The 57,671-nt window shown below is 31.9% G+C and carries 38 protein-coding genes and 2 pseudogenes (1 of these 40 running past the window's edge); 21 read left to right on the top strand and 19 right to left on the bottom strand.

What is annotated here, in order from left to right; genetic code table 11:
• The 15 genes from V8G69_RS12045 to V8G69_RS11975 form a co-directional block, all read right to left on the bottom strand.
• A protein-coding gene (locus V8G69_RS12045; RefSeq protein WP_394882218.1) for an alpha/beta hydrolase family protein crosses the window boundary here: on the bottom strand, positions 1-440 show its start. 652 nt of this gene lie to the left of the window's left edge; 440 of the gene's 1,092 nt are visible here — the first part of the coding sequence; the start codon lies at positions 438-440; its stop codon lies off the left edge, out of view.
• A 17-nt stretch (positions 441-457) separates the two neighbouring features.
• Positions 458-1,597 carry an alpha/beta hydrolase gene (locus tag V8G69_RS12040; protein ID WP_394882216.1) on the bottom strand — a complete coding sequence of 380 codons (1,140 nt, stop codon included), beginning with the start codon at positions 1,595-1,597 and terminating at the stop codon, positions 458-460.
• 16 nt (positions 1,598-1,613) lie between these two features.
• Entirely contained in the window at positions 1,614-1,958 is a 345-nt protein-coding gene (locus tag V8G69_RS12035; RefSeq protein WP_394882214.1) for a 5-carboxymethyl-2-hydroxymuconate Delta-isomerase, read from the bottom strand.
• 25 nt (positions 1,959-1,983) lie between these two features.
• Entirely contained in the window at positions 1,984-3,375 is a 1,392-nt protein-coding gene (locus V8G69_RS12030) for an amidohydrolase family protein (protein WP_394882212.1), read from the bottom strand.
• 137 nt (positions 3,376-3,512) lie between these two features.
• The gene (locus V8G69_RS12025) at positions 3,513-4,199 is read right to left on the bottom strand and encodes a DUF4386 domain-containing protein (protein WP_394882210.1); all 687 of its coding nucleotides are present in this window, start codon (positions 4,197-4,199) and stop codon (positions 3,513-3,515) included.
• 506 nt (positions 4,200-4,705) lie between these two features.
• Positions 4,706-5,209, bottom strand: coding sequence for a DOMON domain-containing protein (locus V8G69_RS12020; protein WP_394882208.1), 504 nt, complete (start codon positions 5,207-5,209; stop codon positions 4,706-4,708).
• Between the two features lie 344 nt (positions 5,210-5,553).
• The gene (locus V8G69_RS12015; protein ID WP_394882206.1) at positions 5,554-6,375 is read right to left on the bottom strand and encodes an alpha/beta hydrolase fold domain-containing protein; all 822 of its coding nucleotides are present in this window, start codon (positions 6,373-6,375) and stop codon (positions 5,554-5,556) included.
• 136 nt (positions 6,376-6,511) lie between these two features.
• On the bottom strand, positions 6,512-7,315 hold the full coding sequence (locus V8G69_RS12010) for a class I SAM-dependent methyltransferase (RefSeq protein WP_394882204.1): 804 nt from the start codon (positions 7,313-7,315) through the stop codon (positions 6,512-6,514).
• A gap of 165 nt (positions 7,316-7,480) precedes the next feature.
• Positions 7,481-7,849 (bottom strand): nuclear transport factor 2 family protein, encoded by a 369-nt coding sequence (locus V8G69_RS12005; RefSeq protein ID WP_394882202.1) that lies wholly within the window; start codon positions 7,847-7,849, stop codon positions 7,481-7,483.
• A gap of 12 nt (positions 7,850-7,861) precedes the next feature.
• Positions 7,862-8,518: a cysteine hydrolase family protein gene (locus V8G69_RS12000; RefSeq protein WP_394882200.1), complete on the bottom strand. Its 657-nt coding sequence runs from the start codon at positions 8,516-8,518 to the stop codon at positions 7,862-7,864.
• A 184-nt stretch (positions 8,519-8,702) separates the two neighbouring features.
• Positions 8,703-10,160: a serine hydrolase gene (locus tag V8G69_RS11995; protein WP_394882198.1), complete on the bottom strand. Its 1,458-nt coding sequence runs from the start codon at positions 10,158-10,160 to the stop codon at positions 8,703-8,705.
• A 231-nt stretch (positions 10,161-10,391) separates the two neighbouring features.
• Positions 10,392-10,973 carry a Crp/Fnr family transcriptional regulator gene (locus V8G69_RS11990; RefSeq protein WP_394882196.1) on the bottom strand — a complete coding sequence of 194 codons (582 nt, stop codon included), beginning with the start codon at positions 10,971-10,973 and terminating at the stop codon, positions 10,392-10,394.
• 70 nt (positions 10,974-11,043) lie between these two features.
• The gene (locus V8G69_RS11985; RefSeq protein ID WP_394882194.1) at positions 11,044-11,247 is read right to left on the bottom strand and encodes a hypothetical protein; all 204 of its coding nucleotides are present in this window, start codon (positions 11,245-11,247) and stop codon (positions 11,044-11,046) included.
• A 265-nt stretch (positions 11,248-11,512) separates the two neighbouring features.
• Positions 11,513-11,680, bottom strand: coding sequence for a hypothetical protein (locus V8G69_RS11980; RefSeq protein ID WP_394882192.1), 168 nt, complete (start codon positions 11,678-11,680; stop codon positions 11,513-11,515).
• Positions 11,681-11,771: 91 nt separating this feature from the next.
• Complete coding sequence (locus V8G69_RS11975; protein WP_394882190.1) at positions 11,772-12,326, bottom strand: NADPH-dependent FMN reductase; 555 nt, start codon at positions 12,324-12,326, stop codon at positions 11,772-11,774.
• A gap of 1,322 nt (positions 12,327-13,648) precedes the next feature.
• Between V8G69_RS11975 and nagB the strand changes: the two genes are divergently transcribed.
• A complete protein-coding gene (gene nagB, locus V8G69_RS11970; protein WP_394882188.1) occupies positions 13,649-15,586 on the top strand; it encodes a glucosamine-6-phosphate deaminase in 1,938 nt (645 codons plus the stop codon).
• Positions 15,587-15,703: 117 nt separating this feature from the next.
• Here the strand turns inward: nagB and V8G69_RS11965 are convergent, their stop codons facing one another.
• Complete coding sequence (locus tag V8G69_RS11965) at positions 15,704-16,417, bottom strand: LytR/AlgR family response regulator transcription factor (RefSeq protein ID WP_394882187.1); 714 nt, start codon at positions 16,415-16,417, stop codon at positions 15,704-15,706.
• Between the two features lie 13 nt (positions 16,418-16,430).
• Positions 16,431-17,231: a sensor histidine kinase gene (locus V8G69_RS11960; protein ID WP_394882186.1), complete on the bottom strand. Its 801-nt coding sequence runs from the start codon at positions 17,229-17,231 to the stop codon at positions 16,431-16,433.
• A 371-nt stretch (positions 17,232-17,602) separates the two neighbouring features.
• Here V8G69_RS11960 and V8G69_RS11955 point away from each other — a divergent pair, with 371 nt between their 5' ends.
• The 19 genes and pseudogenes from V8G69_RS11955 to V8G69_RS11865 form a co-directional block, all read left to right on the top strand.
• A complete protein-coding gene (locus tag V8G69_RS11955; RefSeq protein WP_394882185.1) occupies positions 17,603-19,861 on the top strand; it encodes a GH92 family glycosyl hydrolase in 2,259 nt (752 codons plus the stop codon).
• The gene (locus tag V8G69_RS11950; RefSeq protein ID WP_394882184.1) at positions 19,861-21,738 is read left to right on the top strand and encodes a sodium:solute symporter family protein; all 1,878 of its coding nucleotides are present in this window, start codon (positions 19,861-19,863) and stop codon (positions 21,736-21,738) included. The genes V8G69_RS11955 and V8G69_RS11950 overlap by 1 nt, the downstream gene beginning before the upstream one ends.
• A gap of 63 nt (positions 21,739-21,801) precedes the next feature.
• Positions 21,802-22,767, top strand: coding sequence for a glycosidase (locus V8G69_RS11945; RefSeq protein ID WP_394882183.1), 966 nt, complete (start codon positions 21,802-21,804; stop codon positions 22,765-22,767).
• Between the two features lie 6 nt (positions 22,768-22,773).
• The gene (locus V8G69_RS11940; RefSeq protein WP_394882182.1) at positions 22,774-23,847 is read left to right on the top strand and encodes a carbohydrate-binding family 9-like protein; all 1,074 of its coding nucleotides are present in this window, start codon (positions 22,774-22,776) and stop codon (positions 23,845-23,847) included.
• Positions 23,825-24,973 (top strand): putative glycoside hydrolase, encoded by a 1,149-nt coding sequence (locus V8G69_RS11935; protein ID WP_394882181.1) that lies wholly within the window; start codon positions 23,825-23,827, stop codon positions 24,971-24,973. Before V8G69_RS11940 ends, V8G69_RS11935 begins: the two co-directional genes overlap by 23 nt.
• A 10-nt stretch (positions 24,974-24,983) precedes the next feature.
• Positions 24,984-27,227, top strand: coding sequence for a GH92 family glycosyl hydrolase (locus V8G69_RS11930; protein WP_394882180.1), 2,244 nt, complete (start codon positions 24,984-24,986; stop codon positions 27,225-27,227).
• Between the two features lie 10 nt (positions 27,228-27,237).
• Positions 27,238-28,254 carry a N(4)-(beta-N-acetylglucosaminyl)-L-asparaginase gene (locus tag V8G69_RS11925; RefSeq protein WP_394882179.1) on the top strand — a complete coding sequence of 339 codons (1,017 nt, stop codon included), beginning with the start codon at positions 27,238-27,240 and terminating at the stop codon, positions 28,252-28,254.
• A gap of 95 nt (positions 28,255-28,349) precedes the next feature.
• Entirely contained in the window at positions 28,350-30,722 is a 2,373-nt protein-coding gene (locus V8G69_RS11920; protein WP_394882177.1) for a family 20 glycosylhydrolase, read from the top strand.
• Positions 30,723-30,767: 45 nt separating this feature from the next.
• A complete protein-coding gene (locus tag V8G69_RS11915) occupies positions 30,768-32,054 on the top strand; it encodes an alpha-L-fucosidase (protein WP_394882176.1) in 1,287 nt (428 codons plus the stop codon).
• On the top strand, positions 32,055-34,388 hold the full coding sequence (locus V8G69_RS11910; RefSeq protein ID WP_394882175.1) for a GH92 family glycosyl hydrolase: 2,334 nt from the start codon (positions 32,055-32,057) through the stop codon (positions 34,386-34,388).
• Positions 34,389-34,397: 9 nt separating this feature from the next.
• Complete coding sequence (locus V8G69_RS11905) at positions 34,398-36,629, top strand: GH92 family glycosyl hydrolase (protein ID WP_394882174.1); 2,232 nt, start codon at positions 34,398-34,400, stop codon at positions 36,627-36,629.
• A 33-nt stretch (positions 36,630-36,662) separates the two neighbouring features.
• A complete protein-coding gene (locus V8G69_RS11900) occupies positions 36,663-37,844 on the top strand; it encodes a PNGase F N-terminal domain-containing protein (protein WP_394882173.1) in 1,182 nt (393 codons plus the stop codon).
• A 364-nt stretch (positions 37,845-38,208) separates the two neighbouring features.
• Positions 38,209-39,639, top strand: a complete 1,431-nt coding sequence (locus V8G69_RS11895; RefSeq protein WP_394882172.1) for a glycoside hydrolase family 125 protein — start codon at positions 38,209-38,211, stop codon at positions 39,637-39,639.
• 103 nt (positions 39,640-39,742) lie between these two features.
• On the top strand, positions 39,743-40,825 hold the full coding sequence (locus V8G69_RS11890) for a glycoside hydrolase family 18 protein (protein WP_394882171.1): 1,083 nt from the start codon (positions 39,743-39,745) through the stop codon (positions 40,823-40,825).
• A 250-nt stretch (positions 40,826-41,075) separates the two neighbouring features.
• A complete protein-coding gene (locus V8G69_RS11885; RefSeq protein WP_394882170.1) occupies positions 41,076-44,195 on the top strand; it encodes a SusC/RagA family TonB-linked outer membrane protein in 3,120 nt (1,039 codons plus the stop codon).
• A gap of 13 nt (positions 44,196-44,208) precedes the next feature.
• The gene (locus V8G69_RS11880; RefSeq protein ID WP_394882168.1) at positions 44,209-45,885 is read left to right on the top strand and encodes a SusD/RagB family nutrient-binding outer membrane lipoprotein; all 1,677 of its coding nucleotides are present in this window, start codon (positions 44,209-44,211) and stop codon (positions 45,883-45,885) included.
• Positions 45,886-46,083: 198 nt separating this feature from the next.
• Positions 46,084-46,703: pseudogene (locus V8G69_RS11875) on the top strand (IS6 family transposase).
• Between the two features lie 205 nt (positions 46,704-46,908).
• Positions 46,909-49,497 carry a glycosyl hydrolase 2 galactose-binding domain-containing protein gene (locus V8G69_RS11870; RefSeq protein WP_394882167.1) on the top strand — a complete coding sequence of 863 codons (2,589 nt, stop codon included), beginning with the start codon at positions 46,909-46,911 and terminating at the stop codon, positions 49,495-49,497.
• A gap of 178 nt (positions 49,498-49,675) precedes the next feature.
• A pseudogene (locus tag V8G69_RS11865) lies at positions 49,676-50,791 on the top strand (MFS transporter); the annotation flags it as partial.
• 19 nt (positions 50,792-50,810) lie between these two features.
• Here the strand turns inward: V8G69_RS11865 and V8G69_RS11860 are convergent.
• Both V8G69_RS11860 and V8G69_RS11855 read right to left on the bottom strand, forming a co-directional pair.
• A complete protein-coding gene (locus V8G69_RS11860; RefSeq protein ID WP_394882166.1) occupies positions 50,811-54,782 on the bottom strand; it encodes a response regulator in 3,972 nt (1,323 codons plus the stop codon).
• 273 nt (positions 54,783-55,055) lie between these two features.
• Positions 55,056-55,784 (bottom strand): T9SS type A sorting domain-containing protein, encoded by a 729-nt coding sequence (locus V8G69_RS11855; RefSeq protein WP_394882165.1) that lies wholly within the window; start codon positions 55,782-55,784, stop codon positions 55,056-55,058.
• Positions 55,785-56,209: 425 nt separating this feature from the next.
• On the opposite strand from V8G69_RS11855, the gene V8G69_RS11850 reads away from it, so the two are divergent.
• Positions 56,210-57,544: a sugar MFS transporter gene (locus V8G69_RS11850; protein ID WP_394882164.1), complete on the top strand. Its 1,335-nt coding sequence runs from the start codon at positions 56,210-56,212 to the stop codon at positions 57,542-57,544.
• Positions 57,545-57,671 lie beyond the last annotated feature (127 nt).

Raw genomic sequence — 57,671 nt, 5'->3', positions numbered from 1 at the left:
CTGTGCCCAAATAATATAAAATTATTGAAACGATGCGCTGCTGAGGATTTAAAATAATCCATAATATTCTCTAAATCCCTTGAATGGTCTTCGATGGTGCTATTAACAAAATCACCTGTACTTTCACCAACACCTCTATCATCATAACGGAAAGAGGCTATTCCCTTTGAGGTCAGATGGTCGGCTATGACTTTAAAAACTTTAAAACCCTCTAATGTTTCGTCCCTGTCTTGGTCACCACTTCCGGAACTCATTATAACCAAAGATGATATTTTTAGATATGTCGGAATAGTTAGGGTTCCTCCAATTTTAACATCTTTTGTTTCAATGATTAAGTCAATTGTTTCTGAATCCTTATCGCGTAAATTGTTGTTTGCCAAACAAGAAAAAGTGATAGCAAAAATTCCTATTATTGCTAATGATTTTATCGTTCTTTTCATTTTATGTTATTTATATTTTACTCTTTTTTAATGCCTTTAACTGCTATTGAATTCTTTTTTAATAATCTTTCCGAATCGATATACTTTTTCAGCAAAAGATTGTATAACTCAATCGCCTCTTTTAAACGATTATTTTTTTCATAAAAGGCTGCAAAGTGAGAAACAGCATACTCCATATTACTATTAACTAACTCATTGATTAACTCTTGTTTGTTCAATGAATTCAGCAGTGTTTCAAAGTGATAAAAATCTTCTGCTCTCATGGCACTTCTAATAATGGTAAATTTAGACCACAGAGAAAGTTCTGCAGAAAACCCATGTCTGTTGGCTCTTTCTTTGGTATATCGATACGCATGGTCAATACCACCAGCATTTATGAACTTTTCAAGGTTGTCAACTTCAAATTTCTGATAGTATTTATAATAATTTCGAAGCCCATGATACAGGGTTGGATAACCTATTGAAAGGTGTTGTTCTATATCAAGTTTTAGGAAGGACCATTGTAATCCTTCTATAGGTTTCTGAGATAATAAAGAATCTAATTTAACTGCGCTGTATTTTACATCATATTCATCAGGACTAACAGAAAAATAGAGGTTTGTATTGAGTTCAGAAACACTATTTAATTCATCAATTTCATCCATAATTGGGTACGCACTTGCCATGATATGTACATCAAACAATGTTGGGGTTGATAGCATGGTATTAAAAACGAAGCTTGCACCATATTCCCATCCAAAAAATAAATTTTCGTTATTAGTTCTATAGTTATTATCAATATATGGCGTAAGTTTATTTTCAAGAAGCTTAATAAACTTTTCTTTGCCATCTCCTAAATCTTGAAATCGTTTTGGATAGTCCGTATTAATTCCAACAACTATAAACTCTGGAGTCAATTGAAACTGTTTGAAAGATTGACTTAAACTAACTGCATACAAAAAAAACCGTTGACCATCTAAAACATAAAGTACAGGATATTTTAGTTTTGAATCTTTATAATTAGGTGGAAGATAGATTTGTATTTGTCGTTCTTCATTTAATATTTTTGATTGTATAAAATGATTTGTTCCAATAATATTTCCTAATGCTCTATTTTGTGCAGCTAATTGTTGTAGCCCGATAAAAAGTGTAAGTATGAAGAGAACTATTTTTTTCACAATTTAAGTTTATCTTTTAGACGTTATCTTTATTACAATAAGTCGCTTTCTCAAAATCCCTAATGTTAATAGAAATAATAGGTACTTCAGGAAACACCGCTTTAAGCTCTGATACAATTTGTTTTGAGAGGTTCGCTTTCTGTTCTGTATTTCGGCCTTGCATGATATTGGCAAATACATGGATGAAGTTATCGCTTGTATTTCCAGTCGTATAATATTGGAATGGATTGATTCTCACTTTTATTTCTTCGGGAAGAAACAACCCAGTCGATTCTGCAGTATTATATACGTTCTGTATAATTTCTTGTGGTGATTTTAATTTTATGATCTGTTCGGAACAGTCTATTACAAAATGTGGCATAATTATTCGTTTTTTGATTTATTATTTATTTGATGAATATTTCCTTTAATAATGTATTTAAATTATTTCTGTCATACCACATACCTTTTAAGACAACACCCTCAATGGTTTGTGTATTTTTTATATCTTCCAAAGGATTTTTACCGAGCAACACGAGGTTTGCATGTTTTCCTTCCGAAACTGTTCCTTCGGTTGCGATGGTGTTTAAATATCTGGCTGGGGTTATTGTAGACGCTTTTAATATTTCAAAAGGTGTTAAACCACATTCATCCAAAAACTGAAATTCCTCATGTAATGAAAACCCAGGTACTACAAACCCAAACGTATCACTTCCTGTCATTAAGGGAACATCTGCATCGGCTAACATTTTTGTAAATGTTTTCATCCACTTAAAATACCCTTCTAAACGTGTTAATGCATCAACTCCATTTCTAATGGTTCCTTTTAAATTTTTTCTATATGGATTTTCATCTGAATACCAATATTTAAAATCACTGGGCAGCATGTATTGTGCACTCTCACTTTCATTTAACTTAATAAATGTTTGGTCATCTAAGCACTTTACTATAAAATCAAACACCACCAATGTTGGAACTATGTTAGAACCACTGACTTTTATTTGCTCAATTGCCTGTTTTAAAAACAATGAATCATTTCTTTGCGTATGGGAAAAAACATAAACAAACTCTTCAACATGTTCTATGGATCTCATACGAAGTGACATTTCTAAAGGCATTCCTCGTTGTGCATGACCAATAACAACCACACCTTGTTTTTGAGCTTCTTCTAACACTTTTAGATAAACATCTTTAGGTAAGTTGTCTGCTAATTTTAAATAATCATAACCTTTAATTTTATGATTATTTATAATCGAAATAGCATCTTCTATTGTTTTTAAATCATTAGAATTTAAATAAGGTCCAGCGGTATAATAATTAGGACCAAATTTTTCACCTTTTGAAATACTATCTCTAATGGCTACATGGTTTTGCCAATTATACTCTGCCATGTTTCTAACCGTTGTTACACCATTAGCAACCAATAATTTAAAATCACGATCTATACCTCCTTGTTTATTGCGCCAATGGTAGTGCATTTCACTAAATCCAGGCATCACATATTTCCCTGCTCCATCAATTACTTGATGTGAAATATGATTCATTTCTCTTTTATAGGGTTCTATAGAAATTATTTTATCACCAGCTATTACTACATTTTGATTGTTTAAAACAATCTCCTTATCCATTGGAATGACATTTACATTTTTAATCAAAATAGTGTCATTTGCCTGTGCATAAACACCCGTTATAAGCCCAAACAATACTAATGTCAATTTGATTTTATGAAGGTTGTGAAACACAAAATCTACAATTAAAGAACTTAAAATTAATGTTAGTATCCTAGTTCTAAATAGCATTACTGTATGTGTTTTTTGATTTTCGATAAAATTAATTTACTGATTTATAATAAATCTTAAGATACCTTAATAAACCACTTTGATATCCTTACTAGTCTGTTTTTAAGACTAAGTAACTTCCAAAAAAGTCACAAAATTTACGTGGTTAGAATTTTAAAATGTTTCTTATTAAAACCTTTAATTAAAAGCCAAACGGTAAACGAAAACTCACCTATAACTGAAGGCATAATTACTATAACTTCGAAAATATCTTTATAATCGGCATAATTTGACATAAATAGTTTTACTATCCCATCTACTATATAACCTACTGCTGCTAGTAGCAATAGTACGCCTAAAGCTTTTGGTATATATGTTGATTTAATTGCCAAATAACCCAAAAGGATTAAATGGACTCCAAAAAATATCAATCCAACAGTCCAAAGTGTATCAAAATCGAATAACAACTCCGATACACTATTTTGCAAGTTTGTAGAATTACTTGCATTAAATGTTAGCTGATAGATTTCCCATAACTTGAATAAAGCAAAACCAAATAATAGAGCGTGCAATAGTCTAAAAAATGATGAGATGTAAGATATATTTTTACTTATTGATTTTGTCATACCAAAGAGTAACCAAACCAATACTAGGTCAAAAAACAACATAACTACAAACCCAATTAAACCGTTTTCGAATTGTGAATGATTATTAATGAAGTTTGCAGCAGTAATTGATAGGTTGCTACTATCTATTAGACTTTCAAGCACAGCAAAGTTGGAGTAAAAACCTGCTAAAAAAATCATTGCGTAAGCAATTCCTGATATTTTTCCTAATTGTTTCATAATTCTGCATTTTAAATTTTATACAAAATTATTGACTCACAAAATGGATTTCATTGACTTTGGTTAAGAATTGATATTAATATTATATTAGACAGTGTAGATTATATATTGGTTTTTTTGTAACAGTTTTAAACTTTATTAAGAGTAGTTGGTTATTAGTTTTTACTATTAATGAAACTACTCGGATGTACTCTGATATTAGATAACCAAAGAAAAACCCCTTAAAACGTACGTTTTAAGGGGTTTTGGTGAGATTTGCTTATCTCAAAGTGGAGAAAGAGGATCTATCCAAAAACCAAATTTTTCCTTTAATTATAGGCGGTTTCCAAGGGTTTGGTTTTAGGTGACACCGAATTAGTCCCTTTTAAGAAAATTTTAACATTTAAGGTTGAATTTTGGATGATTTGATGGTATTTGTGGTTTCTTTTACGTATATCAAAATAAGAAAATTAAAGACATTTAAAGTATTTAAAGTAGAACAAATGTTTTAAGAAGGTCCCGTTTTTTTAAAGTTTTACAGATATTAAAGAACACTTTGTTGAAGAATCCTCAAAATCATCCTTTGTACCATAGGCTAGCACCATCGTGTATTGTGAGCCTTGAAGTAATCCTTTTTGATATTTGTTTTTCGGCTCTATTGGTAAAGAAAATCTTATACAAGTCTTATTACAGTTTTCTGTTCCTGTTATGTTCTTAACTTGTGATGTGGTACCTAAATCTTCAATGGAATTAAAATTGTCTGGGCTTGTAGTATTATTGTAATACTCAACCACATTAGGCTTATTATTGATTACATTTCCCATTAAAAGATACATATTTTCTATGGTTTTATCCTTATTTAAACCAATGGCTAACCAGCCATCTGTAAGTGCAATCATTTCAAAAAATATCCTTTCGTTTTCAAAATACCAGCGGACTGTCATTCCATTCGTGGCAACCACTTGTATGTTTTTCTGCTGTGCATATGTAATTGAAACTAAAAAAATATAGGGGAAAAGAAATCTGTTCATCATGACTGTGTTTAGGTTTAAGCTGTAATAGTAGTACACTTATAGTAAAAGTAATTTTAGAATTATAAATTTTTGTATATCTATTTTGCTTAAAAATTAGATGACAAAGATGAAACAGAATGCCCCTGATGAACAATAAACTATTATAAGAAAAAACCTTAATATAGTTTAAGAATATAACTTTACTTTTTGAGTTTTGTTCAAAAAAAATAGGTGTAAAGCTAAAGTGATGAACTATTTATGTGGTATGTAAGTTAGTAAAGACTAAAAACATTAGTAAGAGTTAAGTTATATTAGTGAGAGAGTTAAGTATATAGATAAAAAAACCATGTTTTACTTTAAGATTAGTCAGCAATAAACCATTTAATTTCTTTTAATGTTTTTTTTGACTCTTTAGTATGAATATTTTCCAACATCCATACATGGTTTTGATTATCATAGATACTCAGCTTTACTTTATTTTGGAAACCTAAAAGTTTATAATAGATTGATTTACTGTCATCCAATAAGATTTCTCTGGAGCCAACCAGTATTAAAGTTGGAGGAAATGGACCGGATATGTTTTCAATTGGATTTACTTCTGACAAATTATGTTCTTTAACATATAATGATGCATAGTATTCTAGTCCTTTTTTCGTTAAAATAGGGTCAAAGTTTGCGTTTATTAAGAGTGAGTTATTGCTACAAGACAAATCAATCCATGGTGACAACAAAACAAGACATGAAGGGATTTTATTTCCCTTTTTATTAAGTCTTGAAAGAACCGAAACAGCCAGTCCAGCTCCTGCACTATCACCCATAAAAATAATATCATTTTCAGGATACTGGAAAATGATATTTTCATATACTTTTTGAATATCATCCAAAGAGAAAGGAAATGGTTTTTCTGGTGCTAAGCTATATTCTATAAAAAGCACTGGTAATGCTAAGTGCTTAGATATATGCGAAACAAGAGATTGGTGAGATTGGATTGAGCCAAAAACAAAGCAACCACCATGAAGATATATTATTAATTTACTATTTACACTTTCATTTTTATTGAACCAATAGCAATTAATATCTTCAATAACCTCCCTTTTAATTATCACATTCTCGGCTTTTTCATATGCAATTCCAAGTTTATCAAAATTCTTACGAGAATTATAGATTTTATTATTTATTAGCATGACTGTTTTTAATATTATATATTGTTTTTAATGTATGTCGTTAACCGTTGATTAAAATCAACTCAAGAATTAGTCTATAGGAATCTGGTGCGAAAGTTAAAAATGTCACCTTGTATTAAAACAAACCACAAAAATTCTAGATGTTATTGTTACTATCTGGCTTTTCTCCAACTATGAATAAATAATCACCCAAATCGTTTTCATACGACTTAATAACTTGATTAATTTTATGACTATCAATATCTTTCCTTAAGTTAATCAATCCAATTTCCACTTCTTCTTGATTTGCTAATGAACAAAATGAAGAAATTCCTTGTCTGACTTTTTTATCAAAATATAATTCAGGTTTTTGTTTACCACAATAAAGAAACTTGTCCTGTAAGTCGGGTTTAATGGAATACTTTTTTATTCTTTTAATTTTAAGTCCAGCATTTTTCATTGCGCTTTCAACATTTTCAAATGAAGGCATTTGAATTATTGAGGCGTTGAGCATTTTTGGGAAATAGTGGTTTAACCAATAGCCTTTCATTTGTTTTGGTGTTGATGTAAATATGACAATTCTTCCATTTGTTTTTAAAACTCTATAAAGTTCAGAAAAACCTTTTTTCAGGTCTGTCCAGTGATGAATAGTCAATGAACCAATAATTCCATTAATACTATTGTCTTTTAAACCAGTCTTTTCAGCTGTTCCAATCCGCCAATCAATGTGTTGATTAGTGTTCTTGGCTTTTTCTAACATTTCTCTTGAAGGATCAATTCCAATGAATTGAAACCCTTTTTTTTGCAGTTCATTTGTGTAATTTCCAGTTCCGCAACCTATATCCATATAAATGCCACTTTTTTGGGGATTTAAGTGAAATAGCAATTGTTTAGTTAGATATTTATCTGCTTTCCTAGTCAGATTATAATCAATCCCTATTTTATCGTATTTGACTTCCATATTACGTTTTAATTTGCTAAAGTGTGTGTATAGATATTTGACATAGAAAATATTTTTTACTATATAACTAATTTATTTAAAGGGAATAATTTTCAATACATGTATTCCAATGGTTTTATAGCATTGTATACTTTAGGGATTTTCCAATCATTGCATCATCAATCATCATTTTGGATGGAGCTGTATTGGGTCATAAAAGAATTTTTCTTCTAATATATGCTCTTCATCCCAATGCTGGTACGAGATCTCTTCTATTTCTGTAACTGTACCATCTAGCCAGTTGAATTGAAACTTCCATCTAATTACCACATAGTTTCCATTAATGAATACAGGACGTAAGCATTTTGAGTGTACTGATTTGGCTCTAGCCAATACTTTTTTTTCATTCTTAACAAGATTTGATTTTCCTATTCGAGGTAGAGATTGATTCTCCTGAATAGACGCATCTTCATCATAAAATTCTTCAATAGCTTCATCGTGCTTATTTGTTTCCACTTTTGCTATAAACTCTTCTAATCTTTTAATTGTAGGCATATATTGCTTGTGTTATTTTAATTTTTCAATTATACTTTTGAAATCCAAAACTTTAGCGAATCCTTTTCTTAGAACCTGCAATTCAGGTTCTTGCATTTCAGGAATATCAGTTGAAGTTACATCACTTCCAAATACAACTTTAAACCCCCTTTCATATCCTTGACGAGCTGTTGTACCACAACAATAATTAGTCAATGTACCACAAATTATAATTGTGTCTTTTTCAAAATTTTTAAGTATTGTTTCCAAAGAGGTGTTAAAGAAAGCCCCATATGATGGTTTAAAAATAACTACTTCATTTTCTTTTGGTGTTATTTCATGCCATATTTTGCCTTCATTAAACCATAAAGGATCATTTCCCAAATGTGGATACCTATTAGGCATCAATTGACCTGTCTTGGGCCTGTCTTTAAATAAATGTGTGTCTTTGAAAGCTGTATAAATAACTGGGATATTTTTACCTCTACATACTTCTATCATTTTTTTAATTTTAGGTACTTGATTTGTAGCTTCAGGAACCCAAAATGGAGTCCACTTAGGTTTAACGAATTCATCTTGCATATCAATCACAATCAATGCACATTTACTAGTAATAATCTCAAATTCAACATCACCATTTAAGTATGCGTTAATGGCGGCTTTTTTTACTATATCTTCTGTGTACTTCATTTTATATTTTTGGCTATTTGATGCCTGTGTATCTTCAGTATCATTTTCCGGTTTATGGTATGATGCAGTGTGAGATAATGAGGTGATTACCTATCAGTTTACACTAACAAATTTTACAAATCTTAGGAAACATCTGAACCTCACATGATTTATACCATATTCCTGTAGCAGAGCTTTATTTTCATTATTGCTTCAAATTTTTAATCATATCTTTTGCATATTCATTTGTTGGGTCTAATTGTAGACTTTTTTCATAATTCTTTATTGCTGAAGCTTTGTCGCCTTTATCCTTATAGGCTTCTGCTAAACTATCAAAAGCATTAAATGAATTAGGATTTGCAATACAGTTCATTGTGAAAATGGCAATTGCTTCATTATACTTATTTTGAGATAATAGCTCGTATGCCTTTCTATTTAAAAGATATTCTAAAACATCTGTTTTTGAGGGTCTGTTTTTATACTTTAGTTTAGCTTCTTCTAGTTCTTCTTTCAAAATACTTTCAATTATTTCTTGAGAAAATTTTTGATTGGTTTCATTGTCAGGTTTTGGAATAGTTGGGTTGTAATTTTTCTCAAAAATTATTTTTGCTATTTCAAAGCTAAGTTGGTCTGTACCTCGAAATGTTTTATTTGACATCAAAATTAAAGTTGTCTTTTCATCAATGAATCGCATAAAGTCGGCATAAAAAATATTATTTGTACCATTATGCCAAACACGAAAAGTATTTCTGTTTGTCTTGGAAACATCCCAGCCATATGCATAAATAGCATTGTTGTTTTCGTTAGTTCTAATTTTGGGATGATATAATTTTTCTTTTGCTTCTTTTGATAAAATATTTTCTGTCATCAGAGATTTATGCCATTTAAACATATCTTTAGAGGTTGAAAGTATTCCACCATTTCCTAATAAGTGACGGTAAGGTGCCTTTCCATTCCATTTTTTTTCCGTTGGCTTTCCCCAGTTCTTATAGTTTTTATCGTAACCAATAGCAATTAAATCGGCATCAAAATTTGGTCTGCTATAACCTGTTGTTTCCATTTCTGATGGTTTCCATAGGTTTTTGTAGAGGTATTGTTCATAAGATTGTCCTGTAATTTTTTCAATAATAAGGGCAAGTAAACTATATCCTATATTAGAGTATGAATAATCTGAACCAACTTTAAATTTCAAAGCCGATTTCATTACAGAGTCAATAAAATCTTGGTCACTAATTGGCTCATAGTCTTCGCCTACTTCAGCCTCTAATCCAGATTGGTGTCTTAATAAATCGTGAATGGTAATAGTTGATTTATCAAGCGGGACATTTTGAAAGTATTTGGTAATGGTATCAGAAGTAGATAATTTACCTTGCATTTCTAATTTCAAAATTGCAGCTGCCGTAAATTGTTTTGTCAAAGATCCAATATCAAAAATTGTATTTGGTGTATTTTTTTCTTTAAGTTCAAAGTTTCTAAATCCAAGACCTTTTGAAATTACTTTCTTTCCGTCAAGTTCTACAAGTACAGTTCCAGAAAAACCAGCTTTTTCAAATTTTGTTAAATATGTTTTAATCCGTTTAGCTATTTCAGAAGAATTTTCTTTTTGCGCATACGATATATAAAAAAACAAAGTCATTAATATTGTAATTGATGATTTTCTCATTTTTTGTCAGTTAATGTTAATCTTTGTCGTGTCGTTTTGCATTGCCTTAACCATGTGATAAGTCTCAATGCTAGGCTTTTTAGAAGTATTAACTAAATTTTTTTAACAATTCAAAACATGAACTTTGTGCTCGTTTAGGTTTTAAAACCTAAAGCAAAGATGAGATAGATTGGTCTTAATAAACAATAAACTATCATAAGAAAAAAACTTAATATAGTTTAGGATATGAACCTATTTTATGGTTAAATCTTTACGAATTTTGCTCAAAAACTCTGGTGTAATACCTAAATAAGATGCTATTTGTGTATTTGGTAATCGTAAAGCTAATTTGGGATATTGTTCAAGAAAACTTAAATAACGCTCAGTCGCTGAAGAGCTGATATTCTGCAAGAGGCGATTTTGCAATTCAATAAACTTATTCTCTATAATTACTCTAAAATTTCGATCAAATTTAGGAACGTTAATATATAAAAATAATAAGTCTTGTTTTTCAATTTGTAGTATAACAGAGGGTTCAATGGCTTCAATAAACAATTTACTTGGTTTTTCCGTGTGAAAACTTCCAATGTCTGAAACCCAATCGTTTTCTGCAACAAAGAGAATGTTATGTTCAATTCCTTTCTTGTCAACACTATACATTCTAAAACAACCTTCAATTATAAAGAAATAATGCTTACAGATATACCCTTCTTGTAAAATCATTTGTCTTCGTTTGATTTTACGCTCAATAGTTCTTGCTTCTAATAATTTTTTTTCTTCATCATCTAATGGAAGATAATCTTTTAAATATTCTATGAGTGGTTGTGTTATCATTTTTTTCTAAAAACTAAAAGGTTCAGTCAATCTAGTATCCAAAAGGCAATTTTTTATTACTGATATAAATTTATGCAGCAAGAGACCAAAATGATTTAAACATCGTTATTCTGGAATTAGCTATATGATTTTTTCTTAACATGTGTAAAACTTCAGTTCCAATTAACGCAATTTTGGTAGATTCAAATTCTTTAAATCCCAATTCATTTAAAATTCTACACTTGATGAAACGATAATCTTGTTCGACAACGTTGTTTAGAACTTGCAATGGCATATTACTATTTTGGAAATGCAACACTCATTAAAAACTCTGATAGGGTCTATGTTTGATTCACTTTTGTCAATGTTTATTATTCCTGGTTTATAATTATTGTCAATTGGCTTAATTAAGAAAGAATAAGCAGTTCTCCTTTGCCTTCTCTTGGTTAACAGGAATTCTGTATTATTTAATTTACCAACTGCTCTATGTAAGCAAAACAAATGCCTTTAAGCTTTATATTTGTCTCATCCATTCTACAGCTAGCTCAAATTCTTAATTTTCATCTATTCATTTTAGCTTCAAAAAATGTATTAAACTTATATACCCAACCTTGAATTGTAGCATGGTCAACGTTAATTTCTCGCATTTTCATTATTTCTTCAACATCAATATATCTTAAAGTAAACTTAAGTTTTAAATATACTGCCTGAAGAATATGAGGTTTCATATAACAATGACCTTTAATATTTATTAGTTTAAAATTTTAGAAACCTTAAAGATAAAACTTTTCTTTTGATGAGACAGAAACAGCATAAATTTTATGAGTTATTAGCTGTTGGCTTTTTTATCAACTCTTTAAATGATTGAATGAATTTTTTTAATTCCAATTCCGTTTTCTGGTCAATTATATTTCCTTCTTTATTCACTTTTCCTTTTATTCCTTGAATTAGAAGAGTTGTTTCGTCTGTAAAATTGGTTTGGACGGTTTCCATAATCAATTTCAGTTCTTTATGCCCTTTTTCTCCACTTGCTGAAGCAGTAATAAGTCCTATCGGTTTGTCAGAGAATACAGTTGTTGATACACACCATTCAATAGCATTTTTCAGTCCACTTGGAATACTAAAAACATATTCTGGAGTACAAATAATAACCCCATCTGCATTTGTGATTTTTGTTCTAAAATCAGTGATACTTTTAGGAACATTCGTATCTGTTAATTCTGTTCTGAAATGCGGTAAATCTGTTAAATTATCAATTATTTCAAAATTAAATTCAAATTTTTCACTTTCTGCAATATATTTTAGAATTGACAGATTTATAGAATCCCGACTAGCACTTCCACAAATTTCAATTATATTTTTTTTATTGTTCATTATGATTATCCTTGAGTAATTTTTCAGTTAACAGGTAACGGTAGTGCTATAATTAGTTTCCGATTGTGCTCTACTTCTCTTCGAACCCACCATCGTTGTTGCTCACTGTAAACTTTGTTGCCTGCACCAAACTATTAATTAATAATTGCCTACGTTATGCGTTAGGCTTTTTCTGGTTTCAGTTGTCATTTATTATTTGCTTAGTAGATAAAATTTCATTTAGTTGTTGTTCAAAGTTAATGTTATTTTTAAAACTGCCATTATTTTGATAAATTCCTCTAACGAGCATAGGCCATCCATTTCTTCATAGTAAGTTTCAATGTAGTCAGCATCGCTGAAGATAAAAGGGGGAATACGATTGACTTTCTCTTTAGCAAGAGGAGGTTGTGTATATCGGTATAATCCTTTTGATCAGAGCTATTAACAAAATGGTAGTCCCGAAACTGATAAACATAGATAAGAACAGTTCGAACAAAGGAGTTATTGAGGTCTATAGAAAGTGTACTTTTGTAAGATGCATATACACAGTAATGCAAGTATTTAAGCAATATAGTTGAGCAGGGTCCTAGGTTTATCAATAAACGGGTTGGACAGGGTCACAGAGACTTTGAGAGTACCAGGTGGAGCATACGGAATAGAAGTGGTGCATATGATAAAGAAGGGACAGATGGACAGCAATTGTTTATCTGCTATAAGGCATTTTACAGTTTAGCAGTATAAGTCAGGTTAACCAAGAATTTTTAGATCATAATTTCACAAATGCGACAGAACCTCCTGCTCACAATATTGAATTAAAAAAATTCCTAATATCCTGTGCCAAAAGTCTTGGTTGTTCCGTAGCCGCAAAATGCCCACCGATGGGCATGTCAGTCCAATGTCGAACGTTGTAACCCCGCTCGATATATCGTCTGGATGGGAAAGGTTCATCGAGAGGAAACCTGACAATGCCAACAGGAACTCTCACGAATTCATCTTTTGTAAAATGCAATGGCGTTTTACGACTTTCTCCGTACAATCGCACGGATGAATGAATTGTCTCAGTTACCCAGTATAAAGTAATAATAGGAAACGGTTACACTCTTTCTTGGGGTATAAACACTTCATGAAGTAGAACAAGAATTTTATCAATTTAAAAATGTAACTAGGTCTCAAAAAATTTGTCCGACTTTTTGTTGCAAGTCCATTTTATTACTTGTATCTATTCCTAGATATGAGTCTTTTAAACCTTTGGCGTAGTCTACTTGTTATTAGTCGAAATTTTTGATATTAAATACTTGTAATAAGTAATTTTAATTTGATTAATTAAACTGGTAATTTTTTAAATGATAGAAGACGTACTTAATTATAGGGAAAAAGACGAGATAAGTTATAAAGAAGCAGGCAAATTTGAAGATACACGTTTTGAAAAAATCCATAATGTAATCTTTGATTCATCTCTTGAAGCATCTATTTTAGTAGCACAAGAAATTGCTAATTTAATTCAAAGAAAAGAGGAATTAAATGAGCCTTGCGTGTTGGGTTTAGCAACAGGGTCTTCACCTATAAAGGTTTATGAAGAGTTAGTTAGAATGCATAAAGAAGAAGGTTTATGTTTTAAAAACGTAGTAACTTTTAATTTAGATGAGTATTACCCGATGGATAAAGATAATATTCAAAGTTATTTTTATTTTATGCATGATCACCTTTTTAACCATGTAGATATACATCCAGAAAACATAAATATTCCTGATGGGAAAGTAAGTCCAGAAGAACTTCGCCAGTATTGTATAGATTATGAAATGAAAATAAAATCCTATGGAGGATTAGATTTTCAACTTCTAGGTATTGGTAGAACAGGGCACATTGGGTTTAACGAGCCAGGATCTCATGTTAACTCCGGTACACGAAGCATTACTCTAGATCATATCACACGTGTTGACGCTGCACCATCTTTTTTAGGTATTGACAATGTTCCTAGAAAAGCTATCACTATGGGGATTGGCACCGTAAGAAGGGCAAAACGAATTGTACTACTTGGATGGGGAATTAGTAAAGCTGAAATACTAAAAAAAACTATTGAAGGTAAAATTACATCACAAGTACCTGCAACCTATTTACAAGAGCATAACAACACAACCTTTGTTTTAGATAGAGATGCCTCTTCGCAATTAACAAGGGTAAACACTCCTTGGTTAGTTAAATCATGTGTGTGGACTGATGATTTAAAACTTAAAGCTGTTGTTTGGCTGAGTGAATTAACCAATAAGCCGTTTCTAAAGTTAACAGACAAAGATTACAATGATAATGGAATGGCAGGTCTATTAACCGAAGAAGGCACTGCATACAACTTAAATATTAAAATGTTTAACAAATTACAGCATACCATTACAGGTTGGCCAGGAGGAAAACCAGATGCTGATGATACATATAGACCAGAGCGCTCTACACCTGCGAAAAAAAGGGTTATTATATTTAGTCCGCACCCAGATGATGATGTTATTTCAATGGGAGGCACGTTTGACAGACTTGTAGAACAAGGCCATGATGTGCATGTGGCGTATCAAACTTCAGGTAACATTGCAGTTTCTAATGAAGAAGCTTTAAAATTTGCTGAAGTTTCCATGGTATTGAATTCAAAATCAACAGAATCCGAACGTATTATAGATTTTTTAAAAAATAAATCTGAAAACGATATTGATTCTTTAGAAGTTAGAAAATTAAAAGGAATAATTAGACGAAGTGAGTCTTTAGCAGCTACCAGATATTTAGGATTACCAGATACTAATGTTCACTTTCTAGACCTTCCTTTCTATGAAACAGGAACGATAAAGAAAACAAATATTTCTGAAGTAGATATAGAAATCATGTACGATATTATAGAGGCAGTAAAACCACATCAAATTTATGCTGCAGGCGATTTGGCTGATCCTCATGGTACACACAAAGTTTGTCTTGATAGCTTGTTTGAAGCTTTAAAAAAATTAAAAAATAAACCTTTTATGAAAGATTGTTGGGTATGGTTGTACCGCGGTGCTTGGCACGAATGGGAACCTTATCAAATTGATATGGCTGTACCTATGAGTCCAGATCAGGTTCTTAAAAAACGTCACGCCATTTTTTATCATCAATCTCAAAAAGACGGAGTTATGTTTCAGGGAGACGATTCTAGAGAGTTTTGGGTTCGTGCTGAAGACAGAAACAGAGAGACAGCGAAAAAATATAATGATTTAGGTTTAGCGGACTATGCTGCCATTGAAGCTTTTAAGCGACATTACTTTTAAAATAAAAGAATAATAAATATTGATTAGTGTAAAATTGTATTGTTGAGTTTAGTTGTTTTTTAATTATTGATGGTTATCACTTTAAATAGATGGTAACCATCTTTTTTTTAACAAGTTTTAAATTGAAGAATTTAAAATTTTCTGTTTTATATCTTCTAAGTAAGACCTTCCAATTACATACCTAATGCCTTCTATTTCTACACTATTTCCTTCAACTGCATCAATTTTATCAATGGCAACAGTATAAGACCTGTGTATGCGTATAAAATCTCTTGGAGGTAATAAGTTTGTGAAATCGGTTAGTGTACTATGCACAATATATCTGCCTGTTAGGGTATTTATTTTTAAGTAATCTTTTAAACTTTCAATCACTAAAATTTCGTCTAGAAAAATTTTCTTCATTTTTTTCTTGTCAATTTTAACGAAAATATAGGGGTGATCTTTAGTGTTTTCCAAAGGAATTTTATTGGTTGCATTAAGTCTTTTTTCAACCTTATTGAGAGCTTTCATAAATCTAGGAAACTCAATGGGTTTAACCAGATAATCTAAAACATCCAATTCATAAGTTTCTATAGCAAATTCGTCATAGGCACTTGTTATTATTAGCAATGGTGGTTTTTCTAAACTTTTGATAAAATTTATGCCATCAAGAACAGGCATGTTTATATCTAAAAAAATAACATCAACATCATTGCTTTTCAAAAAGTTCAAACCATCTATTGCGTTATTAAATGAATTTATTATTTCAAAATTTTCAATTTGTTTTAAATAATTTTTAATAACATTGATAGCTAATGGTTCATCATCAATAATTAAACAGCTTATGCACATGTCTTATATTTTTTTATCCTACTCTAATTTTAAGTTTAACAACAAACTTGTTTTTATTGTTTTTAATTTTTAGATCGTAATCATTTTTATCATACCCTAAATCTAATCGCTTTTTAATATTTTCTAACCCAATTCCGCTAGATTGTTTAAGATTATCTTTGTGGCCAGTAGTTAAGGGCATAGGGTTAATCAGGGTAAAATAAAGAAAATTTTCAATGATTTTAAAGTTAATAACAATTTTTACATTCCCAATATTTTTATTTGCACCATGTTTAAAAGCATTTTCAACAAATGTTAACAATAAAATAGGTGCAATTTCTTTATCTTGAATATCGCCTGAAATAGACATGTTTACTTCTAATGAATCATCATACCTAACTCTTTCCAAATCCAGATAATTTTGAATACAAAGTATCTCGTTTTCTAAAGTTTGTCTTTTTCCTTTTGTTTCATAAAGGAGGTAACGCATTAATTCCGAAAGTTTTAAAATTATCTTTGGGGTTTTATTAGATTTTTCTACCGATAAGGAGTAAATATTGTTAAGTGTATTAAAGAAAAAATGAGGAGAAATTTGATTTTTTAAAAAGAGCAACTCTGTTTCCAACTGCGTTTTTTCAAGATCTGCAACTCTTTTATGTTCCTTTAGAAAATCTAATGTTATTTTTATGGCAGCAACAAATCCAACAACATAGAGTTCGCCAATCATCATTTCTATGGTATAGTTTAACGTTAAACTATCAATAGGTTCAGGGCCTTCAGGCCATACATTATGGCTTATTAATAAATAGGTTAAATTGTATTTTATTACTACCATAATAAATATGGTTGAAAAAAGGGAAATTATATATAAAAAGTATTTTTTCCGATATACCAAAAAAGGCATAAAAACAAAAATATTTAAGTAGCTGGATACCATGTGAATTGGAAAGCCTAATAAATTAGACTTAAATGAATATAAATAATCATCAAAGTAACTTCCCCAACGAAACGTATTAAACAAAAAATATACGACCCAAAAAATAACGTGGTATTTTCTTGATATTAAATAAAATTTATCAGTATTAAAATTCATTTTTCAGTAATATGGATTGTTTTTTTGGTGTTTAGGGCCTTTTATATGTTATCCGTCTAAATTACTTTTATAAATAGTAAAATTAGTGAAAATTTAAAGTTAAATTATAGTCTATGAAAAACTTTACCCTCTTTGTTTTATTAATGGTTTTACTTTCTAGCTGCAAAGAACGTACTAATGAAAATATTCAACATACAGCATCAGTCACAAAATTTGTAGATGCGTTTATAGGAACAGGAGGTCATGGGCATACCTACACAGGTGCAACCGTTCCTTTTGGAATGCTACAAGTTAGTCCAGATAACGGAATTTCAAATTGGGACTGGTGTTCTGGATATCATTATTCAGATTCTATAATAGTTGGCTTTAGTCATTTGCATTTAAGCGGTACAGGTATAGGTGACTTAGCCGATATATTATTTATGCCTGTAAATAAGCCTGTTAATTTAACTATAAATACAAGATTTAGAGATTCGCTTCCTTATAAATCATCTTACAGTCATTCTAATGAAAAAGTAAGTCCTGGTTACTATCAGGTATTTCTTGAAGATCCAAAAGTGAATGTGGAATTGACGTCTTCTTTAAGAACGGCATATCATAAATATACTTTCACTCAAGAAGATAAACAATCTGTAGTTGTAGATCTTGGTTTTGCGATCAATTGGGACAAATCCTTAAAAACGTCAATTACTGTTGAAGATGAGTACACGATTAGTGGTTATCGTTTTAGTACAGGATGGGCAAAAAACCAAAAAGTATTTTTTGTTGCTAAATTTTCTAAACCTATTACAAAATATATATTAGTGGCCAATCAAGATATTATTGATGGGAAATCTGTAGATGGAGAAAGAACCAAGGCACAATTATTTTTTAATGCCGAAGGCAGCAACGAATTACTTGCAAAAGTAGCGGTATCATCTGTTAGTGTTGACAACGCAAAAGAAAATTTAGATTCTGGAGATTTTAATTTTGAACAAGCAAAAGCTGAAGCTGAAAACACATGGGATTTGGCCTTATCTAAAATAACAGTTGAAACGCCAGTTGATTCTCTTAAAACAATCTTTTATACCGCCTTGTATCACGCACAATTAGCTCCGGTTACCTTTAGTGATAAAAACGGACAGTTTAGAAAAGAGAATGATAGTATTGTAACAGCCACAAATTACACAGCATATTCTACTTTATCACTATGGGATACATTTAGAGCAGAAAATCCTTTGTTAACCTTAATTGCACCAGATAAAACATCAGATATTATTAACTCAATGTTGGCCTATTACAGTACAAAAAAGATTTTGCCGGTTTGGACACTTTATGCTAACGAAACCAATACCATGACAGGCTATCATTCTATTCCTGTTATTGTAGATGCTTTTAAAAAGGGAATTAAAGGGTTTGACGCTGAAAAAGCATATGAAGCCATGGAAACAACCATGATGCAGGATGAACGTGGATTGAATCTTTATAAAAAGTATGGATATGTTCCTTATAATTTATTGGATGAATCAGTTACCATTACTTTAGAATATGCGTTTGATGATTGGTGCGTAGCCCAAATGGCTAAAGCTTTAGGGAAAGATGATGATTACAACTATTTTCTAAATCGCTCTAAAGCATATCAATATTTATTTGATACTGAAACAGGATTTATGCGTGGCAAATCTGATGATGGTAAATCATGGAATGAGCCTTTTGATCCTAAACATTCCAATCACAGAGAACATACCGATTATACCGAAGGCAATGCATGGCAACACAGTTGGTTTGTACCTCACAATGTTGAAAATCTAGTTTTGTTGCATGGTGGTAATGATATTTTTACTAACCGCTTAGAGCAATTGTTTACAGAAAGTTCTGAGATTACAGGAGATAATGTATCGGCTGATATTTCGGGATTAATTGGGCAATACGCTCATGGCAATGAACCTAGTCACCATATTGCTTATATGTTCAACCATGCCAATAAACCATGGTTAACACAACATTGGGTGCGTTATATTTTAGATACTCAATACAACACCACGCCCAATGGTTTAAGCGGTAATGAAGATTGTGGACAAATGTCTGCTTGGTACGTGTTTAGTTCATTAGGATTATACCCTATGAATCCTGCGTCGGGTGAATATGAAATTGGAAGTCCAATTTTTGAAAAGTCAACCATTAATCTTCCAAACGGAAAAACATTTGTTATTGAAGCTGAAAACGTTTCAGACAAAAACATTTACATAAAAGCAGCAACCCTTAACGGCAAAGAATTCAACAAAACTTCAATTTCCCATGAACAAATAATTCAAGGAGGTGTTCTACATTTTGTTATGAGTCCTAAACCAAATAAGAATTGGGGTATTATAATTAAAAGTAACCAAGAGTAATGGATATAATAGATTTAATCATCATAATATCTTATGTCCTATTAACTATAGGTGTTGGCGTTTGGATTTCTAAAAAAGCTTCAAAAGGATTAGACGAATATTTTCTTGGCGGAAAATCCATTAAATGGTATTATTTAGGTTTAAGTAATGGCTCTGGTATGTTTGACATATCTGGTACGGCTTGGATGGTTGGTATTTTATTCTTGTATGGCGTAAAGAGTTTCATGTTTATGTGGCTTTGGCCTATTTGGAACCAAATTTTCGTTATGATGTTCTTAGCTGTTTGGATAAGACGATCTAAAGTGATGACTGGTTCTGAATGGATTTTAACGCGCTTTGGCAATGATAAAGCAGGTAGAGCATCTCATATTATAGTAGCCATTTTTGCCATTGTTTCTGCCATAGGGTTCATCGCTTATTTTTTTGAAGGAATAGGTAAATTTATGACCGTTATTTTACCTTGGGATTTAACACTGCATTTAAGTAACATCGTTTTACTTAATTCAGAGCAATCATATGCTTTAATCATTATATTTTTAACCACTGTTTATACAGTTAAAGGAGGCATGTTCTCTGTGGTGGCAACCGAAGTCTTGCAATATGGTATTATGGTTATAGCAGGGCTACTTGTTGCAGGTTATACTCTAATACATTATACAGATATTCAAATAAATTCAGTGATTTCTGAGGAATGGAGGAATATACTTTTTGGTTGGGAACTCGATTCGCATTGGAGTTCAAAATACCAAGCTTTTAATAATTTAATTGATTCTGAAGGATATAAAATGTTTGGAGCTTTAGTAGGAATGTCATTGTTCAAAGGTTTTTTTGCCAGTATTGCAGGTCCTACACCAAGTTATGATTTACAACGGATTCTTTCAACAAAATCTGTTAAAGAAGCAGCTTATATGAGTGGATTTACCAATTTAATCTTATTTATTCCAAGGTATTTATTAATTGGAGGTATTGTTGTTATTGCATTAATAACCTTAGCTCCTCAAATGAGCATTAGCCCATCCTTATCAGAGAATGATTTAGAAATTTTACTTCCTACTGTTATTAATTTTCATGTTCCGGTTGGGATAAAAGGATTATTGCTTGCGGGATTATTAGCTGCTTTTATGTCTACGTTTTCAGCATTTGTAAATGCTGGACCTGCTTATATAGTTAATGATATTTATAAAAAGTATTTTAAACCAAAAGCTACTAACGAGCATTACATTAGAATAAGTCATATTGCATCATTTATAGTAGTTGGTTTAGGGGTGTTCATGGGCTTTTTTGCAGATTCCATTAATTCTTTAACGCTTTGGATTACAAGTGCGCTTTATGGAGGATATGTAGCAGCCAATTTCTTGAAATGGGTTTGGTGGCGTTTTAATGGCTGGGGCTATTTTTGGGGCATGCTTACAGGTCTTGTGGTTGCATCATTACAGTTTGTGTTGGCTCAAAATAAAGGAAATTTTATGGAAGGAACACTATTATATAATTTATCAGAATTGCAAGCCATCTATTTGTTTCCGGTAATATTTGGGTTTTCAATTGTAGGATGCCTTTTAGGAACGCTTTTAACACCAGCAACAGATATGGATGTGCTGAAATCTTTTTATGGTAATGTACGGCCTTGGGGTTGGTGGAACCCAGTTTACTGTGCATTAAAAAGTGAAGATGAATCTTTTGCAAAAAATAATGATTTTAGAAGTGATATGGTAAACTGTGCTATTGGGATAGTATGGCAATCTAGTATGATTGTACTGCCTATATTTCTTTTGATTAGAGATTATCCAAAAACAATAGTTTCATTGCTTGTTTTTATAGTCACTTCAATCATCTTAAAATATACATGGTTAGATAAAGTCAGAAGACTTTCTGATTAATAAGAATGTCATAATTTTATATAGAAGAAAATCAAAAAAGTTAAATAATAAAAAATAATAAAAGTGAGTAATATTCCTTGGCAAGATAAACCTGAAAACTGCAATGATGTTATATGGAGGTATTCAAAAAACCCTATTATAGACAGGTATGCAATACCATCATCTAATAGTATTTTTAACAGTGCAGTAGTACCATTTGGCGATGGTTTTGCAGGTGTTTTTAGGTGCGATAACAAAGCTGTACAGATGAATATTTTTGCAGGTTTCAGCAAAAATGGGATTGATTGGGATATTAACCATGAGCCTATTGTCATGCAAGCTGGTAATACAGATATGATAGAGTCTAATTATAAATACGATCCGCGGGTTGTTTTTATTGAAGATCGTTATTGGATTACTTGGTGTAACGGCTATAACGGCCCAACAATAGGTATAGGTTACACGTTCGATTTCAAAGAATTTTATCAATGCGAAAATGCTTTTTTGCCCTTCAATAGAAATGGGGTCTTGTTTCCACAGAAAATAAATGGGAAATACGCCATGTTAAGCCGACCAAGTGACAATGGACATACGCCATTTGGTGATATTTACATAAGCTATAGCCCAGATATGAAATATTGGGGAGAACATCGCTGCGTTATGAAAGCTGCTCCTTTTGAAGATAGTGCATGGCAATGTACCAAAATAGGAGCGGGCCCTATCCCAATTCTTACTGATGACGGTTGGTTGATGCTATACCATGGTGTTATCACTACTTGTAACGGATTCCGTTATGCAATGGGTGCTGCCATTTTAGACGAAAATGAGCCAGATAAAGTAAAGTATAGAACGCAACCTTATTTACTTGGGCCTGCGGTTTCTTATGAGCAAAATGGAGACGTTCCTAATGTGGTATTTCCATGTGCAGCCTTGCACGATATAAAAGAAGACAAATTAACTATTTACTATGGAGCAGCAGATACAGTTGTTGCTATGGCTTTTGGAAAATTAAGTGAAGTCATTGAATTTACAAAGAATAACAGTTTATAATTAAATATGCAAAACAAGTTTAAGACAGTATTAATAGCAGTAAATTTAATATCCTTGTTTGGTTGTGCACAATCAAACAAGGACATCACACCACAAACATATGTTGCATATAAAACCTCAGAAAAAATAATTGTTGATGGTGATGATTCTGAAAGGTCTTGGGAAAAATCACAATGGTCAGATGCTTTTATTGATATTGAAGGAGTTAAAAAACCAAAATACAAAACACAAGTAAAAATGTTATGGGATGAGACATACTTTTACATCCTGGCAAAATTAGAAGAGCCTCATGTTTGGGCTACTTTAAAGGAGCGTGATACGATTATTTTTTATAATAATGATTTCGAAGTATTTGTAGATCCAGATGGAGATACCTATAATTATTACGAATTAGAAATGAACGCGTTAAATACTGTTTGGGATTTGTTTATAAACAAGCCATATAGAGAAGAGGGGAATGTTGTTTTAAATGATTGGACATTAACCGGATTAAAATCGGCTATTAAAGTAAACGGAACTATCAATAACCCATCAGATACAGATGAAGGATGGCAGTTAGAATTAGCAATTCCTTGGGCAGCTTACAAAACATCGTATTATCAAGATAATGTTCCAAGAGACCATTTTTGGAGAGTGGATTTCTCAAGAGTAAACTGGCAACATGACATAACAAACGGAAAATATACGCGCAAAAAAGACGAAAAAGGGAAATTCCTTCCAGAGTATAATTGGGTTTGGTCACCAATGGGCGTCATTAATATGCACGAACCGGAAAAATGGGGCTATGTGTATTTCTCTTCAAAAGCAGTTGGTTCAAAAGATGTCTTTTCAATTCCACAAGACGACAAAGTTAAGTGGGAATTATACAGCTTGTACAGAGCCCAAAAAGCCTATTATAATAAGCACAAAGCTTGGGCAACCTCATTAGATAGTATTTCGAAAGAAAACATATCTATTGATAATAAAACATTAAAACCTGTAATAGAAAATCATTCAACCGGATTCAATATTTCAATAAAGAGTCCTTTTTCAAATAAAACCTTAATAATTAAAGAAAATGGGAAAATTATTTCAAAATAAGCAAGTAGTGAAAGTATCAAAACGTATCGTTTTAGCATTAACCTTAATAACAATGTCTTGTGCTAACAAAGAAAATAAAATTGAAAACACTGCTATATCTGAAGCTATAATTGAGAAGACACCATTTGAATTTGGTGTATGGGTTAGCGCAAATGAAAAAAAGCCTAATGAAGACTATACTAAAGAATTTAAAAAATATAAAAGCGCAGGGATTGATGAGGTTTTAATAAACACTGGTACAGACCCTGAGTTATTAAAAAGATTAGTTCCTATAGCAACAAAAGAAGGCTTAAAAGTACATGCTTGGATTATGGCGATGAATCGTCCTGGAGATTCTGTAGCACTCCAACACCCAGAATGGTACGCCGTTAGTAGAGAAGGAAAATCGTGTTATGATACTCGTCCGTATGTAGATTATTACCAATGGTTGTGTCCAACTAGAGAAGCCTCTAGAAACCATGTGTTAAGTTTGGTTGAAGGCTTAGCAAAAATTGATGGTATTGAAAGTGTCCACTTAGATTACATTCGTTTTTCAGATATCTTTTTACCAATTGGATTGCTTCCAAAATATAATCTTGTTCAAGATACAGAAATGGGAGAATTTGATTTCTGCTATTGTGATGAATGTATTAAAGCTTTTGAAAAAATACATCATAAAAACCCTAGAGAGAGCAAGAATACAGTGATAGATATGGAGTGGAAAAACTTCAGATTAAATGCAGTCAAAGCTATTGTTGATGATGCGTACAAGATTGTACATAAGTATAACAAAAATTTAACGGCAGCTGTATTCCCATACCCAGAAATGGCCGATCATATGGTGAGACAACGTTGGGATAAATGGGATATTGATGAAGTATATCCTATGATTTATCATGGGTTTTACAATGAAGAAGTTGACTGGATTGGGTATGCAACCAAACAAGGAGTAAAAGATTTAGAAGGCAAACGAACAAAAATTAATACGGGAATCTATATGCCTGCATTTAAGTCGGAAGAAGAGTTAAAAGAAGCTATTGTGTTAGCCAAAGAAAATGGGGCAAAAGGCATTACTTTTTTTGATGGACCAGCCTTAACTGAAGAGAACTTAAAAACCATTAAAGAAACGAAAGCTAGTTTGAAATAAAGGATAAGTAATGGGTAAACATGGTTTTATATTTTTAGTTTTTGCTTTGCTATTATTTAATTGCGAGCATTCTAAAGATGCAAACCCAATTAATCTAACCCATTACGTAAATCCATTTATTGGAACAGATGGTCCCGGGAACACCTATCCTGGGGCAACGGTTCCTTTTGGAATGGTACAATTAAGCCCAGATATTGGTATTCTTGGCTGGGACAGAATCGCAGGCTATTTTTACCAAGACTCTATTATTTCCGGATTTTCACATACCCATTTATCAGGGACTGGTGCAGGCGATTTATATGATATTTTAGTCATGCCAACTAATAGTAGGTTTTCTGAAAGAATTAAAGACAATAATTTTGAACCATTTTCTAAATTTTCTCATGATAAAGAAAAGGCTTCACCAGGATATTATCAAGTGGACTTATTAGATTATGGAATTAAAGCAGAACTTACTACTACGGCAAGAACAGGTATTCATAAATACACGTTTCCAAAAGATAGCTTGTCACAAATTCATATCGATTTGGGCTATGCCTTAAATTGGGATGCACCAACAGATACATATATTCATGTGGTTGATAGTACAACTATAGAAGGTTACAGAAAATCTACAGGTTGGGCAAAAGATCAACGTATTTATTTTGCAATCAAATTATCAAAACCTTTTAAATCGTACCAGATTTATAAAAATGATACTATTGCAACAAATCCAGTTGAAGCCAAAAACACAAAGATCATTTTAAATTATAATACTTCAGATGATGAGGTCATTATTTTAAAAACGGGTCTTTCCACAGCATCTATAAAAGGAGCTTATAAATCGTTAGAAGTTGAGGCTCCCGATTTTAATTTTGAAAATTACAAGGAAAAAGCAAGTAGTATTTGGGAAAAACAACTCCAAAAAATAACGATTAAATCATCGAATGAAAATCAAAAGACCATCTTCTATACCATGCTGTATCAATCTATGTTGGCGCCTACATTATTAAGTGATTATAATAGCGAATACAAAGGAGCAAATGATAGCATTATGAAAGCTGATGGTTTTGATAGATACGATACATTTTCATTGTGGGACACGTATCGCGCTGCGCATCCATTGTATACAATTTTACATCCAAAGTGCGTATCGGATATGATAAATTCGTTATTGGCACATTATAAAGAAACAGGGTTATTACCAGTTTGGTCTATGCAAGGAAATGAAACCAATATGATGATTGGCAATCATGCCATTCCGGTGATTGTGGATGCTTATTTTAAAGGTATTAAAAAGTTTGATGTTGAGTTAGCGTACAAGGCTTGCAAAGAAAGCTCTATGGTTGATTCCAGACAGTTATGTACTTATAAAACCTTAGGCTATGTTCCTGCTGATGATGACAATGAAAACTGGTCGGTTTCAAAAACACTTGAATATGCTTATGATGATTGGTGTGTCGCTCAATTTGCAAAAGCATTGAATAAAACAGATGATTATACATACTTTTTAAATCGTTCTGAAAACTGGAGACATGTCTATGATTCAAAAAGTACATTTATGAGACCAAAACTTGAAAATGGCAATTTTATAAAGGAATTTATCCCAAAAGAATATACGCCTTATTTCTGTGAAAGTAATGCATGGCAATACTTTTGGTCAGTTCCTCAAAATATTGAAGGCTTAATCCAAGTGGTTGGAAGCAATGAGGCTTTTGAAAAAAAGTTGGATTCTATGTTTACCTTAAATCCATCTCCAGAAGACAAATTACCTATTTTTAGTACAGGAATGATTGGTCAATATGCTCATGGAAATGAACCAAGCCACCATGTAGCCTATCTATATGACTATATTAAGAAATCGTGGAAAACCCAAAAATTGGTCAGGGAAATTTTAAATACCCAATATAAAAATGAGCCCAAAGGACATTGTGGTAATGAAGATTGCGGGCAAATGTCATCTTGGTATATAATGAGTTCCTTAGGGTTTTATCCTGTAAATCCAGCGCAAGGCGTGTATGCTTTTGGGTCGCCTTTGTTTGATGAAGCAACCATTAATTTAGAAAACGGAAAAACGTTTGTGATTAAATCAATTAACAACAGTGATGACAATTTCTATATACAATCTGTTAGCTTAAATGGAAAACAAATTGATAAAAATTATATCACACACAAAGAAATTCAACAAGGAGGGGAATTGGTTTTTACCATGGGAAATACTCCAAATAAAAACAAAAAAGCCGATATGGCTCTATCCTCAAAAATCTATAATTAAAAACAATTCTATGTCAAACAGAAGAGATTTTATAAAAACAACCGCTCTAGGAACCATTGGAGTGAGCACGCTATTAAGCTGTAAAGATGTTACAGAAAATAAGTTAGAAAAACCTTCTGCTGTATTACTATCGCAAAAAAAACCATTAATAATTTCTACATGGAATCATGGCTTACCGGCCAACGAAGAAACCTGGAAACAACTTAAAAACGGAAAACGAACTTTAGATGCAATAGAGGCTGGCATGAAGATTCCGGAAGGCGATCCAAAAGTACGAAGTGTTGGTTATGGTGGATTACCTGATAGAGAAGGCAAAGTGACTTTAGATGCTTGTATTATGGATCACAATAGTGATTGTGGCTCTGTTAGTTTTTTAGAAGGCATTAAGCATCCTATTTCAGTAGCAAAACGAGTTTTAGAGAACACGCCCCATGTTATGTTATCTGGAGAAGGAGCATTACAATTTGCATTGGAAGAAGGTTTTAAAAAAGAAAATTTATTAACTCCAGAATCTGAAGCAGAGTGGAAGAAATGGTTAAAAGAGTCAAAATATAAACCAGTCATAAACATTGAAAATCATGATACCATTAGTATGTTGGTAATTGATGAAAATGGGAATATTTCTGGAGGGTGTACTACTAGTGGTGCTGCATGGAAAATGCATGGACGAGTAGGTGATTCTCCTATTATAGGTGCCGGATTATTTTTAGATAACGAAGTAGGTGGAGCTGCTGCTACCGGTTTAGGTGAAGCGGTAATGAGGACAGCAGGAAGTGCTATGGTGGTTGAATTAATGCGCCATGGAAGAACACCTTTTGAAGCATGTAAAGAAGTGGTGGAACGTATTTATGATAAACACAAAAACCATAAAGACATGGCGTATTTACAAGTTGGTTTTATTGCTTTAAATAAAAAAGGCGAGCATGCAGGATACAGTTTACGATCTGGTTTTAATTATGCCGTTTATGACGAAGATAAAGGGAATAGAATGGAAGATGCACAATTTAAAATGTCTTGGGATAATTAGAAACCTTTTTAGCTTTTTGAGTAATGAAAAACTGCTTATCAAGAATTAAAATATAGTATACTAAACGAAAATAACATCAATTTTAAACCCATAATATGAAAATAGTACATCAACTTTTAATTGCAATTTTAATCACAATCTTTTATTCCTGCGCAAAACAAAAAGTGTTTACAGAAAAGGATATTCAAATAATCCCTAAACCAGCAGAATTACAACTTTCAGAAGGGAGTTTTGAGTTTTCAGAAAACACCAAATTTGTAGTTGCTAATGACTTTCAAAAGGAAATTTCTAAAGCATTGATTAATAAGTTTGAAATGGCTGCAGGTTGGAAGCCTGAAATTTCAGATGTAGCTCCAAAAAGCAATTATGTACAATTTAATGTTGATGATACTTTAAAAGATGAGGCTTATCAATTAACAGTAAACAACGATAATATTACCATTACTGCCAAAGATAATGCAGGGTTTATTTATGGTTTAGAAACCATCAGGCAATTACTTCCTGCAGCTATTGAAAGTGAAATTATTGTTTCAAATATAGAATGGGTTATTCCTACACTTGTAATTAAAGATCAGCCACGTTTTCAATATAGAGGCTTGATGCTGGATGTATCACGTCATTTTTTCAATGTTGATTATGTTAAGAAGACCATTGATCGTTTAGCAATGCTTAAAATGAATGTGTTGCATTTGCATTTGGTAGACGATCAAGGCTGGCGTATTGAAATTAAGAAATATCCCAAATTAACAGAAGTAGGTGCTTACAGAAATGGAACGATTGTAGGGCATTTTCCAGGAACTGAAAATAACAACAAAATTGAAGAAGGATACTATACTCAAGAAGAAATTAAAGACATCGTTGTTTATGCTACAAAAAGGAATGTTACAATTATTCCAGAAATTGAATTACCAGGTCACAGTAGCGCAGCCATTGCTGCCTATCCTTATTTAAGTTGTTTTCCAGAGGAACCAACCACTGTTCCACACAATATGATGTCTAAAACTTCAAAAGAACTCCAAGAAAAAGGTCAGGTAAAAGTTGTTCAAGAATCATGGGGTGTATTCAAAGATATTTATTGTGCTGGAAAGGAAGATACATTCACATTTTTAGAAGATGTTTTAAGTGAAGTTTTACCATTGTTCCCATCAAAGTATATTCATATAGGTGGTGATGAAGCCATAAAACCTCATTGGGAAATTTGCCCTAATTGTCAAAAAAGAATAAAAGAGGAAGGTCTTAAAGATGAGCATGAATTGCAAAGCTATTTTATAAAAAGGATAGAGAATTTTGTTAATTCAAAAGGTAAAAAAATAATAGGTTGGGATGAAATATTAGAAGGCGGTTTAGCACCCCAAGCAACGGTAATGAGTTGGAGAGGCACAAAAGGAGGAATTGAAGCTGCAGAACAAGGGCATGATGTAATTATGACACCTGGAACACACTGTTATTTTGATCATTGTCAAGGCCCAGAAAATGAAGAACCTTTATCCATTGGAGGTTATTTACCAATAAGCAAAGTTTATCAATTTGACCCTGTTGTAGAGACTATGTCACCTGAAGAAGCCAAGCATGTATTAGGTGGTCAAGCCAATCTTTGGTCTGAATACATTCCAACAACAGAACAGTCTGAATATATGATTTTTCCAAGATTAGCTGCCATGGCAGAAGCTTTATGGAGTCCAAAAGGATCACGTGATTGGAATGATTTTTCATCTCGACTAGAAACCATATTCAAACGCTATGATTATTTGGGGACAAACTATGCAAAAAGTGCTTATTTGATAACTTCTAAAGTCACTGTTGATTTAGATAAGAAAGCAATTTATATATCTTTAAAAAACGAATTTCCAAACTCAGATATTCGTTATGTTTTAGGTGATAAACCAATTGATGAAACCGCTACAAAATACACAGATTCAATAAAACTTAATGAAACAACTATTGTAAAAGCTTCATTGTTTAAAAACAATAAACCAGTTGGTAAGGTTTTTACAGATACCATTAAATTTCATAATGCGGTAGCACACAAAGTTGAGTATTTAACTCCATACAATGATTCTTATAAAGGAGCAGGAGACTTTGGAATGGTAAATACAATTAGAGGAACCAAAAACACACATGATGGTCAGTGGCAAGCGTGGTTGGTTGATGACATGGGAGTTATTATAGATCTAGATGAAAAACAAACCATACAACAAGTAACAGTTGGTTCCATAGAAAGTCAGGGATACGGCATTTATTTCCCTACGGCTATAAAGGTGTATGTTTCCGAAGACGGATCTGCTTATAAAGAAGTTGGAAATGTAGATTGTCCACTTGAAATCAATCCAAACGCTGAGTTAAAAGATTTTAAAATTAATTTTAAACCTGTAAAGGCAAAATTTGTAAAAGTAATAGCAACAAATTTAAAAACAACTCCGATAGGTGACAACGCGTGGTTGTTTGTTGATGAAATTTTAGTCAATTAAAAGATGAAATGTTTAAAGATTATATTGGTTCTATGTTCAATAACAATGAATCAATTTGTTGTAGGACAAGAAAATGAATTACTTAAAGAAGAGCGATTGGCATGGTTTAAAGATGCAAAATTGGGCATATTTATTCATTGGGGAATTTATGCTGTAAACGGTATAGACGAATCATGGTCTTTTCATAATAATTACATTTCATATGATGATTATATGAAACAATTAGATGGGTTTACCGCTAAAAACTATAACCCTGAATATTGGGCAAAACTCATCAAGGAAAGTGGTGCAAAATATACTGTAATAACATCAAAGCATCATGATGGTGTTGCACTTTGGAACACAAAATATAGTGACTTAAATGTGATTGATAAAACACCTGCAAAAAGAGATGTAATAACACCATTTGTAAAAGCTGCTCGAAAAGAAAGTTTAAAAATTGGTTTATATTATTCGTTGCTCGATTGGTCTTATCCAGATTACCCTAATTTTTTAAGAGATAAAAAAAGATATACCGATGATGCTGAACGATGGGCTAAATTTACTAGATTCAATTTTGGGCAAATAGAAGAGTTAACAAGGTTTAACCCAGATTTATATTGGTTTGATGGTGATTGGGAGCAATCTGCAGAAAAATGGAAGGCTAAAGAAATCCGTGATTTACTATTAGAAAAAACACCAACAACCGTCATCAACTCAAGATTGCAAGGCTATGGCGATTATGCTACGCCTGAACAAGGAATTCCCATCACTAAACCAGATAGCGAGTACTGGGAGTTGTGCATGACCATGAATAATTCCTGGGGTTATCAACCTAACGATACAAATTACAAATCAGTCAATCAAATTATTCGTATTCTTGTCGACTGCATAAGTATGGGAGGTAATTTACTTTTAGATATTGGTCCAAAACCAGATGGTACGATTCCACAAGAACAAATAGATATTTTAAAAGGACTTGGCAGATGGACCAGTAAACACAAAAGTGCTATTTATGGTACTAGGGCTGGAATTCCTTTTGGACATTTTAATGGCTACACGGCTCTGTCTAAAGATAGAACGATTTTGTATTTGTATATCGATAATAAACCAAATGGGCCTTTATTAATAAAAGGTTTAAAGAATAAAGTAAATAGGGTTTGGGTAGTTGGCAATGGTACAAAATTAAAAACCAATGTCGTTGGAAAACAATATTGGAGTGATGTGCCTGGGTTATTATACATAGATTTACCAGATGAGTTGCAAGATCAAGATGTTACGGTTATTGCCATGCAATTGGAGGGTGAAGTTGATTTATACAGAGAAAAAGGACAAGTAATAGAAAGTAATTAAATGAAAAGATTAGACAACAAAATTAAATTATTAGTGTGTTTTATGGCATTAGTTAATATGTCATGCAATCAAGTAAAAGAAAGGCCCAAAGAGGTGGGCATGGTGCAAAACAATGATTTAGTTGATTTTGTTAACCCTTTAATGGGAACCGATTCCAATTATACACTTTCCAATGGAAATACATATCCTGTTATTGCAACGCCTTGGGGCATGAATTTTTGGACACCGATGACGTCTAAAATGGGAGATGGCTGGACCTACAAATACGATTCAAATAAAATTAGAGGTATTAAGCAAACACACCAACCCAGTCCTTGGATAAATGACTACGCTGCGTTTTCGTTAATGGCAGTTACGGGGGATTTGAAATTTCAAGAAGACGAACGTGAATCGTGGTTTTCCCATAAAGCTGAAATTGTAAAACCGTATCATTACTCAGTATATTTGGCTGATTATGACGTGACAGCTGAGGTTGTTCCAACAGAAAGAGCTTCGCAATTTAAGTTCACATTTCCAGAATCTGAAATATCATACATTCTTCTTGATGCGTTTTTTAAAGGTTCTATGGTGAAAATTATGCCAGAAGAACGTAAAATTATTGGCTATTGTAGAAACAATAGTGGTGGTGTTCCCGATAATTTTCACAACTATTTTGTTGCTGAATTTGATAAAGATTTTGAAATAACTGATACTTGGAATGATGGCTGGAAATTAATGGAGAATTCAACCTCAAGTGAAGGTGATCATGTAGGGGCAATTATTGGGTTCAAGACCAAAAAAGGAGAAGTTGTTCACGTCAAAGTGGCTTCATCATTTATTAGTCCAGAGCAAGCAGCATTAAATTTATCTAAAGAAATTGGCACAGATACTTTTGAACAAACTAAAACAAAGGCAAAACAAGTTTGGGAAAAAGAATTAAAAAGAATTCAAATTGAAGATGATAATATAGACCATATAAGAACATTTTATTCATGTTTATACAGAGTATTATTGTTTCCAAGAAAATTCTATGAATTCGACAAGAATAATAACATAGTGCATTACAGTCCGTATAATGGGAATGTACTTCCAGGCTATATGTTTACAGATAATGGCTTTTGGGACACTTTTAGGGCTGTGTATCCTTTTTTTAATATGATGTATCCAGATTTGAATAGTCATATTATGGAAGGTTTGGTAAACACTTATAAAGAGTCTGGCTGGCTTCCAGAATGGGCTAGTCCCGGGCATAGAGATTGTATGATTGGATCAAACTCAGCACCAATAATAGTGGATGCCTTTTTAAAAGGCAATGTTAAAGAGGAAGACGTAAATGTTCTGTTTGATGCTATTTTGAAAAATGCTACGGTTGAAACAGGACGACCAGTAAAATCTGTTGGTCGCGAAGGTTTAAACTATTACAACAGTTTAGGATATGTGCCTTACAATGTTGGCATTAATGAAAATGTAGCTCGAACCTTAGAATATGCATATGCCGATTTTACTATTGCAGAAATGGCTAAAAAATTAGGAAAAGAAGAACTTGCTGACACCTATTTCAAAAAGTCTTTGAACTACAAAAATGTATTTGATCCATCTGTAAACTTAATGCGGGGTAAAAACAAAGAAGATGATTTTCAACAACCATTCAATCCTTTAAAATGGGGTGATGCCTTTACAGAAGGAAACAGTTTACATTATACATGGTCTGTTTTTCATGACGTTCAAGGGTTAATTGACTTAATGGGAGGTAAAGAACAATTTGCTTCAAAACTAGATGAAGTATTTGAAATGCCTCCAACGTTTGATGATTCTTATTATGGGCAAACCATTCATGAAATCAGGGAAATGCAAGTGGTGAATATGGGGAATTATGCTCATGGAAACCAGCCTATCCAGCACATGATTTATTTATACAACTATGCTAATAAACCTTATAAAGCTCAAGAAAAAATAAGGGAAGTACTTACCAAATTATATAGTGCTACACCAGATGGTTATTGTGGTGATGAAGATAATGGGCAAACTTCAGCTTGGTATGTATTCAGTTCGTTGGGCTTTTATCCTGTAACACCAGGCGTAAACCAATATGTCATTGGAAGTCCTTTATTTAAAAAAGCAACACTTCATTTAGAAAATGGCAATACGTTTGAAATAGATTCAAAAAATAATTCAAAAAACAATTTCTATATACAGTCGGCAACATTAAATGGGAAACCTTATTCAAATGGTTTTTTAACGTTTGAAGACATTCAAAACGGTGGAACATTAGAATTCCAATTGGGAGATTCACTCAACAAAAATTGGGCTAGTAAACCAGAAGAGGTGCCTTATTCTTTAAGCAATTTAAAATAGGTTTTGAAAATGAATAATAGATTAGCTGTTTGTATTCTTTTTGTTTTTTTTGATGTGCTCATGGTATGCGCACAAAAACAGCCAGTAGATTTTGTAAACCCTTTTATAGGAACATCTAATTTTGGAGCTACTTATCCTGGGCCAATTGCACCAAGAGGTATGGCAAGTATTAGTCCGTTTAATGTCGCTGGTTCTCAAAATTTGCCATTAGAAAAAGATAGTAGATGGCTTTCAAATCCGTATGTACATGAAAACACCTTTTTAACAGGGTTTACTCAGGTAAATTTAAGTGGTGTAGGTTGCCCAGATTTAGGAGTTATATTACTAATGCCAACAACAGGAAATGTTGAAACCAATCATTTAAAGTATGGTTCTACCTATTCCTATGAATTAGCAAAAGCAGGTTATTACAGTTCTAAAATGGACAAATACAATATCAGGGCAGAATTTACCACTTCAAAAAGGGTAGGTGTCAGTAAGTTTATATTCCCTAAAGGGCAAGCAAATATTTTACTTAATCTTGGTCTAGGGTTAACTAATGAGCAAGGTGCTATGGTAAAAATAGTGTCTTCAACCGAGATTGAAGGGATGCGTACCGTCGGATCGTTTTGTTATAATAATCCTGAAGCAGCTTATCCAGTGTATTTTGTTGCTAAATTCTCAAAACCTGCCGATAATTTTGGTGTATGGAAAAAAACTGCTAAATACAATGGAATAGAAGCTCAGTGGATGCCATATAATGGACAAACCCGTATCATGGAACATGCAACAAAAATGGTGGTTGGTGATAGTATTGGTGCTTATTTCTCATATAAATTTGACAAAGAAGAGACGGTTGAAGTAAAAATTGGGATTTCGTATGTAAGTATTGAAAACGCTAGGGAAAATTTAGAAAAGGAAACTGGAAGCAAATCGTTTGATTCTGTTTATAAAGAAACTAATAATGAATGGAACGAATTACTTTCTAGAATTAAGGTTGAAGGCGGTACTGATGAAGAGAAGACCATTTTTTATACTGCTTTGTACCATACGTTGATTCATCCAAATACTTTAAACGATTATAACGGCGAATTTCCTGAAATAAAAACAGGCAAAACAGGTAAAACCAAAGGCACGCGTTATACGGTTTTTTCGCTTTGGGATACCTACAGAAACCTACATCAGCTAATGTCATTAGTATATCCAGAGCAACAATCCAATATGATAAAAAGTATGCTGGAAATGTATGATGAAAATGGCTGGTTGCCTAAATGGGAATTGAATTCAACAGAAACATTTACCATGGTTGGTGATCCTGCCAGTATTGTTATTGCTGATGCTTATTTAAAAGGCATTCAGGATTTTGACGTGCAAAAAGCCTATGAAGCCATGTTGAAAAGTGCCGATCAAATAGAGAATAATCCATTGCGTCCTGGACTTAAAGATTATATTGAAAAAGGGTATTTAACTACAAAGAATAATGGATCGGTTTCTACTACACAAGAGTATAATGTTTCAGATTATTCCATTTCACTTTTAGCAAAGGCATTAGGTAAAAATGAAGATTATATACGATTTAAAAATCGTTCAATGTCATACCAAAAATTATTCGACAAACATTTAAACCTATTACATCCAAAAACTGAAAATGGAAGTTTTTATGAACCATTTGACCCTTTATCGGGTGCAAATTTTCAAGAAAATATTGGTTTTATAGAAGGTAACGCATGGCAATACGCCTTTATGGTACCTCATGATATAAAAGGACTTATAAAATTAATGGGAGGTCAAAAAGAGTTTGAAAAGCAATTGCAAAAAGTGTTTGATACTAACCAATTTGATATGGCGAATGAACCAGATATTGCGTATCCCTATTTATTTAATTATGTGAAAGGTGAAGAGTGGCGAAGTCAGAAATTGGTAAAAGAGTTAGCGAAAAAATATTTTAAAAATACTCCAGATGGAATTCCTGGAAACGACGATACAGGGGTTATGTCAGCTTGGTTGGTATATTCCATGATGGGAATTTACCCAATTGCACCAGGTGAACCAAAATATGCGATTACAGCACCTATGTTTGATAAAATTACTATTCAATTAGATTCTAAATATTACAAAAACAAGGAATTGGTGATAGAAAGATTAGGAAACAATGATGGTAAAATTGACAAAATTCTTTTAAACGATAAAGTATATAAAGGGTTTTTTATCAATCATTCTGATTTAGTAAATGGAAGTCATTTAAAAATTTTTCTGAAATAGATAATTAATTTAAAAGTTTAAGAAATTCATTCAATGAAAGCGAAATATTTAATACTAAGCTTAATGCTATGTTTTTGTTTTAAAAGTATAGCACAAGACGAGTTAAACTACCATATTTTTAAAAACCAACCAATAAATTTTGGTGGCGATTCAGGAAATGACCAAGAAACCACTCGTTTGCAAAACGGACGAATTGTTTTTAAAAAGGTCACGGTTCCAAACTTTCCTTTTGGGACTGATGTTAAAATTAAACTTTCTCTGCGCTCAAACGGAGATAGATGGGATAAATCTGGGTCTTGTTTCGTTGTTTCAGACACTAGTAAAATATCCATTTTAGATGTTTCAACAGGAGAAAAAGCATTTCCAGTATCATCAACTTTAAATGACAAATTTGGAGGAGTAAAAGCAACTGATAGTTATAATCCTGTCGTGGAATTATTGCGTTTCATGACACCTTTCGGAGTTGGATTTTACAGTAATGAAGAAGGAAAACACCGCAAACCTGTCTATATTCCTAAATGGGAAAAAGAAGTTGTTTGGGAATTGGATATTTCACAATTATCAGTTTTAGTGAGTAATACTTTTTATATTGGGGTGTGGATAGATTCTTGGACTAAAGAGGGTTATAATATTGATTTAAGTCTTGTTTATTCCAATAGACCAAGAAGAACAGTTATGGTCAAATCATTGGTAAATACAGTAAGTTATGTTGATGGCCAATCATTACCTGACTTTTTTGCAGTAGCACCTTTAGAACAACATTTTAAATTGGATAAAGCTATAAAAAATGTGAAACTGTACTATACAACAACCGGGCATGGTGGACATGAAGGAGGTGATGAGTTCATTAAAATAAAGAACAGTATTTCAATTGATAATAAACTTGTTTTAGACACCATACCGTGGCGTGACGATTGTGCTTCTTTTAGGCGATTTAATCCAACATCTGGAGTTTGGCTAAAAAAAGATACAGCTTCCTATATAGATTTTGAAACACATTCTTATAAGACAAAAGAAATTGAAGAACGCATTGCATCATCAGACTTGTCCAGATCTAACTGGTGTCCAGGGTCTTTAGTCAAACCATTTGTCGTCGAGTTGGGTGATTTAAAAGAAGGTGAACACATATTAAAAATTAGTATTCCAGCAACGTTGGCTACAGAAGACAAGCTAAATCATTGGTTGGTTTCAGCGTACATAACTTATGAAGAGTAATTTTCATCCATCAAATTTAAATGAACAATAAGTTGAAAGTATAGAAAATGAATGAGTTATTATTTTTTTTAACAATATTTATGTTATTATATTTTGAAGTTAATGCCCAAAATATAACTTATCCTTATCAAAATTCAAAATTGCCAGTAGAGGAACGCTTTTTTGGAATAGTGATATGGAACACGTTGTAGAACCTGGTGATTTTGAAGTGATGGTTGGAGGTAATTCAACGGATTTACAAAAAATAAATTTTAAGGTTATCAATTAGTTTTATATAATATGCCATTAATAAATCTTGCAAAACAACCGAAATGTTTAAAAAGGCCCTCCATCTGGCCATTGAAAAACAAATAGATTTAAACAGATGAAAAGACGAAATTTTATTGCTCAAAGTTCATTGTTTACAGCAGGAACATTGGTGATGCCTCAAAATATAATAAGGGCTTCACAAAATAAATTTGTGAGTAAGCGACCAAAGTTAGCAGATAGAAAATTTGTAAGTGAGGCAGTAGAACAAACAATTAAGAAGGTGAAGACCTTTATTAAAGATGAAGAAATTGCTTGGCTTTTTGAAAATTGTTATCCAAATACATTGGATACAACCATTGATTTTGAAATGATTGATGGCAAACCAGATACTTTTGTGATAACAGGAGATATCGATGCTATGTGGCTACGAGATTCTACTGCTCAATTTTGGCCATATATGCCTTTAATTAATGAGGACGAAAAACTTAAAAAGCTTATACAAGGATTAATTAACAGACAGATAAAATGTGTGTTGTTAGATCCGTATGCCAATGCATTTTATAAAGATAAAACTAAAATATCAGAATGGAAAAGCGATCAAACCCTTATGTTGCCAGGAGTTCACGAACGTAAGTGGGAGATAGATTCTTTATGTTACGTAATTCGATTGGCTAATGAATATTATCAAATAACAAAAGACACTTCCATTTTTGATGATGATTTTGACAAAGCTATGCGATTGATTGTTAAAACCTTTAAAACAGAGCAACGCAAACATAATGAGTCTAAGTATGTGTTTAGTAGGGAAACTACTTCGGTAATAGATTCACCGCCATTTGGTGGAACGGGAAGACCTGTAAAACAAAACGGACTTATTTGTTCCATGTTTCGTCCTTCAGACGATTCAACATTATATCCCTATTTAATTCCTTCAAATATTTTTGCTGTATTGTCTTTAAGACAGTTAGAAACTATTTATAGAAGGGTATTTAATAACAATGAGTTTGCAACTGCATGCTCCCAAATGGCTGATGAGGTTGATGATGCCATCAGTGAATTTGCAGTTTCAGAACATTTAAACTTTGGTAAAATTTATGCTTACGAGATAGATGGTTATGGTAATAAATTATTTATGGATGATGCTAATGTGCCTTCGTTAATGTCTTTGGCATATTTGGGAGCTCATAAGCCAGCAGATGAAATTTATAAAAATACTCGCCGATTTTTATTAAGTGATAATAATCCCTATTTTTTAAAAGGGTCATTTACCGAAGGTCAAGGAAGTCCGCATACAGGTAAAAATAAAATTTGGCCTATGGGCATCATTTTAAGAGCCATGACAAGTACTGATGAAAATGAAATTGTTCGATGCTTAAAAATGTTAAAGACTACCCATGCAGGAACAGGTTTTATGCATGAAGGTTTTGATAAAGACAATCCAAAAGAATATTCTAGAGATTGGTTTGCATGGGCAAATACATTATTTGGTGAATTAATCATAAAATTGTTCAATGAAAATAAAGAGCTATTGTCATTAACATATTAATGTATATAAAGCAATAGTTCATTTATTTATAGTTAGTTTAATTAGTATGAATAGTAAATATTTATTTTCAGCATTCTTTTCAGCAATGTTTTTAATAGCTTGTATGAATAAAAAATCAGTAATAAAAGGAAAGACAGAGAACTATAAAATAGTTGCTTATGTTCATGGAAGGCAGGACAGTTGGGGAGAGAATAATGAAAAAGCAAACCAAGTCACGCATATCAACTATGCTTTTGCTAATATCAAGGATGGAAAAGTTATTGAAGGAAATGAAAATGATGCAGAAGCACTACAAAAATTAAATCAATTGAAGCTTACCAACAAAAATTTGAAAATTTTAATTTCTGTAGGAGGTTGGAGTTGGTCCAAAAATTTTTCTGATGCCGTTTTAAACAAAAACTCTAGGCAAAAGTTTGCCAATAGTGCCATAAATTTTGTGATTAAACACAAAATAGATGGCGTGGATTTAGATTGGGAATATCCAGGACAAATAGGAGATAACAATCGTTTTAGACCAGAGGATAAAGAAAATTTTACGGCAATTTTACAACTGCTGAGAAAAAAACTGGATTCATTGGCAAGTGGAAAGAAAACGTATTTGTTGACTGTTGCAACAGGTGCTAACCAAAGTTATTTGGATCATACCGATATGAGAAAAGCACAAAAATATCTTGATTATATCAATATAATGACATATGATTTTGTGACTGGAGGTTCTAACGGGACAGGGCATCATTCCAATCTTGAAGAGTCAAGGTTTGATTCAGAAACATTTAAAAAAAGCAGTCGAAATTCAGTGCAGGAACATATACTTGCTGGAATTCCTTCCCGTAAAATAGTATTGGGAGTACCGTTTTATGGAAGATATTGGAAAGGTGTCAACCCAAAAAATCATGGTTTATATCAATTGGCAAAAGGTCAAACAGGAGGTTATGGGTATAAAGCTATTGCAGATAGTATAAACAGTAAGGTATTTACACCTTATTGGGATGACAGTGCTAAAGCTCCCTACATATGGAGAGATAAAGATTCATTGTTCATAACCTATGGAAACACAAAATCAATGCAATACAAAGTTGATTTTGTGAAAAAAGAAAAATTAGGAGGGGTTATGTTTTGGCAGTTCAGTGGTGATAATGGCGACCTATTAAAAACATTGTCTGATCATTTGAAAAAAGATAATTGATTTTAATGTTTTCTAGAAACAGCAAACAATCAAAATAATGAGTCATACAAGGAGGTATCTCATTTTTTTAGCATTTCACCTTTTTTAATTACATTCTTATTTGTTAGAATTTCTCCTATAGCGATTCAGAAATGTTATTGGTCGAAATAAATTAACTATAACGTTTTAGATTTTTAGATTTAACATATTATTAACTCAATATTATTAACTCAATATTATTAACTCAAAGTATTAACTCAAAAACTTAATTATGATTCAAAAAGTACTAAAACTGCTGTTTGTATTTTGTTTGTTTGCATTTCAGAATGCGAAAGCTCAAACTACAGTAACAGGAACTGTTACAGATAGTAATAGTGGAATCCCCCTAGCAGGGGCTAATATCATTGTAAAAGGAACTTCCAATGGAGTGTCGTCAGATTTTGATGGCAACTTTAGTATAGAGGTTTCTGATCAATCTGCAATATTGGTGTTTTCTTATATTGGTTATACATCAAAAGAAGTTGCTGTTAACAATCAAACCAATATTATAGTAACGCTAGTTGAAGATGCAAGTCAATTAGATGAAATTGTCGTAACTGCATTGGGAATAAGTCGTGAAAAAAAATCTTTAGGATATGCCGTGTCCACAATAGAGGGCTCTTCGGTATCATTAGCTAAAGAAACTAACGTGATTAGTTCTTTGGCTGGTAAAGTAGCTGGAGTTGTAGTTTCAAAATCTACTTCTGGTGCTGGTGGAGGAACCCGCGTTGTAATTAGGGGTAATGGTTCTTTAACAGGAAACAACCAGCCGCTTTATGTTATTGATGGTGTTCCGGTAGATAATTCAGGGGTGTCTAATGCAGGATCTGGAGAGTATACAGTTAGAGATTTAGGAACTGGTATTTCGGATATAAATTCTGACGACATTGAATCCATGTCTATCTTAAAAGGCCCTAACGCTGCTGCCTTATATGGTTCTAGAGCAGCAAATGGTGTTGTTCTTATTACAACCAAAAAAGGAAAATTAAATAAAGGCTTAGGAGTGTCGTTTAACTCTAGTGCAGTTTTTGATTCTCCATTGGTTTTACCAGAGTATCAAAACGAATATGGACGCGGAACGGACGGAGGTTTTCCAAATATTGTTCCTACAGATCCATTGGTTACACAAGTTACAGCCGTTACCAATACGGGGTCATGGGGACCAAAATTTGATGGTTCTTCTCAGTTAGAGTTTAATGGGCAAATGAGACCATATGTAGCTCAGTCTAATAATGTTAAAGATTTCTTTGAAACAGGAGTCAGTTTTGTAAACACAGTTTCTATTAGTAATAGTAATGAAAATTCTTCAGTATTTTTTTCTTATACAAATTCTGATATACAATCCATTCTGCCAAATTCAGGATTAAAAAGAAACAACTTTAACTTAAGAGGGTTTACCAAGCTGTCAGATAAATTATCGTTTGATGCTAAGGTTACCTATTTCCTTCAAAGTGCTAAAAACAGACCGGAACAAGGAACAGAAGGTTTGGCGGCTTACCTATGGGGACTTCCTAGAAACGTAAGTTTATCCGACCTTAAGGCCTATCAAAATTTAGCAAACCCAATTGATCCAAATAACCCTTATAAAGTTATTTCACCTCGAACAGGTACAGGAAATCCTTATTGGATTTTATATAATGATTCCAATGAAGATCAAAGAACTAGAATTACTGGGTTTGCAAAAGCAACCTACGAATTTACTGATTGGTTATCTGCTTTTATTAGAGTAGGTAGAGATGCTGTTAGTCAAGATACTAAAAGTATTCATGCGGTTGGGCACCATTTTTATCCTGGTGGAGATATTCGTTTTGGACAAAATGACATCACAGAAACCAACTACGATTTCTTATTAATGTTCAATAAAGATTTGAGTGATAAGTTCAATTTGTCTTTAAATGCAGGTGGTAATATGTTGCATTCTACTAGGATTAATTCAGGATCGTTTGGAAAGAATTTTAAAATTCCTGGAAAATATTTCTTAGATAATGCCGATGGCAATACAGTTGTTGCAACTCAATCAGATTTAATTGAAAAGAAAGTTAATTCGGTTTATGGTCAAGGGTCATTATCGTATATGGATATGGTTTATTTAGATTTAACTGCAAGAAACGACTGGTCTTCAGCATTAGCAGCAGAAAACAGATCGTACTTCTACAGTTCTGCAAGTTTAAGTTTCTTGTTACATAAAATGTTTGATTTACAAGGTACAGATATTGATTTCCTTAAATTAAGAGCAAGTACTGCCAATGTTGGTAATGATACAGACCCACAACAAATTGTAAATTTATTTACTGTTGCGAGTGATGGTTACCTTGGTAATACCCAGGTAAATAGACCAAGTATTAAATTTAGTGAAAGTTTAAAGCCAGAGGATATTAGATCTACAGAAGTTGGATTGGAAGCGAGAGCTTTTAAAAACAGATTGTATGCAGATTTTTCTTATTATTCAATTACAACAAAAAACTTAATATTTGATGTTCCAGTAGATCCAGGAACAGGATACAGTTATTTTAGAGAAAATATTGGAAAATTGACCAATAAAGGATTTGAATTACTTGTAGGAGGAAAACCAATTCAAAACGAAAATTTTTCATGGGATATTTCTGCCAACATATCTAAAAATGACAATAAACTGGAAAGCTTAATTGAAGGACAGGATAATTTTACTTTTAGTACTAGCAATGGTGGTGTAGTAGATGTGAGAGCTCAAGTTGGTGGTGGTTATGGAGATATCTATACTACAACATGGTTACGTAATGATCAAGGTCAACTAATTGTAACAGATGAAGGAAGACCTCAAGCAACTTCAGAACGCGAGAAGTTTGGAAATTATCAGCCAGATTATACAGGAGGAATTACAAATACCTTTAATTATAAGAATTTCACCTTAAACTTTTTAGTTGATTTCAGAATAGGTGGAGATGTGTATTCAGGAACTGATGCTGCTTTAGATGCATCAGGAGTTTCTAAACGATCATTACAGTTTAGAGAAGGTGGTGTCGTTGTAGATGGTGTTCATTCAGATGGAACTCCTAATACCACAAGTATTAGTGCCCAAGATTACTGGGGAGCTGTTAGTGGAATAGGATCTGAATATGTATATGATCAATCAAATGCAAGATTAAGAGAATTAAGTTTGACATATAGTTTTCCTAAGAAACTACTTGAAAAAACATTTGTTCAAAACGTTTCTTTAAGTTTAACCGGAAGAAATTTATTTTTCCTATGGAAGAAGACAGATAACTTTGATCCAGAGTCATCTTACTCAACAAATAACTTTAGTCAAGGGGTATTGTTTTATGCTTTGCCAACAACAAAAAGTTACGGACTTAGTTTAAATGTTAACTTTTAAAAAAATTGTAACTATGAAATATTTTAAATTTTCGATATACACATTATTACTATTAATGATTATATCATGTACAAAAGACTTCGATGAAATAAACACAAATAATAGTGGGTTTACGGCAGATGAAGTAAGTGCAAAATACTTTTTAACGAGCACACAAGTTGGTCTTTACGCTCCTAGTCGTTATGAATATTGGAGAGCACATTTAATACATTCAGACAGATACGCAGGACATTTCACCTTTGGGCACAATCATTCATGGTGGAGTGATGGTCTAGGATACGATTACAGCGCCGGATATACCGATGCGTCTTATGATTGGTTAGCTGGATATTTTGGCAAGGTTAAAGGTTTTGCAGATTTAACCAAAGAAGGAGGAGAGTTTGAAAACCAGTACTATTATGCCATGTCATTAATAATTAAAGGGCTGTATTATCAAGTATATACAGAAACTTTTGGGATGGTTCCTTTTAGCGAAGCTGGGGTAGATGGTATATTAACACCAAAATATGATGCTCAAAAAGATATATATAAGGGTATCATTGCAGATTTAGATAATGCCATGTCAATTATAGGATCTACTGAAAGAACCGGTATAGGAGTTGAAGATGCTGGTCCAAATGATATTTATTGTGGAGGTGATTTGCAAAAGTGGAAAAGATTAGCAAATACCTTGAAATTAAGAATAGGTATGCGTGCATTAGGAGCGTCTGGTGATGACTTTGCAAGTAATGCAATTACTTCTGCAATGTCACAACCTCTTCTTGATGAAGCAACAGGTAGTGTAGTAATGAAGAAGGATTTCGTAATTAGTGAGTGGGCTTCGGCTTCATATGGAGATATCTGGCATGACTTTGGTGTTGGTGGTGGTGCGTCATGGACCATGGGAGCTATGCTTATAAACTTGCTTAGAGACAACAATGACCCAAGATTGTCAGCTTATGCACTACCAGCACCAGGAGGAACATTTGTTTTTACAGATGATGGAGATGCGAATTTTCAAGAACGATTAAATTTTGTTATTGCCGCTCTTGACAATGCCAATGCAACTTATACTACTACAGTATCTGGAGTTGATACAACTATCGAAGTTCCATCTGGTCAATATATTGGTCAGCCTTCACGAATAAATGGAGATACTTATGATTTTGTTAGGTATGACATGTTTAGTATTCCAAGTGAAATGGTTACCCATAAAAGAGGTACTCAAGTTGATGCGTATCCAGAAATTATTCTTTCTAGTGCAGAGTCTTATTTTTTACAAGCTGAAGCTGTGGTAAGAGGAATTGAATCTGGTGATGCACAGTCATTGTTTGCTACAGGGATCAAAGAGGCAATGAAATTATGGAAGGTTTCAACGGGTGATGCAGATTCTTATATTGCTAATGAGTCTATGGCTGATATTTCAACTGGTACCGTGGATGAAAAATTAGAAAAGATAGCATTACAAAGATGGTTAGCTGATTATACTGATGGTTTTGAAGCTTGGGCAGTGGTTAGAGATACAGGATACCCTTCAGAATTATATGCAGGGGTTTCCAATCCTACAATTTTTGCGTTAGGAAATTTAAATGGAGCATATCCACAAAGACTACGATATGGTAGTGGAGCTCAAGCCAACCCTAATTATTCAGCTGCAGTTTCTGCTCAAGGGGCAGATGTGCAAGCAACTAAATTATGGTTTGCTAAATAAAAAGTAAAAAATTTGAGTTAGATTAAAAAAAGGGGCTGATTATTTCTCAGCCTCTTTTTTTTATTTTTTCCTTTATTATCAAAATAGAACAACATAATAGATTGCGGTTCTGTCGCATCTAAATTAATAAAAAAAGGAATGTTGTATTTTTAAAACAAAAACAATGTTCAAAGGCACACTTTTCCCAAGTCAGTTATTATGCAAGCTATCTATTTCAAGTTCAGGTTTGGATTGAGCTATAGAGAGATTGAGGAGTTGATGGCCATACGAGGAGTGAAAGTAGACCATGCAACCATTCATAGGTGGGTCTATAAATTCAGCCCACAATTGGAGGCTTCATTCAGAAGGAGAAAGCATAAGGTGGAAAGCGCTGGAGGATGGATGAGACATACATTAAAGTAAAAGGGGAGTGGAGGTATTTGTACAGAGCTGTAGATAAAGAGGGAAACACGATTGACTTTCTATTGACCAAGAGGAGGCAGCGTATGTCTGCACAATCCTTTTTGATCAAGGCCATAAGCAACAATGATCGTCCCAAACTGATAAACATTGACAAAAGTGGTTCTAACAAAGGGGCCATTAAGGTTTATAGAAGACGTTCTTTTGTTAAGATACGGATACGGCAGTGCAAGTATTTGAACAACATAGTTGAACAGGACCATAGGTTTATAAAGAGGCGTGTAGGACAGGGTTACAGGGACTTTGAGAGTGCCAGGCGAAGTATAGCGGGAACAGAGATGGTGCATATGATAAAGAAAGAACAGATGGACAGCAAGTGTTTATCTGTCTATAAGGCATTTTATAGCTTGGCGGCATGAAGTCTTGCTAAGCATGAATTTTCAGATCATAATTTCACAAACGCGACAGAACCGACAGAACCCTACATATTAAAAAAAAATCAATTTAAAAGATAAGCCTGTATAAGTTTAAAAAGTACAAACACGAACCTTTTTAAGAGAATACAAAACCTTAAAGTCTGTTAAAGAGCCTTTTTTTGTTAGAAATAAAGATTTTAATATATTAATGAAAAGAAAAATATCCTTTTTAATAGCAATTACTTTTATTGCTGTTTCGTATTCTCAAAATAATATTTCGTGTAAAGTTTTAAAAAATTGGAAAATACAGAGTAGCATAAAAATTGACGAAAATAATATTCATACCGCTTTGTATGATGACAGCTCTTGGATTGAAACCGAAGTGCCTTCAACAGTTTTTAATGCACTTGTGAAAAATAGAATTTATAAGGATATCTATTTAGGAAAGAACCTTGCTAAAATAAGTAAAGACATTTTTAAAGCATCTTGGTGGTACAGGACCACTTTTGATATAGAAAACTTAAACCAAACCCATTTGTTAGAACTTGAGGGTATAAACTATAGCGCTAATATTTGGTTAAATGGTAAACAAATAGCCAATAGAAAAGAAATTATAAATTCATTCAGACAATTTAAATTACCAATAGACAAGTATTTAAAGAAAAGTAAAAATGTATTGGCTATTGAGGTTTTTCCACCAAAACCAGGCGACTTTACTTTAGGATTTGTAGATTGGAATCCAGAACCACCTGATAATAATATGGGTATTTTTAGAAATGTAAACATAATTACAAATAATGGTGTAGGTATAGAAAACCCATATGTAGAGTCTTCTTTTAAAAACGAAAATTATAAAATGACGGATTTAATATTTTCAACAAATCTTCAAAACTATGGAAAAGATATTAATGGTGTTTTAAAAATAGAAATAGGTAACATTACAATAAATAAAAATGTCAGTTTAAAAAAGGGAGAAAATAAGAAAATAGTTTTATCCACAAAAAATTTTAAACAACTTCAAATTTCAAACCCAAAACTATGGTGGCCTCATACTATTGGAAAACCAGAATTATACAATGCAAAAGTGGAATTTCTAGCTAATAATAAGCTTGTAGATAAAAAGATTTTCGATTTTGGGATTAGAGAAGTTTCGGATTTTTTTACCGAAGATGGTCATCGAGGTTTTAAGATAAACGGAAAGAAAATTTCAATACGAGGTGGGGGTTGGGTAGATAATATAATGCTTGATGACACTGATGATTACATTCAATCGCAATTAGAATATGTAACAGATATGAACCTGAATACCATCAGGCTAGAAGGTTTTTGGGGTAAAAATCATACTATATACGAAAAATGTGATAAAATGGGTATTCTTGTTATGGTTGGTTGGAGTTGCCAATGGGAATGGGAAAGTTATTTAGGAAAACCAGTTGACGAAGTTTATGGAGGTATCCAATCTCCAGAAGATATAGAATTAATGTCTGCCGCTTGGAGAGATCAAGTTGTTTGGTTAAGGAACCATCCATCTATTTTTACTTGGATGGCAGGTAGTGATTGTAAACCTACACCAGCACTAGAAAAAGAATATTTTAAAATATTTAAAGAATATGATTCTACGAGAATTTATCTTTCTTCTGCAAAAGAATGGACTTCTTTAGCGGGTCCAAGTGGCGTTAAGATGCGAGGTCCTTATGCTTATGTACCGCCAGTGTATTGGTTCAAAGATACCATTTATGGAGGCGCTTTTGGTTTTAACACAGAAACAGGACCAGGAGCTCAAGTACCACCTTTAGAAAGTATTAAAAAAATGATTCCAGAAAAAGATTTATGGCCTATAAACGACGTTTGGGATTATCATTGTGGAAGAAACGCATTTAATACCCTTGAAAGGTTTACAGAAGCATTAAATAACAGATACGGTAAAGCAAACAACGTAGAAGATTATACTTTTAAAGCACAATTGTTAAATTACGAACTAATGCGCCCAATGTTTGAAGCTTTTTCAGCAAATCGATATGATGCTACTGGCGTTATTCAATGGATGTTGAATTCCGCATGGCCAGAAATGTATTGGCAACTTTACGATAGCTATTTAATGCCAAATGGCGCATATTATGCTACTAAAAAAGCAGGAATGCCTATACATGCGTTATACAATTACAATAATGAATCTATTTATTTGGTAAACGATAAACTTGAAGATGAAAATGAACTAAAACTTGAAATTAAAGTTTTAGATATAAATTCAAAAGTGATATTTGAGAAAAAGTTAAACACAAATGCTGAATCAAATTCCTCGAATACCCTTTTTAAACTGCAGGAAATAGCAGATTTAACAGATACCTATTTTTTAAGTCTGAAAGTGTTAAACACCAAAGATGAAGAAATTGATAATAATTTTTATTGGCTAAGCAAAAAAGAAGATGTTTTGGATTATGAAGCCAAAGTGCCAAAATGGAATTACCATACACCATCAAAACATTATTCAGATTTTACACAGCTTGAAAATCTTCAAAAAGTAAAATTAAGTTATGAAGTGATTAAAACTGAAAGCGAAGAATTTACAAATTTTGAAGTTACCTTAGATAATCCATCAGATAAAATAGCTTTTTTTATTGAGCTTAAAATAGTAGATACAGAAACTGGTCTATCTATATTACCTGTTGTATGGTCAGATAATTATATATCCATATTACCAGGTGAAACAAGAGCTTACAAAGCTAAAATTAAGAAAAAACATCTTAGTAATAAGGAAACAAAATTTGTTTATAATGGTTGGAATGCCAATATTTAAAATAATTTTTTGTTGTAAATGATTGATAAACAAGATGTTTTAAAATGAAAAAGAATTATATTTTAGTAGTATTGATATTATTAGCATTTTTTGTTATTTCATTTTTAACAAACATACTTGGTGCACTAAACCCAAGTGTTTCGTCAAGTTATAGTTTAAGCGAAACTATGGCTGGGTTTTTGCCTTCTCTTTTTTTATTACCTACGGTGTTATGTCTATACCTGCTGGTTTCATGACTGAAAAATACGGTGAGAAAGTAATGATGATTATTGGTTTTGCATTAGCTTTATTTGGGTCAGTTCTTTTTGTTTGTATTCCTTCATTTAATTTATTCTTATTTTCATTATTTACCATTGGTACTGGTATGGCTATCTTACAAGTTGTAATAAATCCACTTTTAAGAGAATCTGGCGGAAAAGAAAATTATGCATTTACTTCTGTTATGGGACAACTAATCTTTGGTGTTGCTTCATTTGTAAGTCCACTAGTATATTCTTGGTTAGTAACTAATATTGGTAATGCCGAAAATACAAATCCAATTATTGATTTATTATCAGGTGTAACTTCAATTGGAATGTCGTGGACATCTATCTATTGGATATTTGCTTTTTTAAGTTTAGTATTAATTTTATTAATTTTTCTGATAAAGTTTCCTAAAGTATCATTAGACGAAAACGAAAAAGTAGGTACTAAAGAAAGCTATTTACAACTTTTTAAAAACAGAACAGTTCAATTGTTTTTCTTTGGCCTTTTTGCTTACGTAGGGGTAGAACAAGGTATTTCTTATTGGATGTCTAAATTTTTACAAATTTATCATAAGTTCGATTATGAAACAACTGGAGCTAGCGTAGTAGCTAATTTTTGGGGATTAATGACTATTGGTGGTATAGTTGGATTAATACTTTTGAAATTTTTAGATAGTAAGTTAGTATTAAAACTTTTCACATTATTGTCAATATTAAGTCTTTCATTTGCATTATTTGGTTCTGTTGAAGTATCTCTTTACGGATTTCAATCATGCGGATTTTTATTATCTGTAATGTACCCTATTATATTTTCACTTGGTTTAAATTCTATCGATAAACTACATGGTGCTTTTGCAGGAATTTTAGTAAGTGGAATTATAGGAGGTGCTGTTATACAGTTATTAATTGGTTTTATTAGCGATTTTACTTCTTTAAAAGTTGGTATGCTGCTCAATTTTGTGTTGCTTTTATATATATATTATATTGGTTTTAGTGCAAGACCACTTATCAATAATAAAACAATAAACTTAAAAGATAAGTTTAAATAAGATTTATGTTTTACATAATTTAAATTTCATTTAAATTGCTTTTCTCGTCTCTATATTTAGATGGTGTAGTACCAAACCTCTTTTTAAAACTAGTGCTAAAATATTTGGCGTTTTGAAAACCAACTAGTAATGATATATCAACTATTGGTTTGTTGGTATATATAAGCATTTGAGAAGCTTTATTAAGCCTTATGGTTAATATTAAATTATTAATACTCATATTGGTTATTTTAGACATTTTGCTGTAAATAAGAGACTTACTCATACCTAATTCTTTTGAGAATGTAGTAATGTTAAAGTCTATGTCGTCAATATGTTTTTCAATGATAGCTAAGGTTTGTTCGTAGAATTTTTCGTCTGAAGTGTTGATAGTTTCAGAATCTATAGTGATGTCTAAATTATCAACCATTTTGTCTTTTAGTCTAATTCTTCTTTGTAAAAGATTATTTATTCTAGATTTTAAAACATCTAAAGAGAAAGGTTTTTCAAGATAAGCATCGGCTCCAGTTTCATAACCTTCAACTTTTTCTTCATTACGAGTTTTTGCTGTTAATAGAATGATAGGTACGTCACATGTTTTTACGTTCTCTTTTAGTTTTTTACAAAATTCGAAACCATTCATTATTGGCATTGCAATATCTGAAACTACTAAATGTATTTTTTGATTTTTTATAATATCTAAAGCTTCTAAACCATTTTCTGCAGTTATTACTATGTATGTTTTAGAAAGGTTTGTGTATAAATAATCTCTTAAAGTAGTTTCGTCTTCTACTACAAGTATTGTTTTATTTTTTAGCTTGACATCCAGTATTTCGTTATGTTCCGATAATTTATTTTCTGAAAGAACATATTCCGTTTTATTGTTCAGTTCAACTAAATCACTTTTTTCAAAATGACTATTTCCTAATTGAAAAATAACTTCAAAAGTACTTCCTTTTCCAAAAACGCTATCTACTTTAATGCTTCCTTTGTGGGCTTTAACAAACTCTTGGGTTAAGGCTAAACCGATGCCATATCCTCCAATATGGTTTTTAGATTGATAAAAACGTTCAAAAATATAAGGAATATCTTCTTTTAAAATACCTTGCCCAAAATCTTGGACAATAATGCTTACATGCTCATCTTTTAAATTTATTTTTAAAAGAATTTTGTCGTTTTTATTACTGTACTTAAATGCATTAGATAAAAGGTTATAAAAAATGGTTTCTACCATGTATTTGTCAAACCATAAAAGCAAGGAGTCTCGATTGCTAATGAATTCAAGTTCAATATGTTTACTCATTGAAAAATCACTAAAACTTCCTATCAATTCTTTAAGAAAGCTAATAATATCTTCCTGTACAATTTGTATATCAGGCTCTTTAAATTGAGTTTTTCTAAAATCAACACCTCTATTAATCAATCTATTAATTCTTAAAGCATTTTTTTGAATTAGAGATAAATTGTTTTTAATATTTAAGTTAGTTGTTTCTTTTATTATGGATTCAACAGGGCTAATTATTAAGCTTAAAGGTGTACGGATTTCGTGAGACAAATTGGTAAAAAACTCCAATTGTTTCTCGTCTAATTCATTTTGTTCTTTTAATGTCTTTTTTTCAAATTCAAAATCTCTTTTTAGACGTTCTTTATTTAAAATAGTTTTATTGATTATAAAGATTATAAAAATTATAAAGCTAATAACCAATATTTTAAACCAAATTGTTTGCCACCAAGCAGGTAAGACTTTAAGTGTTATTGATGAATACGATTCGTCCCACAAACCAGACAAACTAGAAGCTTTTACTTTTAAAGTATAAGTGCCTGGAGATAAATTCATGTATGTTAAAGACCGTTCTTTAGTAATACTCCACTCATTGTTATATCCTTCAAGTTTATATGAGAATTTTATGTTTTTTGCATATTTAAAATTAAATGATGTAAAATTTATTTTGATGACTTTATCTTTATGATTTAAGGTAATTAGTTTTGTTTGCTCCAACGGAGCATTTAAAACTTTGTTTCCATTTAATGCTAGGTTTTTATTGTTTATAAATAATTTAGTAAATATTACTTTGTTTGTTTTCGTTTTCGTTTTTATACTATCTGGATGAAATACTAATAGTCCTTTTACGCCTCCAAAAACTAAACGACCATCATTTAGTTTAAGAGATTTTAACGATTTAAATGAATTATCAATGAACCCATCTTTATAAGTGTAATTTGTGAATTTTTTAGTTTCGGTATTGAAATTTGAAATTCCTTGACTTGTACCCAACCATAAACTATTGAAGTTGTAAGCTAATATAGAATTTATATTTTCATTGTTTAAGCCAGATTCGGAACCATAAATAATCGTTTTTTTTTTGTTTATATCTATTAAAGCGAGTCCGCTGTTAGTTGCCAACCAATAGTTATTTTCATTGTATTTATATATGCTATTGACTTTTTTTGGGAGATTTGAAGTTACTTCAAATTTGTCATTCGAGTATTTGAATAAACCAGTCGAATGTCCTATATAAAAAGCATTGTTGGAATATTTTTCAAATGACAATGCACGTAAATTATTTGAAGTAAAATTTATGTCTGGATTTATAAATAGACTGTTATTTTTTCTATTAAATCGAACAATTTTATTGCCTCCTATATAAAAAAAATTATCATCCTTTTCAATAAAAGTTATCTTAGTATCTAAATTTAATAGATTATTAATATACTTCTGTTGTGTTAATCTATGTTCTTTAACGTTGTAGGTGCTTAGACCATTTTTGTAGGTTCCTAATATTAAAATATCAGATTCTATTTGATTAATGCTTGATATTGTTTTTATGGATTCATCATATAATACTTGTTCTAAAATATTATTTTCAAACTTATACAATCCTTTGCCATCACAACCAACCCAAATTCGATTTTTTGAGTCTAAAAACAATGAAATTACAGGGACATCAAACTTTTGATTATTTTCGGTCTTTATTACTTTGTATGTACTAAAAGGATTCTCATTATCAAACTGGCTAACACCATTTTTAACTGTTCCCAACCATAGTGATGAATTATTATCTATATATGTTGTGTAGATAAAGTTAGATGCTAAAGAGTAATTATTGTTTAAATCATTAACAATATATCTAAACTTCTTTGTAATACTGTTAAAAATATTAATTCCACCGCCATCTGTAAATAGCCAATACTCATTATTGGGCATTATTTTTAGGTCTAAAACAAAATTGCTTGTTAAGTTTTTACTTGTTTTTATATCTCCTTCAACGTATTTATTTGTTATAACTCCATTTTTGACTACAAATACCCCAGATAAGCTCATAATCCAAAATTCTGATTTACTAATAGGGTAAATTTTAATAATATGTATAGAATTGGGAATTATATCATTACATAGAAAGTTTAATTTTTTTGTTTTCGAGTTTAATAAATAAAAACCATCACCTTCATAATAGAGAACCAAATTATTTTTATTGTACTTAAAAACATTTACATTTTTTTTAAATGAAGGTCTGTTTTTTCTTAACCTCAATAAATCTAAGCTATTTATAAATTGTAAATCAGCGTTTAATATATTAACCACATTGTTTCTTGTAAGTACCCATATTTCGTTTTCAAAGGTTTCAATAATTCCTTTGAATATGTGGTTGTCAATAAAATTTAAATGTTCAAATTTTTCTGTTTTATAATTGAAAACATCTACACTATTTGTAGTACAAACAATTAGTTTTCCAATAGATGTATGCAAAATATCTACAATATGATTATTAGATAAAGAACTTGCATCTTGTCTATTATTGCGATAAAGGTCCATGTTAATACCGTCATATCGATTTAATCCATTGTCTGTCCCAAACCACATATAACCATAAGAATCTTGATCTATTACTCTTACAAAGTTACTTGCTAATCCATCTTCTCTAGTCAAATTAATAAAATGAGCGTTTTGGCTAAATACAAAAAAAGACGATAAAAAAAAGATGCTTAATATGTGAGGAAGCAAATGTTTCATGGATTTTTGATAAATTGAGAATTATTTTAATTAAAAACACTCTTTAACAAATATAGATATTAATAAATGAATGATTGAATTCAAATAAGTTGATTAAGTATTTTTAAATCTAATTTTCATTCATTGAAGAACTCAAAAATTCTTTTAAATATATGTTTGATATATATTTAAAAGAATTTTAGAAATGCTATTAATTTCGATGCTTGTTAGAATAAAGACAATATTCTTGGTATAATATAAGAATACAATTTTTTTAAAAAACAACTAGCAACCTTAGTCTTTTAAAAACTTAGAAGTTAATACACCACCATCAGTAGTTATTTGAACTAAATAAATGCCTTTAGATAAATTTTGAACATTAATATTATTTGAGTTTACCTTGCTAGCAACTTTTTTACCTAACAGATTGTATAATTCTAATTTTCTCACATCATTTTTCACCGTTTTAATGTTCAATACATCCTTAGCAGGGTTTGGGTATATTTTACTTTTATGTTGTTCTACATCATTAACGGCCAAAGTTGCGTTACTACTAAAAATTATATAATCATAAATTATAGTACCTGCTGTGCTTAAATTTCCATTTGCTGTACTTTTTGGGAAAAATTTAAAAGGAGTAATAGTTCCTATCCATTTCGGACTTGTTAATTCTACTGTATAATCTTTATAATCTGCATCATTAACAGATATTGGTATGTTTACAACAATTGAACTTGTTGGACCTACAGCAAGAGCCAACACATCATTGTCTGCCGACAAATTTTTAATTCTTATATGCAAAAACTTATATGTATTCGCATCAACATTTTTAAGAAGTTGAGCCATTCTGGCATAAGATGAAGTTGTACTTGTAAAAGTTACATGTCCTGTTGGACTAGCAGTTACAGTACCACCTTCTCCAACAAAAGATTCCTCGCTATTATCGAAAGTATAAATATGTTGTTCTTGAGCAAAGCTAAATAGCGAAATAGTAAATAATAGGATGCAAGTAATTTTTTTCATAATAATGTTTATAAAGGATTAATAATTGTCCAATATTAAACAATTGTCTTACTTTTTGGGTTTTGTATTTTCCAAAAAAGGTTCGTTTTTCTATTAATTTATTACACTAAAAAGTACTGACTTAAACCAATTAAGATATTTTACAATTATTTTAAAGAAATAAAACAGTCAATTGCTTTTAACTTTAGAATAGTTATTAATTTAATAAATGAACATATAATTGATTAAAAAGAACAAAGGCAAACCTTTTAAAGAAAATCGAAGACCTATAAATTTATTAAACAGCTTTTTTTTGCAAAAATAATATTCAAGTAAACTTAGTAAATGAGGATGTTGTTAGAAACCATAAATTTTAACTGTAAAATTCAATTTTAAGTCATAATTAGTAGAATGACTTCTATAAGACCTTTAAATAATATAAATAAATGGTACAATCAAATAAAAACACAATTCCAATAATAATAATAGCAGGCCTCTTTTTTATTTTTGGGTTTGTCACTTGGATAAACGGAGCCTTGATTCCCTTTATGAAAACCATAAATGAATTGACCGATGCCCAATCTTATTTTGTGGCCTCCGCATCCTATATTTCGTTTGTAGTCATGGCCTTGCCCGCTTCTTACATCTTAAATAAAATAGGTTACAGAAAAGGGATGTCCTTAGGACTAATCGTCATGGGGCTGGGAGCACTGGTTTTTATACCAGCTGCCGAGGCAAGAACTTACTGGGTATTTTTAACAGGTATTTTTATTCAAGGAATTGGGATGACACTATTGCAAACAGCAGCCAATCCTTATATCACCATATTAGGACCCATAGAAAGCGGTGCAAAGCGAATAGCCATTATGGGAATAGCAAACAAAACAGCAGGGGCACTTGGCTCCTTAATTTTTGGAACTTTGCTGTTATCAGGAATTGATGAAGTTAAAGAAAAACTGGGCAACGTCTCCGTCGAAGAAAAAGGCATCCTTTTGGACAAAATGGCAGATAGTGTATTTCTGCCATATTTGATTATGGCCTTGGTACTGTTCATACTTGGAATGCTGATTAGAAAAGCACCATTACCACATGTGGAAGCTGCAGAAGTAAAAGAATCAACAGATGCTAAAACGGCTAAAACAAGTATCTTTCAATTTCCTCATCTATGGTTGGGCGTATTGACCTTATTTGTTTATGTAGGAGCAGAAGTAATAGCTGGGGATACGATAATTGCATACGGGATTTCTTTAGGTTTTTCAGCAGCAGATGCAAAATTCTTTACTACGCTTACTCTTTTGTCAATGGTATGCACATATGCTTTAGGTGTTGTTTTGATCCCAAAATATTTGAAACAAGGAGCTGCATTGAAAATTAGTGCAACTCTAGGAATTATTTTTAGCATTTGTATTTTGTCAACCACTGGATTTACTTCTGTTTTATTAGTAGCTTCTCTTGGGATAGCAAACGCTTTAGTTTGGCCTGCGGTTTGGCCACTAACTTTAGAAGGATTAGGAAAGTTTACAAAAACTGCCTCAGCCTTGTTAATTATGGCCATTTCAGGCGGTGCCATTATCCCACCACTGTATGGAAGAATGGTAGATGCGGGCAAACATGAGCTAATAGCAAATGGTTTTGATAAGGCAGAAGCTCTGTCAAATTCTGCAACGCACAGTTACTGGATCTTGATTCCTTGTTATACCATTATTCTTTTTTTTTCTATTTGGGGGCATAAGATTAAAAGTTGGACAATTAAGACTAATTACTCAAAAAAGGACTTATAAAAAAAGTAGAAAACATGTTAAAGAGCAGTATAGACAAAGCGACAGGATTTGAGAAGAGGTTTGAGAACATAGGAACCGTGGTTTATGAGAACTCTGGGGCGGCATCAAAGGATGTTGCCAATGAAAT

This window comes from Gaetbulibacter sp. M235 (assembly GCF_043876835.1).
Classification (GTDB): domain Bacteria; phylum Bacteroidota; class Bacteroidia; order Flavobacteriales; family Flavobacteriaceae; genus Yeosuana.
Note: the sequence above shows the minus strand (reverse complement) of the source record. Positions and strands in the feature narration are given on the sequence as shown.

Bases quoted from the DNA above. Each gene is read 5' to 3' on its own strand.
- V8G69_RS11870 (WP_394882167.1), top strand. From the start codon at position 46,909: ATGAAAAGAAAAATATCCTTTTTAATAGCAATTACTTTTATTGCTGTT.
- V8G69_RS11955 (WP_394882185.1), top strand. From the start codon at position 17,603: ATGAAAAACTTTACCCTCTTTGTTTTATTAATGGTTTTACTTTCTAGC.
- V8G69_RS12005 (WP_394882202.1), bottom strand. From the start codon at position 7,849: ATGCCTACAATTAAAAGATTAGAAGAGTTTATAGCAAAAGTGGAAACA.
- V8G69_RS11900 (WP_394882173.1), top strand. From the start codon at position 36,663: ATGAAAGCGAAATATTTAATACTAAGCTTAATGCTATGTTTTTGTTTT.
- V8G69_RS11965 (WP_394882187.1), bottom strand. From the start codon at position 16,417: ATGTGCATAAGCTGTTTAATTATTGATGATGAACCATTAGCTATCAAT.
- V8G69_RS11990 (WP_394882196.1), bottom strand. From the start codon at position 10,973: ATGATAACACAACCACTCATAGAATATTTAAAAGATTATCTTCCATTA.
- V8G69_RS11860 (WP_394882166.1), bottom strand. From the start codon at position 54,782: ATGAAACATTTGCTTCCTCACATATTAAGCATCTTTTTTTTATCGTCT.
- V8G69_RS11885 (WP_394882170.1), top strand. From the start codon at position 41,076: ATGATTCAAAAAGTACTAAAACTGCTGTTTGTATTTTGTTTGTTTGCA.
- V8G69_RS12020 (WP_394882208.1), bottom strand. From the start codon at position 5,209: ATGAACAGATTTCTTTTCCCCTATATTTTTTTAGTTTCAATTACATAT.
- V8G69_RS11995 (WP_394882198.1), bottom strand. From the start codon at position 10,160: ATGAGAAAATCATCAATTACAATATTAATGACTTTGTTTTTTTATATA.
- V8G69_RS11925 (WP_394882179.1), top strand. From the start codon at position 27,238: ATGTCAAACAGAAGAGATTTTATAAAAACAACCGCTCTAGGAACCATT.
- V8G69_RS12035 (WP_394882214.1), bottom strand. From the start codon at position 1,958: ATGCCACATTTTGTAATAGACTGTTCCGAACAGATCATAAAATTAAAA.
- nagB (WP_394882188.1), top strand. From the start codon at position 13,649: ATGATAGAAGACGTACTTAATTATAGGGAAAAAGACGAGATAAGTTAT.
- V8G69_RS11930 (WP_394882180.1), top strand. From the start codon at position 24,984: ATGGGTAAACATGGTTTTATATTTTTAGTTTTTGCTTTGCTATTATTT.
- V8G69_RS11950 (WP_394882184.1), top strand. From the start codon at position 19,861: ATGGATATAATAGATTTAATCATCATAATATCTTATGTCCTATTAACT.
- V8G69_RS11890 (WP_394882171.1), top strand. From the start codon at position 39,743: ATGAATAAAAAATCAGTAATAAAAGGAAAGACAGAGAACTATAAAATA.
- V8G69_RS12030 (WP_394882212.1), bottom strand. From the start codon at position 3,375: ATGCTATTTAGAACTAGGATACTAACATTAATTTTAAGTTCTTTAATT.
- V8G69_RS11855 (WP_394882165.1), bottom strand. From the start codon at position 55,784: ATGAAAAAAATTACTTGCATCCTATTATTTACTATTTCGCTATTTAGC.
- V8G69_RS11980 (WP_394882192.1), bottom strand. From the start codon at position 11,680: ATGAAACCTCATATTCTTCAGGCAGTATATTTAAAACTTAAGTTTACT.
- V8G69_RS11940 (WP_394882182.1), top strand. From the start codon at position 22,774: ATGCAAAACAAGTTTAAGACAGTATTAATAGCAGTAAATTTAATATCC.
- V8G69_RS12000 (WP_394882200.1), bottom strand. From the start codon at position 8,518: ATGAAGTACACAGAAGATATAGTAAAAAAAGCCGCCATTAACGCATAC.
- V8G69_RS11960 (WP_394882186.1), bottom strand. From the start codon at position 17,231: ATGGTAGTAATAAAATACAATTTAACCTATTTATTAATAAGCCATAAT.
- V8G69_RS11975 (WP_394882190.1), bottom strand. From the start codon at position 12,326: ATGAACAATAAAAAAAATATAATTGAAATTTGTGGAAGTGCTAGTCGG.
- V8G69_RS12025 (WP_394882210.1), bottom strand. From the start codon at position 4,199: ATGAAACAATTAGGAAAAATATCAGGAATTGCTTACGCAATGATTTTT.
- V8G69_RS11985 (WP_394882194.1), bottom strand. From the start codon at position 11,247: ATGCCATTGCAAGTTCTAAACAACGTTGTCGAACAAGATTATCGTTTC.
- V8G69_RS11880 (WP_394882168.1), top strand. From the start codon at position 44,209: ATGAAATATTTTAAATTTTCGATATACACATTATTACTATTAATGATT.
- V8G69_RS12010 (WP_394882204.1), bottom strand. From the start codon at position 7,315: ATGGAAGTCAAATACGATAAAATAGGGATTGATTATAATCTGACTAGG.
- V8G69_RS11920 (WP_394882177.1), top strand. From the start codon at position 28,350: ATGAAAATAGTACATCAACTTTTAATTGCAATTTTAATCACAATCTTT.
- V8G69_RS11895 (WP_394882172.1), top strand. From the start codon at position 38,209: ATGAAAAGACGAAATTTTATTGCTCAAAGTTCATTGTTTACAGCAGGA.
- V8G69_RS11905 (WP_394882174.1), top strand. From the start codon at position 34,398: ATGAATAATAGATTAGCTGTTTGTATTCTTTTTGTTTTTTTTGATGTG.
- V8G69_RS11910 (WP_394882175.1), top strand. From the start codon at position 32,055: ATGAAAAGATTAGACAACAAAATTAAATTATTAGTGTGTTTTATGGCA.
- V8G69_RS12015 (WP_394882206.1), bottom strand. From the start codon at position 6,375: ATGCTAATAAATAATAAAATCTATAATTCTCGTAAGAATTTTGATAAA.
- V8G69_RS11935 (WP_394882181.1), top strand. From the start codon at position 23,825: ATGGGAAAATTATTTCAAAATAAGCAAGTAGTGAAAGTATCAAAACGT.
- V8G69_RS11850 (WP_394882164.1), top strand. From the start codon at position 56,210: ATGGTACAATCAAATAAAAACACAATTCCAATAATAATAATAGCAGGC.
- V8G69_RS11915 (WP_394882176.1), top strand. From the start codon at position 30,768: ATGAATCAATTTGTTGTAGGACAAGAAAATGAATTACTTAAAGAAGAG.